Origin of the sequence: Glutamicibacter sp. AOP38-B1-38 (assembly GCF_052377485.1) — a bacterium.
In the GTDB taxonomy this organism is placed as follows: Bacteria; Actinomycetota; Actinomycetes; order Actinomycetales; family Micrococcaceae; genus Glutamicibacter.
In genome coordinates this window covers 57353-113877 of sequence record NZ_JBQSWU010000013.1, presented here as the reverse complement: position 1 = coordinate 113877, position 56525 = coordinate 57353, and the positions used below count along the sequence as shown (strand labels likewise).

53 protein-coding genes (2 of these 53 running past the window's edge) are annotated in these 56525 nt (G+C 63.5%); 16 read left to right on the top strand and 37 right to left on the bottom strand.

Annotation, left to right across the window (positions count from 1 at the left end):
* A protein-coding gene (argC, locus tag ACT3TP_RS09720) for an N-acetyl-gamma-glutamyl-phosphate reductase (RefSeq protein WP_444620483.1) crosses the window boundary here: on the bottom strand, positions 1-601 show its 5' portion. Its footprint begins 431 nt before the window's first position; only the first 601 of its 1032 coding nucleotides appear in the window; it begins with the start codon at positions 599-601; its stop codon lies off the left edge, out of view.
* A gap of 169 nt (positions 602-770) precedes the next feature.
* On the opposite strand from argC, the gene ACT3TP_RS09715 reads away from it, so the two are divergent.
* Entirely contained in the window at positions 771-1739 is a 969-nt protein-coding gene (locus ACT3TP_RS09715) for a quinone oxidoreductase family protein (protein ID WP_444620482.1), read from the top strand.
* Positions 1740-1830: 91 nt separating this feature from the next.
* Here the strand turns inward: ACT3TP_RS09715 and ACT3TP_RS09710 are convergent, their stop codons facing one another.
* Positions 1831-5208, bottom strand: a complete 3378-nt coding sequence (locus ACT3TP_RS09710; protein ID WP_444620481.1) for an AAA family ATPase — start codon at positions 5206-5208, stop codon at positions 1831-1833.
* A gap of 361 nt (positions 5209-5569) precedes the next feature.
* Positions 5570-7057 carry a DUF5129 domain-containing protein gene (locus tag ACT3TP_RS09705; protein WP_444620480.1) on the bottom strand — a complete coding sequence of 496 codons (1488 nt, stop codon included), beginning with the start codon at positions 7055-7057 and terminating at the stop codon, positions 5570-5572.
* Positions 7058-7375: 318 nt separating this feature from the next.
* Between ACT3TP_RS09705 and ACT3TP_RS09700 the strand changes: the two genes are divergently transcribed.
* From ACT3TP_RS09700 to ACT3TP_RS09665, 8 genes are all read left to right on the top strand, one after another.
* The gene (locus ACT3TP_RS09700; RefSeq protein ID WP_444620479.1) at positions 7376-11296 is read left to right on the top strand and encodes a Pls/PosA family non-ribosomal peptide synthetase; all 3921 of its coding nucleotides are present in this window, start codon (positions 7376-7378) and stop codon (positions 11294-11296) included.
* 11 nt (positions 11297-11307) lie between these two features.
* A complete protein-coding gene (locus ACT3TP_RS09695) occupies positions 11308-12612 on the top strand; it encodes a M1 family metallopeptidase (protein ID WP_096288018.1) in 1305 nt (434 codons plus the stop codon).
* Positions 12613-12823: 211 nt separating this feature from the next.
* Positions 12824-13177 (top strand): PadR family transcriptional regulator, encoded by a 354-nt coding sequence (locus tag ACT3TP_RS09690; RefSeq protein ID WP_096288020.1) that lies wholly within the window; start codon positions 12824-12826, stop codon positions 13175-13177.
* Positions 13174-13542: a DUF1048 domain-containing protein gene (locus tag ACT3TP_RS09685; RefSeq protein WP_096288022.1), complete on the top strand. Its 369-nt coding sequence runs from the start codon at positions 13174-13176 to the stop codon at positions 13540-13542. Before ACT3TP_RS09690 ends, ACT3TP_RS09685 begins: the two co-directional genes overlap by 4 nt.
* Positions 13539-14318, top strand: a complete 780-nt coding sequence (locus ACT3TP_RS09680) for an ABC transporter ATP-binding protein (protein ID WP_096288024.1) — start codon at positions 13539-13541, stop codon at positions 14316-14318. The genes ACT3TP_RS09685 and ACT3TP_RS09680 overlap by 4 nt, the downstream gene beginning before the upstream one ends.
* Complete coding sequence (locus ACT3TP_RS09675; RefSeq protein WP_096288026.1) at positions 14315-15079, top strand: ABC transporter permease; 765 nt, start codon at positions 14315-14317, stop codon at positions 15077-15079. Before ACT3TP_RS09680 ends, ACT3TP_RS09675 begins: the two co-directional genes overlap by 4 nt.
* A 279-nt stretch (positions 15080-15358) precedes the next feature.
* The gene (gene ppk2, locus ACT3TP_RS09670; RefSeq protein ID WP_096288028.1) at positions 15359-16255 is read left to right on the top strand and encodes a polyphosphate kinase 2; all 897 of its coding nucleotides are present in this window, start codon (positions 15359-15361) and stop codon (positions 16253-16255) included.
* 100 nt (positions 16256-16355) lie between these two features.
* Positions 16356-16787, top strand: coding sequence for a VOC family protein (locus ACT3TP_RS09665; protein ID WP_444620478.1), 432 nt, complete (start codon positions 16356-16358; stop codon positions 16785-16787).
* Between the two features lie 26 nt (positions 16788-16813).
* Here ACT3TP_RS09665 and ACT3TP_RS09660 read toward each other — a convergent pair whose 3' ends face one another.
* Complete coding sequence (locus tag ACT3TP_RS09660) at positions 16814-17089, bottom strand: hypothetical protein (RefSeq protein ID WP_444620477.1); 276 nt, start codon at positions 17087-17089, stop codon at positions 16814-16816.
* A 7-nt stretch (positions 17090-17096) separates the two neighbouring features.
* Positions 17097-17420, bottom strand: a complete 324-nt coding sequence (locus ACT3TP_RS09655; RefSeq protein ID WP_096288034.1) for an antibiotic biosynthesis monooxygenase family protein — start codon at positions 17418-17420, stop codon at positions 17097-17099.
* Positions 17421-17658: 238 nt separating this feature from the next.
* On the opposite strand from ACT3TP_RS09655, the gene ACT3TP_RS09650 reads away from it, so the two are divergent.
* Positions 17659-18072, top strand: coding sequence for a hypothetical protein (locus ACT3TP_RS09650; RefSeq protein WP_096288036.1), 414 nt, complete (start codon positions 17659-17661; stop codon positions 18070-18072).
* A gap of 12 nt (positions 18073-18084) precedes the next feature.
* Here ACT3TP_RS09650 and ACT3TP_RS09645 read toward each other — a convergent pair whose 3' ends face one another.
* The 9 genes from ACT3TP_RS09645 to infC all read right to left on the bottom strand — a co-directional run bounded on the left by ACT3TP_RS09645 (position 18085) and on the right by infC (position 26177).
* Positions 18085-18315 (bottom strand): hypothetical protein, encoded by a 231-nt coding sequence (locus ACT3TP_RS09645; protein WP_096288038.1) that lies wholly within the window; start codon positions 18313-18315, stop codon positions 18085-18087.
* Positions 18316-18493: 178 nt separating this feature from the next.
* Positions 18494-21034, bottom strand: a complete 2541-nt coding sequence (gene pheT / locus ACT3TP_RS09640; RefSeq protein WP_444620476.1) for a phenylalanine--tRNA ligase subunit beta — start codon at positions 21032-21034, stop codon at positions 18494-18496.
* A 3-nt stretch (positions 21035-21037) separates the two neighbouring features.
* Complete coding sequence (locus tag ACT3TP_RS09635; RefSeq protein WP_096288042.1) at positions 21038-22117, bottom strand: phenylalanine--tRNA ligase subunit alpha; 1080 nt, start codon at positions 22115-22117, stop codon at positions 21038-21040.
* A 116-nt stretch (positions 22118-22233) separates the two neighbouring features.
* Entirely contained in the window at positions 22234-22884 is a 651-nt protein-coding gene (locus tag ACT3TP_RS09630) for an LppM family (lipo)protein (protein ID WP_096288044.1), read from the bottom strand.
* A gap of 76 nt (positions 22885-22960) precedes the next feature.
* Complete coding sequence (locus tag ACT3TP_RS09625; protein WP_096288046.1) at positions 22961-23395, bottom strand: (deoxy)nucleoside triphosphate pyrophosphohydrolase; 435 nt, start codon at positions 23393-23395, stop codon at positions 22961-22963.
* A gap of 18 nt (positions 23396-23413) precedes the next feature.
* Positions 23414-24286, bottom strand: coding sequence for a TrmH family RNA methyltransferase (locus ACT3TP_RS09620; protein ID WP_444620475.1), 873 nt, complete (start codon positions 24284-24286; stop codon positions 23414-23416).
* 112 nt (positions 24287-24398) lie between these two features.
* Positions 24399-25061 carry a 50S ribosomal protein L20, sunset domain variant gene (gene rplT / locus ACT3TP_RS09615; RefSeq protein WP_096288050.1) on the bottom strand — a complete coding sequence of 221 codons (663 nt, stop codon included), beginning with the start codon at positions 25059-25061 and terminating at the stop codon, positions 24399-24401.
* 103 nt (positions 25062-25164) lie between these two features.
* Positions 25165-25359, bottom strand: coding sequence for a 50S ribosomal protein L35 (gene rpmI, locus ACT3TP_RS09610; protein ID WP_096288052.1), 195 nt, complete (start codon positions 25357-25359; stop codon positions 25165-25167).
* Positions 25360-25526: 167 nt separating this feature from the next.
* Positions 25527-26177: a translation initiation factor IF-3 gene (gene infC, locus ACT3TP_RS09605; protein ID WP_374954800.1), complete on the bottom strand. Its 651-nt coding sequence runs from the start codon at positions 26175-26177 to the stop codon at positions 25527-25529.
* 328 nt (positions 26178-26505) lie between these two features.
* Between infC and ACT3TP_RS09600 the strand changes: the two genes are divergently transcribed.
* The 3 genes from ACT3TP_RS09600 (at position 26506) to ACT3TP_RS09590 (ending at position 28118) form a co-directional block, all read left to right on the top strand.
* Positions 26506-26871, top strand: coding sequence for a DUF1844 domain-containing protein (locus tag ACT3TP_RS09600; RefSeq protein WP_096288056.1), 366 nt, complete (start codon positions 26506-26508; stop codon positions 26869-26871).
* Positions 26872-27025: 154 nt separating this feature from the next.
* The gene (locus tag ACT3TP_RS09595) at positions 27026-27589 is read left to right on the top strand and encodes a GNAT family N-acetyltransferase (protein WP_444620474.1); all 564 of its coding nucleotides are present in this window, start codon (positions 27026-27028) and stop codon (positions 27587-27589) included.
* 37 nt (positions 27590-27626) lie between these two features.
* The gene (locus tag ACT3TP_RS09590) at positions 27627-28118 is read left to right on the top strand and encodes a GNAT family N-acetyltransferase (RefSeq protein ID WP_444620473.1); all 492 of its coding nucleotides are present in this window, start codon (positions 27627-27629) and stop codon (positions 28116-28118) included.
* Here the strand turns inward: ACT3TP_RS09590 and ACT3TP_RS09585 are convergent.
* From ACT3TP_RS09585 to ACT3TP_RS09550, 8 genes are all read right to left on the bottom strand, one after another.
* Positions 28115-29461 carry an MFS transporter gene (locus ACT3TP_RS09585; RefSeq protein ID WP_444620472.1) on the bottom strand — a complete coding sequence of 449 codons (1347 nt, stop codon included), beginning with the start codon at positions 29459-29461 and terminating at the stop codon, positions 28115-28117. The two genes, ACT3TP_RS09590 and ACT3TP_RS09585, sit on opposite strands and share 4 nt — an antisense overlap.
* A 21-nt stretch (positions 29462-29482) precedes the next feature.
* Positions 29483-30364: an SseB family protein gene (locus ACT3TP_RS09580; RefSeq protein WP_444620471.1), complete on the bottom strand. Its 882-nt coding sequence runs from the start codon at positions 30362-30364 to the stop codon at positions 29483-29485.
* 157 nt (positions 30365-30521) lie between these two features.
* Positions 30522-31259, bottom strand: a complete 738-nt coding sequence (priA, locus tag ACT3TP_RS09575) for a bifunctional 1-(5-phosphoribosyl)-5-((5-phosphoribosylamino)methylideneamino)imidazole-4-carboxamide isomerase/phosphoribosylanthranilate isomerase PriA (protein WP_096288066.1) — start codon at positions 31257-31259, stop codon at positions 30522-30524.
* Between the two features lie 22 nt (positions 31260-31281).
* Positions 31282-31431, bottom strand: a complete 150-nt coding sequence (locus tag ACT3TP_RS09570) for a hypothetical protein (protein ID WP_176484251.1) — start codon at positions 31429-31431, stop codon at positions 31282-31284.
* 3 nt (positions 31432-31434) lie between these two features.
* Positions 31435-32070: an imidazole glycerol phosphate synthase subunit HisH gene (gene hisH, locus ACT3TP_RS09565; protein ID WP_096288068.1), complete on the bottom strand. Its 636-nt coding sequence runs from the start codon at positions 32068-32070 to the stop codon at positions 31435-31437.
* Complete coding sequence (gene hisB / locus ACT3TP_RS09560) at positions 32071-32691, bottom strand: imidazoleglycerol-phosphate dehydratase HisB (RefSeq protein ID WP_096288070.1); 621 nt, start codon at positions 32689-32691, stop codon at positions 32071-32073.
* 25 nt (positions 32692-32716) lie between these two features.
* The gene (locus ACT3TP_RS09555; protein ID WP_096288072.1) at positions 32717-33823 is read right to left on the bottom strand and encodes a histidinol-phosphate transaminase; all 1107 of its coding nucleotides are present in this window, start codon (positions 33821-33823) and stop codon (positions 32717-32719) included.
* Between the two features lie 74 nt (positions 33824-33897).
* The gene (locus ACT3TP_RS09550) at positions 33898-34251 is read right to left on the bottom strand and encodes a LysM peptidoglycan-binding domain-containing protein (RefSeq protein ID WP_444620470.1); all 354 of its coding nucleotides are present in this window, start codon (positions 34249-34251) and stop codon (positions 33898-33900) included.
* Positions 34252-34508: 257 nt separating this feature from the next.
* On the opposite strand from ACT3TP_RS09550, the gene lexA reads away from it, so the two are divergent.
* Positions 34509-35225 carry a transcriptional repressor LexA gene (gene lexA, locus ACT3TP_RS09545; RefSeq protein WP_096288076.1) on the top strand — a complete coding sequence of 239 codons (717 nt, stop codon included), beginning with the start codon at positions 34509-34511 and terminating at the stop codon, positions 35223-35225.
* A gap of 62 nt (positions 35226-35287) precedes the next feature.
* Here lexA and ACT3TP_RS09540 read toward each other — a convergent pair whose 3' ends face one another.
* The 4 genes from ACT3TP_RS09540 to hflX all read right to left on the bottom strand — a co-directional run bounded on the left by ACT3TP_RS09540 (position 35288) and on the right by hflX (position 41845).
* Positions 35288-36409 carry a glycoside hydrolase family 76 protein gene (locus ACT3TP_RS09540; RefSeq protein WP_444620469.1) on the bottom strand — a complete coding sequence of 374 codons (1122 nt, stop codon included), beginning with the start codon at positions 36407-36409 and terminating at the stop codon, positions 35288-35290.
* A 49-nt stretch (positions 36410-36458) separates the two neighbouring features.
* Complete coding sequence (locus tag ACT3TP_RS09535; RefSeq protein WP_444620468.1) at positions 36459-38105, bottom strand: DUF222 domain-containing protein; 1647 nt, start codon at positions 38103-38105, stop codon at positions 36459-36461.
* Between the two features lie 85 nt (positions 38106-38190).
* Positions 38191-40188 (bottom strand): ATP-dependent DNA helicase, encoded by a 1998-nt coding sequence (locus tag ACT3TP_RS09530; RefSeq protein ID WP_444620467.1) that lies wholly within the window; start codon positions 40186-40188, stop codon positions 38191-38193.
* Positions 40181-41845 (bottom strand): GTPase HflX, encoded by a 1665-nt coding sequence (hflX, locus tag ACT3TP_RS09525; RefSeq protein ID WP_444620466.1) that lies wholly within the window; start codon positions 41843-41845, stop codon positions 40181-40183. The genes ACT3TP_RS09530 and hflX overlap by 8 nt, the downstream gene beginning before the upstream one ends.
* Positions 41846-42165: 320 nt before the next feature.
* On the opposite strand from hflX, the gene ACT3TP_RS09520 reads away from it, so the two are divergent.
* Entirely contained in the window at positions 42166-42771 is a 606-nt protein-coding gene (locus ACT3TP_RS09520) for a class I SAM-dependent methyltransferase (RefSeq protein WP_444620465.1), read from the top strand.
* Between the two features lie 75 nt (positions 42772-42846).
* On the opposite strand, the gene dapF is transcribed toward ACT3TP_RS09520, so the two are convergent.
* The 11 genes from dapF to ACT3TP_RS09465 all read right to left on the bottom strand — a co-directional run bounded on the left by dapF (position 42847) and on the right by ACT3TP_RS09465 (position 55803).
* A complete protein-coding gene (gene dapF, locus ACT3TP_RS09515; protein WP_444620464.1) occupies positions 42847-43779 on the bottom strand; it encodes a diaminopimelate epimerase in 933 nt (310 codons plus the stop codon).
* A gap of 9 nt (positions 43780-43788) precedes the next feature.
* Positions 43789-44709, bottom strand: a complete 921-nt coding sequence (miaA, locus tag ACT3TP_RS09510) for a tRNA (adenosine(37)-N6)-dimethylallyltransferase MiaA (RefSeq protein WP_096288091.1) — start codon at positions 44707-44709, stop codon at positions 43789-43791.
* A 4-nt stretch (positions 44710-44713) separates the two neighbouring features.
* On the bottom strand, positions 44714-46225 hold the full coding sequence (miaB, locus tag ACT3TP_RS09505) for a tRNA (N6-isopentenyl adenosine(37)-C2)-methylthiotransferase MiaB (RefSeq protein WP_444620492.1): 1512 nt from the start codon (positions 46223-46225) through the stop codon (positions 44714-44716).
* 274 nt (positions 46226-46499) lie between these two features.
* Positions 46500-48575: a hypothetical protein gene (locus ACT3TP_RS09500; RefSeq protein WP_444620463.1), complete on the bottom strand. Its 2076-nt coding sequence runs from the start codon at positions 48573-48575 to the stop codon at positions 46500-46502.
* A gap of 135 nt (positions 48576-48710) precedes the next feature.
* Positions 48711-49475 (bottom strand): regulatory protein RecX, encoded by a 765-nt coding sequence (locus tag ACT3TP_RS09495; RefSeq protein ID WP_096288095.1) that lies wholly within the window; start codon positions 49473-49475, stop codon positions 48711-48713.
* 98 nt (positions 49476-49573) lie between these two features.
* Positions 49574-50617, bottom strand: coding sequence for a recombinase RecA (gene recA / locus ACT3TP_RS09490; RefSeq protein ID WP_096288097.1), 1044 nt, complete (start codon positions 50615-50617; stop codon positions 49574-49576).
* Positions 50618-50851: 234 nt separating this feature from the next.
* On the bottom strand, positions 50852-51076 hold the full coding sequence (locus tag ACT3TP_RS09485) for a DUF3046 domain-containing protein (RefSeq protein WP_096288099.1): 225 nt from the start codon (positions 51074-51076) through the stop codon (positions 50852-50854).
* Between the two features lie 76 nt (positions 51077-51152).
* On the bottom strand, positions 51153-51575 hold the full coding sequence (locus ACT3TP_RS09480) for a helix-turn-helix domain-containing protein (RefSeq protein WP_096288101.1): 423 nt from the start codon (positions 51573-51575) through the stop codon (positions 51153-51155).
* A gap of 198 nt (positions 51576-51773) precedes the next feature.
* Positions 51774-52256, bottom strand: a complete 483-nt coding sequence (locus ACT3TP_RS09475; RefSeq protein ID WP_096288103.1) for a CinA family protein — start codon at positions 52254-52256, stop codon at positions 51774-51776.
* Between the two features lie 15 nt (positions 52257-52271).
* The gene (gene pgsA, locus ACT3TP_RS09470; RefSeq protein WP_096288105.1) at positions 52272-52883 is read right to left on the bottom strand and encodes a CDP-diacylglycerol--glycerol-3-phosphate 3-phosphatidyltransferase; all 612 of its coding nucleotides are present in this window, start codon (positions 52881-52883) and stop codon (positions 52272-52274) included.
* Positions 52884-52887: 4 nt separating this feature from the next.
* Positions 52888-55803 carry a DNA translocase FtsK 4TM domain-containing protein gene (locus ACT3TP_RS09465; protein WP_444620462.1) on the bottom strand — a complete coding sequence of 972 codons (2916 nt, stop codon included), beginning with the start codon at positions 55801-55803 and terminating at the stop codon, positions 52888-52890.
* Between the two features lie 139 nt (positions 55804-55942).
* Between ACT3TP_RS09465 and ACT3TP_RS09460 the strand changes: the two genes are divergently transcribed.
* Positions 55943-56525, top strand: partial view of a ribonuclease HI gene (locus ACT3TP_RS09460; protein WP_444620461.1) — the 5' portion only. The gene runs 488 nt beyond the window's last position; 583 of the gene's 1071 nt are visible here — the first part of the coding sequence; it begins with the start codon at positions 55943-55945; the stop codon falls past the right edge of the window.

Genomic DNA, 56525 nt, shown 5'->3' with positions numbered 1-56525 from the left:
CATAGGTGCTCATCGAGCCCATGGTTTCGCTGCCCAGCAAATGGGTTTTGGCGCTCTTGCCGGCCCCGGAGGTGCCCGAGGCGGAGACGATGACCACGTCTTTGGCCTCCAGCAGGCCCGCGCCGTAGCCCGGGGCGAGGGCCAATTGGCCGCCGGTCGGGTAGCAGCCGGGGACGGCCACGCGCTTGGTGCCGATCAGTTGTTCGCGCTGGCCGGGCAGTTCGGGCAGCCCGTAGGGCCAGGATCCGGCGTGCGGCGAACCGTAGAATTTCTCCCAGGCGGCGGCGGATTCCAGCCGGTGATCCGCCCCGGCATCGATCACCAAGGTGGATTCGGGCAGGGCCGCGGCGACCGCTGCGCTCGCGCCATGCGGAAGGGCGAGGAAGACCACGTCGTGCCCGGCCAGGTTTTCCACGGTGGTCTCCACGAGCACGCGGTCGGCCAGGGAATGCAGATGCGGGGCGACGCCGCCCAAACGCAGCCCGGCCTGGGAATGCGCGGTGATCGCACCGATCTCTACCTGTGGGTGGTTGGCCAAAATTCGAAGGACCTCGCCGCCGGCGTATCCGCTGGCGCCGGAGACAGCAACTGAAATCGTCATGACCTCACTCTACAACTGGTTATGCATCAAACCTAATAAATATGCATAAATAGTTCGTCATTTACGCAACCCGGGGTTGCCGCACACCCGGCTCACACCCTTCAGACCTAAACTAGTTACCAGGAGCCGTCAGCCATATGGCAAGGGACAAAGATTGGAAGCGCATCGCATGAATCAGAAGAGCATACTCGTCCCCCACGCAGGTGGGCCCGAAGTTTTGGAGCTCGGCGAAACCCAAATCCCTGCCCCGGGCGCCGGACAGGTGCTCGTCAAGGTCGAGGCCGCCGGGGTGAACTTCATTGAAACCTATCAGCGCTCGGGAGTCTACGCCGTGGACTATCCGTTCACCCCGGGCAGCGAGTTCTCCGGCACCGTCACCCAGGTCGGTGAGGACGTGCGCCATTTGAAGGTCGGCGACCGGGTCGCCACCGCCAGCGGCGCAAAGGGCTATGCCCAATACACCGTGGTCAACGCGGCCGAGCTGGGCAAGGTGCCCGACAAGGTCGACCTGCGATTGGCCGCGGCGCTCCCCCTGCAGGGCATGACCTCGCACTACCTGACGCATTCGAGTTACCTGGTGCGTTCGGGCGATGTCATCCTCAGCTACGCCGGCGCCGGCGGAGTGGGGCTGCTGCTCACCCAGATCCTGAAGATGAAGGGCGCCACCGTCATCACTACCGCCTCCACCCAGGAGAAGAAGGATCTGGCCCGCGCCGCCGGAGCAGACTACGTGGTGGATTATGACCAGGTCGAAGCCACCGTGGACAAGGTCACCGGCGGGGTGGGCGCGCACGCGGTCTACGACGGCATCGGCAAGGACACCTTCGAAACCTCGCTGAAGGTGCTCAAGCGCCGCGGCACGCTGGTGCTCTTCGGCGGGGCCAGCGGGCAGGTGCCGCCCTTTGATCTGCAGCGGCTGAATGCGGCCGGGTCGCTGAGCGTGACCCGGCCGAAGCTCGCGGACTTCCTGGCCACCGACGAGGAACGTGCTTGGCGCTTCGGCGACGTCTTCGGCTGGGCCGCCAGCGGGGACTTGGATGTCCGCGTCGGACAGAAATTCGCGCTGGCCGACGCGCGTGAGGCGCATGCCGCGTTGGAATCACGCAAAACCACCGGCAAGGTGCTGCTCGTTCCCTAAACAGGGCCGGCAGGCATTCCAATGCCCGATGGACCAGCGAATCCATCGGGCATTGTTGCTCGTCTTCAGATTTTGGCCAACAACCGGGCGCTCATTGACCCATCTTGCGGATTAGTTCCGTGGAAATATATTTCATCTGCTGAGCTGAAATATGGTTAGTCGCCACGTAATCTATGTGCTCGGATTCAACTCGTTCCACGAAGTTACGAGCCCACCTGCCATTTGCCCGCGCTCCCGGATCCAACGAGGCGTAGGCCGACATCACTGTGTCGGCAAGGGCGTCGGGGTCAAAACTCCAATTCCGCGCCAACAGGTCTTGGACTATCTGAGCGATCTCCGCTGGGGAGTAATCGAGGAATTCAATCCGCAGAGGAATACGCGAGGGCAACCCCGGATTCGCCTTAAGGAACCGCTCCATACTCTCGGTGTAGCCAGCGAAGATTGCCACAAATTTGTCGCGGTCTTCCTCCAATCGGGTCACGAAGGTTTCCACTGCTTGGCGGCCGAAGTCACTATGTGAACCATCGGTTAGCTGGTAGGCCTCATCGACGAACAGCACTCCACCCATGGCCTCCTCAATGACTCGGCTCGTTTGTTCTTCTGTATGTCCGACCCATTTACCGACCAGTTGCGCACGGTCCACTGTCTTGACTGTGGGAGATTCGAGTAGCCCGAGGTTAAAGAAAATTTGACCGATGAGCTTGGCGACAGTGGTCTTTCCAGTTCCAGGGTTTCCTGCGAAGACCATGTGGTACGACGGGCGGGCGATCACTTCGCCTAGCTGCTGGCGCTGTTGGTCGATCTTTACCCGGTTCACCAGCTTTCTCACCCATTGCTTGACGTTGCCCAGCCCCACCAGTCGGTCGAGTTCGGCCAATAATTCATCGACTTTCTGCTGCTTCGCTTGTGCATCTCCGCCTAGTAGAGCCTCGAAATCCGCCGCGGTAATATGCGTGAGGGCTGCTTCGTCGTGACTCGGCTGGCCAAAGACCCGCCCTGCCATCTGCTTTACGAGCTCTTCGTTAAAGTTACGCACCCATCGACCGTTGCTCCGATCGGCGGCTTGGCCGTACTTTTGTGTGACCGTGCGACGATACAGCTGCTCGTCGACGGTGTAGTCGGCTTCCAGAAGGCTCCGGTAGCCGATCTCGGCAATTTCCAGCGCACTGTAGTCTTCAAAATCGAATCGGTTTGGAATGCGGGATTTCAGTCCCGGATTCATGTTCAAGAAGTCTTGCATCTGGTTCGCATAGCCGGCAAAGATCACTACGATGCTTTCCCTATGGTTCTCCATGTAGGCAAGGATTGTGTCGACGGCTTCCTGTCCAAAGGAATTTCCTTCCTTCTGATGCAATGAATATGCTTCGTCAACGAACAATATTCCGCCGCGGGCCTTGTCTAAGGCCTTCTGCGTCATGATCGCGGATGCGCCGAGATGCTGACCGACCAGATCCGGGCGCCCGACTTCAATGAAGTTGTTTTTCTCGATTGCACCTGCGGCGTATAGCGCATCACCGAGCATTCGAGCGACGGTGGTTTTGCCAGTTCCGGGGTTCCCGAGGAATAAGCTGTGCATGCTAATTCCAGTTGTTTTGAGTCCTTGTTCTTGGCGCATTTTATTGAACTGAACCATCTGGGTGAAAGTGGCAATTTGTTGCTTGACGGTCCGCAAACCCGTGAGATTATCGAGTTCCGTTAGCGGATTCGCCTCAGTGCTTTGGGCTACTTCACTTTTGGCCGACGTATCTGAATTGGTCCTGTCGTTCTGAGCCAGCTGCTGGCTGGACGCGTCACTGCTCGGCTCGACTGAAACGACTGGGCCGGTTTCCTGCAACATTTCGGTGTCTAGGTTTCGAATTTCGACGGCATTACCCGTGACATCCAGAATCGCATCGTCTTCACCCAACACACCAACCGTTGCGGTGTCCGGTGATTTCAAGTCCTTAATGGCTAAAGTACTCTCGGAAACATAGATTTCGGCATAGGTCGCCTCAGGTTTCACCTCGGCGCCACGCACCGTGGAATTCGATTTGACTACCATCGCCCGCATATTGCATTCGTTAACTTGAATTGTCAGCACACCGTGCGATTTCACGGTCGATCCTGTTTCGGCCCAGAGGCGATAGGCGCTACAGTCCACGAGCTGACCCTGACCGGCATTCCAGAAGTTCACCCATCCAAGGAACGAGTTCTCGGCCTCCAGCCTGGCGCCATCGCCGATATCCACCGATCCAGCCACCGCGCTGCTGTCGGCTGCGATTCGGCAATCGCTCATCTGCACGAGACCCTCTATGGCGACGACCGCAGGTTTTTCCGCGCCCGGAGCTGGCTGAATAATGACGTTCACGAGATTGACCGACTCGTCGCCCGCGACGAAGACCGCATTGCTGGCAGCCTTGGGCCGGATGGTCAGGTTCGAAACCCTGATGTTTGCCTTGTCCATGATTCTGATTCCGCCATGGAGAATCGTGCGTTCGGCCCTACCTCGACCAGCGATGTCCGCGCCCATCAGAATAAAGTGTTCATATTGCTCGAGGAAGTATTCGCCCTCTTCGAGCATGATGGTGTCCCCTTTATTCAGCTTCGGGGCCACCGCATTGGCGAAGTCACGCGCGTCTTTGAGATCCCATAGAATCACCTTAGGCTTCTGGACGGTTGGCATCGGTGGTTCCACCGGTTGAGGCTCCGCAGTCGACGTGTCCAAATTCTTTGTGGCCGTTCCCACCGCGGGAATGTCAATCCTGGCAGCGTTCTTGGTGACTAAGAGATATTTTTGCCCCTCGCGCACAAGAACGTTCCCGATCTTCAGGTAACCATCTTGGCAATAGCCCTCTAAGGGTTCGCTCTGGGCACGCAATAACTCGATACTGCAGGCGGATTCGCCTTCGATTCGCAAGGAGCGACGCCCCTCGGCCGGGTGTAATTCTAAAAACCCTGCGCAATCAACTCGGCTGCGTTCGAGTGCGACTATCGCAAAGCTGAACACATTCGAGGTAGTTGCCTTGCTCGCTGTCAAGGTCAGCAGCCCAATCCCTGAATCCTTGGCGAACAACACGCTATTCGACGATGCTTCGATGCTGGAGGCTGCTCGATCAGTGAATACATTGCTGTCAACCATGGAAACCGTGCTGGAACTGGCATATATCGCTGGGTACTTCCCTGCAGGTTCGCCATGAATTTGGCTGGATTGAAGTTCCAGCTGGGAATCCCTTACTGTCAACGCGTTGTCATAAGGCGGAGCTTGAATCGTGACGTTAGCAATTTGGCAGGTTCCCTGAATGCTCAGTTGACCGAAAATGACTACCTTGCTCGAATCGCCAAGACCGGTGATTTTTAGGTTGGATAAGGATACGGAGTCAACTACGTACTCCCCTTCCTTGAGCTGAAGCTCGTCGCCCTGTTTAGCCCGCCGAAGTGCATCCGTCAGGCTCAGCCCAAACCGGCCATTGCTTACGCGTATCTTTGCCACGAATTTTGCTCCTACCACGTGTTCATTTCGTTCATGGACTGGTCTATTCAATTTATCTCAGGTGGTTTAGAACACATCTTGGATGACCAGAAACTACTTAAGCGGCGCCGACTTCTGGCATCGATCGCTTCATACATCGCAGCCAGGCCTCGCATCGGGCCTACTGAATCCTCCTTGGCCAGTGGCAAGGTACTGCTCGTTGCGTAACCACTCGGTTCAATCTGCGAAAGGCTTCCGTTCAGCGCCAGCTGCCGGCCGTCGTCGTCTACTCAGGAACCAGCCTGTGAGACCGACTTTCCCCTCGATACAGCTGATTGCTTGGTTTTGAAGCTCTCGCAGTCCAACATGGCCGGAATAACATCTAGAATCGCGAGGATCCCCCGGCGCCGGAGAAGCTGCCGCCGCCGGAATAGCCGTGGGAGACGCCCGAGGAGCTGGCGGCCTCCCGGGAGGTGTCCACCGCGTTGACCCCGGTGGCGTACCCTGCGTGGTAGGAGTTCACCCGCCAGAACATCGAAGCCGGGTAGATCACATCGAGAATGGATCCCGAACGGCTCGCGCCGGTGCTGTCGTAGCGGGAGTGGCGCAGCGCTTCGTGCATCTCCTGCTTCTCTTCGGCGCTCGACGCATAGACCTCGACCTGCGCGCTGGCGTAGGCATCGAGCCGTTCGGTGAGCTGGCTGCGCAGTTCGGACAACTGATCAAGGGCGGTATCCACGTCGAGCTTTTCGGCCTTCAGCTCGTTGCCCAGATCTGCTACGGCCCGTTGTGCGCTGAAGGAGTAGGAATCCAGCGCGGCGGCTGCGGCCTGCAGCTCTTCCGGCGCCTCTTCGATCAGCGCGGGCAGCTCGGCCAGGTCTTCGAGCAGGGGTGCGGTTTGGCGGCGCCAGGCATCCTCCCACGCGGCGCCGCGGGTGTAGAGGGCCGCGGCGTCGTTGATCGCATCGTCGGTGAGGTCCAAGGCCTGGGCGCTGGCGTGGAATTCCTTGGCGCGGGCCACCCCGGGGCCGCTTGAACGCAGCTTCTTGCTCGCCTGCGCCAGCTCTTGCTGCGTGGTGAAGCAAGCGCGGTAGGTGGCGGCAAAGTCGGCGAAACGGCGTTCGAGCTCCGCGGCGTGGTGCGAGTCGCCAGGCAAGGTGCGCGCGGATAGTTCGGTGGCATCCAGGTCCATGGTCACATTGGTCAGGTGCGCGCTGCCCGATTCCAGCTGCTCGGCGAAACTCTTCCGCCGCCCCGAACGCACCGCGAGCGCTATGCCGGTACCTCCAATGGCGCCCAGGCTCCCCAGCCCTACGGTCCAGCCGAGCGCCGGATGCCGATACCAGGGGCGGTTGATGATGTTCGCGCCGCGCGTGGCGACGGCGATAATTCCGTCGGACCAGCGGGCCTGGTTAAAATCCTCGGAGCCTGCCTCGTGGATCGAGCGCATCTGAGAGTCGGATACCTTGCGGTCTTCGCCGAAGTAGGTCCCGATCTGGCCATCCCCAGGGCCCTCCACGGACAGCGTGATGATGAAGTAACCATCGGCCCAGTAGTCGCCGTAGTCCTCGGGGGCCTGCGAGATCCATTCGGGGTGCGCGCTGCGGGCGTGGCGCAGCGTCTCGGTGTTGATGTCATCCGCGTACTGGCCTTCGCGCGAATACACGGCGACCTTGGTGGGCTCGTTGAAGTCGATCTGGCCCACTGCGTCGCGCAGCTTCTGCTCGTTGAGCACGTTCGCGGTGTCATCGATGGTGATCGAATCCAGGCTGGTTCCCTCCGCCTGCGCCGCGGGCGGCACGGCGAGGAACAGCAGCGTGGCGGCGGCCGCCGCGGCGAGTGCACGGCGTGGAGACTTGAGCTGGCGCATGGAGAATTCCTCCCAGACAGATGATGCGAATTATTCCGAACGTTAGGCCAATAGCTCCATCCTAACGGCCGGCACGGGGTAGCTGCGCAGCCCGCGGAACGCCGCGGCGCGCTGCCAGGAGGAGCAGCACTGTGATTCCAGCGACCAATTGCCCCTTCAACTTCCCGGTAAGCGGTCCGAGGGTATTTAATGAGTTATGGACGTCGCAACGTCCGATCCCCCTCCAGGATCCGTACCCCCTTTTCCGAGAGTTCACTCCCCCTGAGCGCTCGAACCACTTGTGCATGACACTTTAGTGAAGGGACGGATCCGCCAAGTATGGACTCCGTAAATAGTTCAAAGACCGAGGAGCCTGGGCTCCACTCGCCCCAGTTCCCTTCGGGTGCGCTAGCTCCTGCCGAGCGCACCCTCATCGACATTCTGCAGGTCACCGCCACGGCGCATCCCGACGCGCCGGCCATTGACGACGGCGAACGCAGCGAAAGCTACGCGGAGCTGATCGAAGAGGTCAAGGCGAAGGCCCGCGCCCTGCATGAACACGGGCTGGGTGCCGGGGACCGGATCGGCGTGCGCGTCCCCTCGGGCACCCGCCAGCTCTACGAATGGATCCTCGCGATTCTCTGGGTCGGTGCCGCCTATGTACCGGTCGACGCGGACGATCCGGATGAGCGGGCGAAGGTGGTTTTCACCGAGGCCGAGGTCGCCGGCATCGTGAAGGGCCTGGAGGAGATCGTGGTTTCCGCCGATCGCCCCGCCCCCTTCCCGAACCCGCGCGCGCCGCAGCTGGATGACGACGCGTGGATCATCTTCACCTCCGGCTCCACCGGCAAGCCCAAGGGAGTGGCGGTCTCCCACCGATCGGCCGCCGCCTTTGTGGATGCCGAAGCTCAAATGTTCCTGCCCGAAGACCCGCTGAACACCTCGGACCGTGTGCTGGCAGGACTGTCGGTGGCCTTCGATGCGTCCTGCGAGGAGATGTGGATCGCCTGGCGCAATGGCTCCTGCCTGGTTCCCGCCCCGCGGGCGCTGGTGCGCAGCGGCATGGATCTGGGCCCGTGGCTGATCTCCCGCTCCATTACCGCGGTCTCCACGGTGCCCACGCTCGCCGCCCTGTGGCCGTCGCAGGCGCTGGAGTCCGTGCGCCTGCTGATCTTCGGCGGCGAAGCCTGCCCGCCGGAGCTTGCCGGACGTCTGGCCACCGCGGGCCGCGAGGTGTGGAACACCTATGGCCCGACCGAGGCCACCGTGGTGGCCTGCGGCGCCACCATGGACGGCAGCCTGCCGGTGCGCATCGGCCTGCCGCTGGCCGGCTGGGACCTGGCGGTAGTGGACGCCGAGGGGATCCCCGTCGCCGAAGGCGAAACCGGGGAGCTGATCATCGGCGGGGTGGGCCTGGCCCGCTATCTGGACCCGGAAAAAGACGCCGAGAAGTACGCGCCCATGCCCACCCTGGGCTGGGACCGCGCCTACCGCTCGGGCGACGTGGTGGTCAATGACCGGCTGGGACTGGTCTTCATCGGACGCGTGGACGACCAGGTGAAGATCGGTGGCCGGCGCATCGAACTGGGCGAAATCGACGCGGCGCTGAACTCGCTCGACGGTGTGTCCAGCGCCGCGGTGGCGGTGCGCGAAACCAGTACCGGAAACAAGCTGCTTGTCGGCTATCTGGCCGCCGACGCGGACTATGACCTGGATGCCGCACGCACCGAACTGCTCAAGGATCTGCCCGCGGCGATGGTGCCGCTGCTCACCGTGGTGGACAGCATGCCGATGAAAACCAGTGGCAAGGTGGACCGCAACGCGCTGCCGTGGCCGCTGGCGGGGACCGAATCCGAGCAGCCCGGCGAGGAGCTGACCGGGTTGGATGAGACCGGCGACTTCGTGGCCCGGGCCTGGAAGGGCGCGCTCGGCATGGCGGCCTCCAGCGCCGATGCCGACTTCTTCGGCTCCGGCGGCGGCTCGCTCTCGGCAGCCCAGCTGGTCTCCGCTTTGCGCGCCCGCTACCCGGACCTGACGGTCGCCGAGCTCTACGACTACCCGCGCTTCGGCGCGCTGGTGGAATACCTCGGCGGACAGCAGGTCAACGACGAGGTCATCGAGCCTCGCATCGTCAAGCGCACCAAGCGCATCACCCAAATCACCCAGACGCTGCTCGCGGTGCCGCTGTTCATCCTCTCCGGCCTGCGTTGGTTCACCTACCTGATGCTCGGTCACTGGTTCCTGCTCAGCGTGGGAATCCTCGAAGCGCAGCTGCCGATTCCGTGGTATTCGATTCTCGCCTCCTGGCTGATCTTCGTGACCCCGGCCGGGCGCATGGGGCTCTCGATCCTGGCCAGCAAGCTCTTGCTGCGCGGGCTGCAACCGGGAACCTATCAGCGTTCGGGCTCGATGCACCTGCGCTTGTGGCTGGCGCAGCACATTTCCGACGTGGTGGATCCGATTTCCCTGGCCAGCGCTCCGCTGCTGCCTTGGTATGCGCGCATGCTGGGCGCAAATATCGACAAATCCGCCACCATGCACACGCTTCCTCCGGTGACCGGAATGCTCACCGTCGGACCGGGGGCCACCTTGGAGCCCGAGGTCGATGTCTCCGGCTACTGGATCGACGGCGACCAGGTGCACGTGGGCCACGTGAGCGTCGGCGACTTCGCCTCCGTCGGCGCCCGCTCCACGCTGCTCCCCGGCGCGGTTGTGGCCGCGCAGACCATCGTGGAAGCCGGATCCGCCGTCTACGGCGAAACCCGCGAGAACTCGCGCTATGCCGGGTCCCCGGCCGTCCGCGAGGGGCGCGCCAAACCTCGCTGGCCCGAAGCAGTACCCGCGTACCGCCTCCTTCCGCGCGTACTGGGCGCGGCCGGTTCGATATTGCTTAACCTCTTGCAGTGGCTGCCGGTGGTATTGGCGGTGCTGGCGGTGGCCCCGATGCTGCGTGCCGAGGAATCGCTGACCTCGATCGGCTGGAAGTTCCTCCCCGCGGTGCTGCTCGCCGCGCTGGTGTGGTTCCTGTCCATGATGGCGCTGATCATCGTCGAGGTGCGATTGCTGTCCATTGGCCTGGTCGAAGGCTGGCATCCGGTCACCTCCCGGGTCGGCTGGCAGGCGTGGGCGACCGAACGCGTGCTGGATACCGCCCGCGATGCGCTCTTCCCGCTCTACGCTTCATTGTTCACCCCGGTGTGGCTGCGGCTGCTCGGCGCCAAGGTGGGCCGTGACGTGGAAATCTCCACGGTGCTGCTGATCCCGAAGATGACCACCATCGCCTCGGGCGCGTTCTTGGCCGATGACACCATGGTCGCCTCCTACGAATTGGGCGGCGGCTGGATGCACATCGCCCCGGTGCGCGTAGGCAAAAAGGCGTTCCTCGGCAACTCCGGCATCTTGCATGCCGGCCGCCGGGTGCCCAAGCGTTCGCTGATTGCGGTGCTTTCGGCGACCCCACGGAAGATGAAGGCCGGAACTTCCTGGATCGGATCTCCCCCGCATAAGCTGCGCCGCACCACGGTGGATGCCGAATCCGAGCGCACCTACCAGCCGCCGATGAAGCTCAAGGTCATGCGTGCGGCCTGGGAGCTCTCCCGTTGCCTGGCGGTATTCACCACGGTCGGCATCGCCGCCGGAGTGCTCTGGGCGCTGTCCGCGCTGGTGACCCACGTGAACCCGCTGTCCGCCGCACTGCTCTCCGGCGCGGTACTGGTCTTGGCCGGAGCTCTCGCCGCATTCACCGCGTTGGCCGCCAAATGGCTGGTGGTCGGGGTGATCCGCCCGGGCGAACACACGCTGTGGAGCTCGTTCATCTGGCGTACCGAAATGGTCGCCTCTTTTGTGGAGCTGGTCTGCGCCCAGTGGTTTGCGCGTCTGGCCTCCGGCACCCCGGCGCTGGTCTGGTTCCTGCGCGCGCAGGGCGCAAAGATCGGGCACGGGGTGTGGTGTGAAAGCTACTGGTTCCCGGAGGCAGATCTGGTCACCTTGGAAGATCACGCGACGGTGAACCGCGGCAGCGTATTGCAGACCCACCTGTTCCACGACCGCATCATGTCCATTGACACGGTCACCCTCGGGGCCGGTGCCACGCTCGGCCCGCACAGCGTCATCCTGCCGGCTGCGAAGATCTCCGATGGCACCACCACCGGACCGGCTTCGCTGGTGCTGCGCGGCGAGGTGCTGCCAGCAAATACCTACTGGCGCGGCAATCCGGCGGTACGCTGGAACATCACGCCCGACGAATCACAGACAGTATAGGACCGCGCCGGATGCCCCAGAAGATCTTGGATGAATACACCAAGCACCACGGTTCGGCCGCGTACACCGTGGACCACTACGACCTGGAACTGACCTGCAAGCTCGCCAGCAACCTGCTCGAAGGCAAGGCGGTGCTGCACCTGCGCGCGCTCCAGGACTTGGACACCGTGCAATTGAACCTGCACGGGCTGCGCGTGCTGAAGGCCACCTGCCAAGGCAAAAAGGCCCAGGTCTCCAAGCGCAACCACCGCATCGAGGTGCAGCTGCCGAGCCGCTTGGCCGCCGGCGAGCGCACCGAGTTGACCCTGCGCTATGCAGGCAACCCCGGGGTGCAGAACGGTATCTGGGGCGAGGTCGGCTGGGAAGAGCTGACCGATGGGGTGCTCGTTTCCGGTCAGCCGACCGGCGCGGCGACCTGGTTCCCCTGCAACGACCACCCGAGCCACAAATCCACCTACCGCTTCTCCATCGCCACCGACGCCGGCTACCGGGCAGTGGCCAACGGCGAACTGATCAACCATTCACGCGCCGCCAGCCGTGACACCTGGGTCTACGAGCAGCGCGAACCGATGACCAGCTACCTGGCTACCTTGCAGATCGGCCGCTATTCGGAGATCCCCTTCGACGAGGAGCGGCATCTGGTGGCCTATGCGGTGCCCGGCATGGATCTGAAGGTCCGCGGGGCCTTCGGCAAACAGACCGAGATGGCAGAGGTCTTCGAACGGCACTTCGGCCCGTACCCCTTCGAGAGCTACAAGATCGTGGTGGTCAACGACGAGCTGGAGATCCCGCTCGAGGCCCAGGGGCTGAGCATCTTCGGGCTGAACCACCTGTCCATGGATTGGGAGGCGCAGCGCCTGATCGCCCACGAATTCTCCCACCAGTGGTGGGGCAACTCGCTGACCCTGAAGCATTGGAAGGACATCTGGCTGCACGAGGGCTTCGCCTGCTTCAGCGAGTGGCTGTATTCCGAAGCCGCCGGGGTTATGCCCATGGCCGAACGTGCCCGGCTGGCCTGGGAGCTGCTCGACGGGCAGGACCAGGATTTGGCCATCGGGGATCCGGGGGCCAAGGACATGTTCGATGACCGCGTGTACAAGCGTGGCGCGATGGCGCTGTTCGCGCTGCTCGGAGAGCTAGGCACCGAAACCTTCTACGCGATGCTCAAGGAGTGGGTGGCTGCCCGAAGCCACGGGCACGTGGACACCGAGGCGTTCATCGCGCACGCCCAGGGTTTCGCCCCCGACGCACTGGATGTCCCCGCCCTGCTGCGGCCGTGGCTGTACGACCTGCAGCTGCCGGTTTTCCCACGCTAGCGCGTCGCATAGAGCACCACCTGCGAACCGTCGAGTCTTCTCGGCGGTTCGTTTCTTTAAGCGCAGTTGCGCAATGCTCCATGAGTCTACCCGGTTGCATCTTCGGATTCTGCGTGCCAAAAACTTCGCTATTCGGTATTGCCATCTACCAGTAGTCGGCGATACTATCTACTGGTAGTCATTATCACTAGATAGCGTTTGGAAGGCCTCTATGGCAAAGCAGATGACCGAGTTGCTCAAGGGCACCCTGGAGGGGATCGTCTTGGCGATCTTGGATGAGTCCCCGGCCTACGGATACGAAATCACCGCACGGCTGCGCGGCAAAGGGCTCAGCGACATCGTCGAAGGAACCGTCTACGCCCTGCTGATCCGCTTGGAGAAACGCGGCCAGGTAGACGTGGAAAAGGTGCCCTCGGAAAAGGGGCCACCGCGCAAGGTCTACACCTTGAACGCGATGGGCCGCGATTACCTCGAAGAGTTCTGGAAGAGCTGGTTCTTCCTCTCCGAACGCATCGAAGCATTGCACACAAATTACACCAACCACGCAGAAGGAAAATCCTCATGAGTACCAAATGGTACGAAGTTCTCACCGGCCAGCTGCAGCAGAAAAAGCAGTACAAGGATGCCAAGGCCCGCTTGGACGCCCTGCCCGAGCCCTACCGCACAACAGCTACGGCGTTGAATCGCTACTTCATGTATTTCGGCGGTATCACCGACGGGGACACCATCGTGCAGATGTTCATCGACCACGCTGACCTGTGGGAGCGAGCCTCCATCGACCGGCTTCCGCTCAGTGAAGTTGTTGGCGAGGACCCAGTGGAATTCGCTGAAAACTTCACTCAGTCCTACGGAGGAAAACAATGGATCGACAAAGAACGCGCCCGGCTGATCAAGGCAGTTCAGGACGCGAAACGAAGCGAAGAGTCATGAACACCGAAGGTGCGCGCACCGCAATCAGCGTCCGCGGGCTGAAAAAATCATATAAGGATCTCCAAGTGCTCCGCGGAATTGACCTGGAGGTAAATCCCGGAGAGATCCTCGCATTACTCGGCTCGAACGGCGCCGGGAAAACCACACTCGTGCGGATACTTTCCACGTTGCTGACCGCAGATGCGGGCAGCGCGAGCGTCGCCGGTTTTGATATTGCCGCCCAGCCGCACCAGGTCCGCGAAACGATCAGCCTGACCGGTCAATTCGCCGCCATCGATCCGGTGCTCAGCGGCCGCGAAAATCTAGTATTGATGGCGCAGCTGCGTCATCTGGAACACCCTCGCCAGCATGCCAAGGAGCTGTTGGAACGGTTTGCGCTCAGCGAAGCTGGCGACCGGAAGGCCGCGACCTATTCCGGTGGAATGAGTCGCCGGCTAGACATTGCGATGAGCCTGATTGGGAATCCACACATCATTTTCTTGGACGAGCCAACCACCGGCTTGGATCCGCAGGCACGCTTGGAGGTCTGGGACACCGTACGCCGGCTCGCCGCGGACGGAACTACCGTGCTGCTGACCACGCAGTACCTCGATGAGGCCGAACAGCTGGCGGATCGTATCGCGATCTTGCACCGGGGAATCATCATTCAAAACGGGACCCTTGGCCAGCTCAAGGACTTGCTGCCGCCGGCCCACGTTGAATATGTGGAGAAGCAGCCTTCCTTGGAGGACGTGTTCCTCGCTCTGGTCGGCGCCCCGGATCAGGAGCCGTCATGACCGCCCACGCCCTGCACGACACCGGCGTACTCACCGGACGCTCGCTGCGTCATATCCTGCGCAGTCCCGACACGATCATCACCACAGCGATCACCCCGATCGCCATGATGCTGTTGTTCGTTTATGTGCTCGGAGGTGCAATTAATACCGGCACCGATGGCTCCTACATCAACTACCTGTTACCCGGGATCCTGCTGATCACCATTGCCTCGGGTATTGCGTATACCGCCTACCGGCTGTTCCTGGACTTGCAAGGCGGCATCTTTGAACGCTTCCAATCCATGCCGATCTCCCGATCCAGCGTGTTGTGGGCGCATGTATTCACCTCGCTGCTCGCAAACCTGGTATCGATCGCCATCGTCATCGGGGTGGGGCTGCTGATGGGCTTCCGCTCCCAAGCCTCGATCGGGGGCTGGTTGGCGATAGTGGGGATTCTGGTGCTCTTCGTCTTGGCGTTGACTTGGCTCGCGGTCATCGCAGGGCTGAGCGCGAAGACCGTAGATGGGGCCAGCGCGTTCAGCTACCCGTTGATCTTCGCCCCATTCATCAGTTCCGCTTTTGTGCCTACCGCCTCGATGCCCTCTCCGGTGGCCTGGTTCGCCGAACACCAGCCGGTGACCTCCATCGTTGACACACTTCGGGACTTATTTTCCGGGCAGCCAGTTGGACAAGAAATCTGGGTGGCGCTGGCCTGGCTGCTGGGAATCCTAGTGATCGCGTACTCGCTGGCGAACCTGATCTATCGCCGTAAAATCAGGTAGCTGCGAGGGTAAGAAATAAGAGCATCGCGAGCAGACCGGAGCGTGCTCCCCGCGGGCCCTGGACACCGGGGCATACAAGAACATTCGATCGGCTCATCGAGCGTCCGACGGCGAGCACTACCGGGATTCGCCTTGGAGCCCCGCCTCGAAGTTCGCGCCCTGCAGCACGATTAGTTCTTTCTCCTACCCGCCAAAGAGTTTTAATCACATCTTCCCTTTTCAAGCTCTGGTTTCCCAATTGTTCATATTGTGTTAACCGGCAAAAATTAGGCTGGGGCCATGACGGTTGAACTCCCCCTCCTCGAAGAGGCTTTCCACGGATATTCGGTTTTGGACAATGACGACGACGACCCGGTCTTAGTTCGCGCCGACGGGAGCATCGTGGACACTTGGCGGGAAGACTACCCGTACGAGGCCAAGATGGACCGTGTCACCTACGACGCGGAGAAGCGAGCGTTGCAGATCGAACTGCTGAAGCTGCAAAAGTGGCTCAAGGTGCATGGTCGACGGCTGATGATCGTTTTTGAGGGCCGCGATGCCGCCGGCAAAGGCGGCACGATCAAGCGGTTCGCCGAGCATCTGAACCCCCGCGGCGCTCGTGTTGTCGCGCTCGAAAAGCCGACGGAGCGCGAATCCAGCCAGTGGTACTACCAGCGCTACATCGAGCATTTCCCGACCGCCGGGGAGATCGTGCTCTTTGACAGGTCCTGGTACAACCGCGCCGGGGTGGAACGCGTGATGGGGTTCTCCACGCAAAACCAGGTGGAGCATTTCCTGGAGCAGACCCCGCATTTCGAGCGGCTGCTCGTCGAGGAGGGCATCGACCTGGTGAAATTCTGGTTCTCCGTCTCCGCCGGCGAACAGCTGACCCGCTTCACGATTCGCCGGATCGACCCGGTGCGCCAGTGGAAGCTCTCCCCCATGGACCTGGCCTCGCTGGACAAGTGGGATGATTACACGGCCGCGAAGAAGCAGATGTTCTTGAAGACCGATACCGAGCACGCCCCGTGGACGGTGGTGAAGTCCAACGACAAGAAGCGCGCCCGGTTGCAGGCGATGCGCCACGTGCTGAACCTCTTCGAATACAAGGGCAAGGACCACGAGCTGGTCGGCACCCCGGACCCGAAGATCGTCGGCCGCGCGGCGCGGGTTATCAACCACGGCGAGGAGTTCTAGCGCCGGCCCTTGTGCCTCGGCCGCAGCCGGCACTACGCTGGGGCAACCGAGAAACACCACCGCCGGATGCCGGCGGAATTCCCAGCGCGAAGGAACGATCATGGCCGATCCCGCCGAAACCGTACGGCGGGCTGCGGCGCCCGCGCCCTATGTGCTCTTCCCCGGCACCGCCCGGGAAGCCTTGGGCCGCTACGCGCAGATCTTCGGCGGGAAGCTCTCGCTATTCAGCTACGCGGAATTCTCCCGCGCAGATGGCGCCGGCGAGGCGATCGCCCACGGCATGCTCGACGGCGTGGTCACCCTCTTCGGGGCGGACGCCGCCGAAGGGGAAAAGTCCGTGGCCATGCAGGGGCTGATGCTTTCGCTGCTGGGAACCGCGGCCCCGGAGGTTTTGCACGGCTGGTTCGACCAGCTCGCGCAGGATGGCGAGGTGATCGATCCGCTCGCGGCTAAGCCGTGGGGCGCGACCGACGGGCAGGTTGTGGACCGCTTCGGACTGCACTGGCTGATCGGCTACGAACCCGAAGGCTAGGCCCCTCCGGAGCGCGACGGCATGCTTTATGAGGGCAGCGGATTCCCGTACGGATAATCCACCCAGACCCCATCGCCGCTCTCGGGGCAGTGCCGCTCGGCCCCGTTGCGCACGCAATGCGTGTCCGCCGGGTAGCGGTGCCCCTGCGTCAGCTTGCCGAATTCGATCGATCCCAGATCGGATACCTCGCGCCCGTCTCGGTAGCGCAGCGCGTAGTTGAAATAGCGGAAGCGGCGCTTGGTGAACCGGCGGATCCCGGACACTGCCGAGGCGCGCACCGCAACGGGCAGCTCAAGACTCATGTTGCCATCATTCCGCGTGGCCGGACGCGTCGAATCCGCTGGCGACGACCGTGGTGAAATGCTCAACGACGGGGAACGGCTCGTAGAAGTGATGCAGCGCCTGCTTCCACCGCTGGTATTCCGGCGAACGGCGAAAGCCCTCGGTGTGGGCCGCAACCGACACCCAGCGCACCAGCAGCAGATAGTCTCCCGGGGATTCGATCGAACGCGATAGCTCCAAGTTCGCGAACCCCGGTTGGCACTCGATCAGCTTTCGCGCCTCGGCGAAGGCGGCCTCGAATTCTGCTTCCCGACCTTGTCGGACAGGAAGTATTGCGTGTTCCAGGATCATTCTCTGAGCCTAGCAATTCGCGGTTTAGCGGATCCTATGTGACGCTCCGCGGCCCGCCGTCGCGAGGGCTAAGCTGCCCACCGCTCGCTTCGTGGGCCCCGTTTCACGAGCTCACGCGCAGAAGCTGCGATGCGGGATCTTGGCTGGCTCCGCTGCCCTATCCAGATGCGGCGGCTCTGCCTATGCTGGGAGGCGTAGGTCCCATGCCGCGTCCAACAATACGAAGGAAGGCATCCTGTTGGAAGCAGAGACCCTCATGCTCGCCGGAATTCTTTTGCTGTCGCTGATCGTGGTGACCACCGGCGGGCAGTTGCTGCTCAGGATCACCACCGGTGCGCTGTACGCCAATGAGCTGCAGAAGTCCTGGTTTCGTGCCGGGCACGCGCATGCCGGCGTGCTGCTCGTGCTCGCCCTGGCGCTGCTTCCCTACACCGATCATTTCGCCACGGAGAACTTCTTCGGCTCTGTGGCTCGGCTCGGCGTACCAGTTGCCGCAATCTTGATGCCGGCGGGATTTTTCCTCAGCGTCATCGGCAAGGACCCGCAAAAGCCCAGCAAGCTAGCTTGGCTGATCGCGGTCGGGGCCACTTCGCTCATTGCGGGCCTGCTCGCCGCGGGAATCCTGGCCATTCAAGCCGGGGCCGGCGGCTAATCCATCGGGGGTCTAGGATCCGAGCTCGTCTCCGGGAAGCGTGGCGCGTGGCCCCAAGGGCCGGTGGGATTCTTCTTCCCACTCCATCGTAGGTGTGGGTGGATCATCCAGATGCACGCCGGCGCCTCGTTGGATCATGGTGACCGCTCCCATCGCCAGGAATACCGCTACGGCCACCGCCGCGATGCCGAGCACCAGGATCAGCAAGACGGCGCCGAGGCGCGAAGCTACGCGTGAGCCCATGGGATACCGCCTTCCGAGTCTGCCATAAACGCTAATTCTATCGGTACGCGCCGGCTTCGGCCGGGACAACGGCAGAAACTTTCGGCCTGTTCACCCATTTTTCATCCGGAAACGGCAAACGCCCCGAGATTTCCGCGGGCTGCGGATCTCTCGGGGCGTTGGGCGTGCTATGCCTGGCTTAACGCTGGGTGGCGCCGAACTTCTCGGTAGCCAGGGCCACCGCGGCGGCGCGCGCCTCGGAGGCTTCATCGGCGGTCAGCGTGCGATCCTCGGAGCGGAAGCGCAGCCCGAAAGCCAGCGACTTCTTGCCGTCCTCGATGCCCTTGCCCTGGTAGACATCGAATAGGGCGATGTCTTCGAGCAGGGCACCGGCGCCTTCGCGCAGGGTGCGCAGCACGTCTCCGGCGACAACGTGCTCGTCCACGATCAGCGCGACATCCTGAGTGGCCAGCGGCTGGGTGGACAGGTGCTGTGCGACGACCACGGCGGGAGCGGCGGCCATCAGTGCGGTGGCGTTCAGCTCCATGGCGACCGTGCGGGCCGGCAGATCGGCGTCCTTGAGCAGCTGCGGGTGCAGTTCACCGGCGTAGCCGATGACTTCTCCGTTGAGCTTCAGTGCCGCGACGCGGCCCGGGTGGAAGGCCTGGTGGCTGCCCTGGGCAACCTCCAGCGGGGATCCGAGCAGGTCCGCGATCGTGCGTGCGGTATCCAGCGCGTCGGCCCAGTCCCAGGCGCGCGGGGTGAACCCGACGCCTGCGGCGGCCTCGTGGCCGGTGAAGACCGCGGCCACATGCCACGGCTGCTCCGGCACCCCGCCGAACAGCTCGGCAAGTACCTCATCGCTTGGCTTCACGCCCAGCGGAGGCAGCACCGAAGAGCCCAGCCGTTCGCCCGGCAGGAACACCAAGCCGCCCTCGTAGAGGGCCAGATCGCGGAATCCGCGGCCCAGGTTGCGCCGTGCGGTGTCCAGCAGGCCCGGCAGCATCGAGGTGCGCAGGAAACGGAATTCCTTGGAGATCGGGTTGGCCAGGGTCACCGCGTCGACCGTGGTTCCGGCCACCGGTGCGCCGAAGGCGTTGTTCTGCGCTGCGGAGACGAACGGGTAGGACAGGATTTCGGTCAGTCCGAAGTCGGCCAGGCCCTGCAGGAGGCGGCGGCGCTGGGACTGGGCGCGAGTCAGGCCGCGGCCCGGAGGGGCCACCGGCAGGGTCGCGGGGATCTGGTCGTAGCCGACCACGCGGGCGACCTCTTCGACCAGGTCTTCCTTGATCGCCAGGTCAGGGCGCCAGCTCGGTGCGGTGACCGCAAAACCGGCGGCGTTCTGCACGACGGACGCACCAATGCCTTCCAGCGCCTCGATGGTCTGCGCGTCGGTGTACGGCACCCCGATCAGGCGTTCGGCGTATCCGGCCGGCAATTCGATCACCGTGGCCGCCGGGATTTCGCCGGCGTCGGTGACCCGCGCGGTCTCGGTGCCGCCGGCGAGCTCGACCAGCAGGTCCACGGCACGCTGTGCGGCGATCTGCATCACCTGCGGGTCAACTCCGCGCTCGAAACGCTTGGAAGCTTCCGAGGGCAGCTTGTGGCGGCGGCGCGAGCGGGCGATGGAGACCGCGTCGAAGTGCGCGGCCTCGATCAGCACGCGGCCGGTCTCAGAGCTGACCTCGGTGGTGGCCCCGCCCATGACGCCGGCGATGCCGATGGCCCCTGATTGATCGGTGATCAGCAGGTCCTCCACGTGCAGTTCGCGCTCCTTGGCATCCAGGGTGGTGAGCTTCTCCCCGGGGTTCGCCCGGCGCACGGTGATGGCTCCGGTGAGCTTGTCCGCATCGTAGAAGTGCAGCGGCGCGCCGAGTTCGAGCATCACGTAGTTCGAAATGTCCACGATCAGCGAGATCGAGCGCATGCCGGCCAGCTGCAGGCGCGAAGCCATCCAGCGCGGGGTCGGACGGCTCGGGTCGACGCCGGTGACTTCGCGGGTTACGAAGCGGGTGCAGCCTGGCACGCCGTAGATCGGGGCGCTGTCTTCCAGCACGACCCGGTGCCCGGCCTCGGCGGCCGGGGTGACCTTCACGGTGGTGGCCGGGTCGGTGAACGAGGTGCCGGTGGCCAGCGCGTATTCGCGGGCGGCGCCGCGGATCGAGAAGCAGTAGCCGCGGTCCGGGGTCACATTGATCTCGGCGGCTTGGTCGGTCAGCCCGAACAGCTCCATGACGTCGGTGCCCAGCTCCGGGTCCAAGCCCAGGGTGGAGAGCACCATGATGCCGTCGTGGTCCTCGCCGATGCCCAGCTCGCGGGAAGAGGCGATCATGCCGGCCGAGACGTGGCCGTAGGTCTTGCGCGGGGTGATCTTGAAGTCCCCGGGCAGCACCGCGCCGGGCAGGGTGACAACAACTTTGTCGCCCTCCACGAAGTTGTGCGCGCCGCAGATGATGCCCTGCACCCCGGATGGCTCGATGCCCTTGCCGGTCAGCGGCTGCTCCTGGCCTTCTGGAACCACGCGGACCTGGCACCAGTTGATGGTCTTGCCGTTGGTCTGCTCCTCCTTAACCAGGGAGAGCACCTGGCCGACGACAATCGGGCCGGACAGGGTGTCGGAGGGACGGTGCACGTCCTCTTCCTCGAGGCCGACCTTGACCAGGTCTGCCATGATGTCTTCGGCCGAGGCATCGGCCGGTACCTGCGCATACTCGCGCAGCCATGAAAGCGGAATACGCATAACCTAGATCTCCATCCCGAAGTGCTGGCTGAAACGGACGTCGCCCTCGATCATGTCGTGCATGTCGGGAACGTCGTTGCGGAACATGAGCGTGCGCTCGATGCCCATGCCGAAGGCGAAGCCGGAGTACTCTTCCGGATCGATGCCGGCGGCGCGCAGCACATTCGGGTTGATCATGCCGCAGCCTCCCCACTCGATCCAGCGCGGTCCGCCCTTGGCGCCCGGGTGCCAGATATCGAGCTCGGCGCTCGGCTCGGTGAACGGGAAGTAAGCCGGGCGCAGGCGGATCTGTGCCTCGGCGCCGAACATCTGGCGGGCGAAGTGCTCCAGTGTGCCGCGCAGATCGGCCATGGTCAGGCCCTTGTCCACGGCCAGTCCTTCGAACTGGTGGAAGACCGGGGTGTGCGTGGCGTCCAGCTCATCGGTGCGGAAGGTGCGTCCCGGGCAGAGCACGTAGACCGGCACCTCGCGCTCCAGCATCGAGCGGACCTGCACCGGGGAGGTGTGGGTGCGCAATACCAGGTGCGCGTCGGCGGGCTCGATGAAGAAGGTGTCCTGCATCTCGCGGGCAGGATGGTCCGGCTTGAAGTTCAGCGCGTCGAAGTTGAACCATTCGGATTCCACCTCGGGGCCTTCGGCGATTTCCCAGCCCATGCCGACGAAGATGTCCGAGACGCGGTCCTGCAGGACCGAGAGCGGGTGGCGGGCGCCGGCACGGCGGCGCCGCGGCGCGGCGGTGACATCGACCGTTTCCTCGATCAGGATGCGGGCGGCTTCGGCTTCCTCGAGCACCTCGGTGCGCGCGGCCAGGGCCTTGTTGACGCGGCCGCGGGCGCCACCGACGAGCTTGCCAGCTACGGCCTTCTCGGTTTTGTCCAGCTTGCCGATCTGGCGGTTGGCCAGCGACAGGGCGGACTTCTCCCCGGTGTGCGCCAGCCGTGCGTCTTTAAGTTCGGTCAGGTCGCCGGCGGTTTCGATGGCTGCTAGTGCCGCCTGGACCGCGGCGTTGATGCCTGCTTCATCGGTCGGATGCGGGACGCTTTGGTCCGTCTCCGTTGCCTCTTGGGTTGTCTGATCAGACATGGGATCGATCGATCCTTCTCTTCGCTCGTGGAACTCTTGGTTCCTATTCTATTGGCTAGGGCCCGCCAACGTTTCAACGATGACGGGCCCGGGCCGTGAAGATGCTTACGATTCGCTTAGTGGCCGCTCGGGTCCTTGGCACCCTTCGGCGCAAAGGCCAGGACAATGATCAGCACGAGCACCAGCAGGGCGCCGCCGAAGATCACCGAGTAGAACAACGCGTAGTTGGCGCTGCCGGTGGCCTTGTATTCCTCGGCGCCGGCCATCATATCGAAGGCTACCGAGTGGTGCTCGATCTCGCCCGCAGAGTGCGAAACAACCTTGCCCGGGAAGCTGACTACCAGGTTTGCCTCGGTGAACTGTTCGTTGACCACGACTTCTCCGGCACCGGGCATCGAGAACTCAAATTCGCCGCCCTTGTCGGTCAGCGAGATTGGGAAGCCGAAGGTATTGAAGGCATCCTGCAGCTGAACGAAGTTCATCTTGCCGACGGTTTCGAAACGCAGTCCGACGTTCTCCCCGTCGTCGACGGTGGTGTAGCTCCACTGCTCGCCGAGGATCTGATCCAGTTCATCGGTATTCAGCTGGCTGGCCAGCACGTCTTCGAAGGGCTGGCCCTGCAGGTTTTCCTGATGAGTGGTGACCTGCAGCGCACCGGTGGCCTGATCGGCACCGGTCACATTGACTTCAGCGTTCATGTTGACGCATCCGGACAAGGCCAGGATTGCGGTAAATACCAGCGCGAGAACGCCAAGAAGTCTTTTCACTCGGATTGCTCCTCAAGTTTATTGATTGATTATCTACATTTTGCCGACACTGGGCACTTGTTCCAGCTTACGCGGTTTAGAGCGCGCGCCCTGCATGGGCTTGAGCCAGGCAGGCGGCGACGATCGGAGCGTCCGCTTCGATCCACGGCACCGCGGTGCCCAGCGATTCGTCCAGTGCCAGCCAGGCCAATTGGTCGTGCCCGTCGAGCGTGTCAGGGGTGCCGGAGCTGATGGTGGCGAACCAGACCCGCATGGCGGCCTGTTCGTTCAGCGCCCAGCCCTGCGTGAGCGGGCCGGTTATTTCGGCGCCGAGCGTCAGCTGCACGCCGAGCTCCTCGCGCAGCTCTCGATGCACCGCCTCGATATCCGACTCCCCCGGTTCGACCTTGCCACCGGGAAACTCCCAAAGGCCGGCCAAGACTGCCGGGCGGTTGCGCCGGGCGGCCAGCATTTTTGTCGGCGAGGCGAAGCTATCGACGATGGCTACGGCGACGATCTGTTTCAGATTCATGGAGGTGTTCCTTGGGCTTTAGCGTTGGGCGCGGGCCGAGGCATACAGGCAAACCGTCGCGGCGGTGCTCACGTTCAGCGATTCGGCCACCCCATAGAGCGGCACCGCGACCTTGTACCCGGCCAGGTCCTTTTCCTGCTCGTCGAGCCCCTGCCCCTCATTGCCGAAGAGCCAGATGGTGGGCCGCTCGAGCACCGGTTCATGCTCAGGCAGATCGGCTCCACTCCCCGCGCGCAGTACCGCCGCATCCTGCAGAGTGTCCAGGTTGTGGGCAGCGTAGCCATCGGCCGCGAGCACTTGCAGGCGTTCCCCGGCGGCAACGATGAATTCGTCGAGGTCGACGTCGCTGAGCACCGGCAAGTGGAAGAGCGAGCCGACGGTGGAGCGAACGGCCTTCGGATTGTAGATGTCGACGCTGTCCTTGGTCAGGATCACCGCGTCGGCACCCGCCGCATCGGCGGCACGCAGAATGGTTCCGGCATTGCCCGGATCCTGAATTCGGCAGAGCACCGCGATCAGCTTGGGGTTGCTGGCCAGCACCTCGGGAAGCTGCGGCTGGGACATTGCGACGACCGCGAGGATGCCTTGCGGGTTCTTCGTATCCGCCATCGCCGAGATGACATCGCCGGTGACAAAATAGGTGCGCACCTTGGCCGCGTCGAGCAAAGCCGTAAATTCTTCGTGGCGCTCCAGGAAACCCGGGACCACGTAAACCTCTTGGACCAGCTGGTCGTTGGAACGGTGCGCCACCAGCGCCTCGCGGACCGCTTGCGGGCCTTCGGCAAGGAATTCGCCGGTTGCCTCACGGCCCTTGCGGTGGGCCAGGCGGGCGACCGCCTTGACTCGGTCGGCGCGCGGATTGGACATCACGTCTGGGGGAAAGCTCGTCATTATTCGAGAATACCGGTAGAAGCACCGAAGGGTGGGTTCCGCACTATGTGCGGCACCCACCCTACGGTGTGATCTGTCCTACCTGAGGCTTAGCTCAAAGGGAGAAACGGATTTACTTCATCTGCTGGCGGGATTCTCCACCAGCTGGCTCGAAGCCTGCGCCCTTGGCAGCTTCGGTCGAGTTGAACCAGAACTCGGCCTCGGTCTGCTCGTACCAGGTCGAGCCTGGGACGTGGTACTTGTTCGATCCGGCGTTGCCCTTGATGACGAAGCCTTCTGGTGCGTCCTGACCTTCAACGGCCTTGATCACGCCTTCGCCTTCGACGCTCTTGGCTGCTGGTGCAGCTGCGGCCTTTGGAGCCTTGGCAGCCTTTGGTGCGGAAGCTGGTGCTTCTGCGCCGCGAGGAGCGTTGACATCTGCCGGAAGAGCGTCCTTTGCAACCTTGACCAAGGTAGCGAAAGCGTTCGAGTCCGAAACAGCCAGCTCGGAGAGCATGCGACGGTCAACCTCGACCTCAGCGGCCTTCAGGCCCTGGATCAGACGGTTGTAGGTCAGGCCGTTGGCGCGGGATGCAGCGTTGATACGCTGGATCCACAGGCGACGGAAGTCGCCCTTGCGCTTACGGCGGTCGTTGAAGCTGTAAACGAACGAGTGGAGCAGCTGCTCCTTGGCCTTACGGTACAGGCGCGAACGCTGACCGCGGTAACCCTTTGCGCGTTCCAGAACGACGCGACGCTTCTTATGGGCGTTTACTGCCCGCTTCACACGTGCCACGTGTGTACTCCTTCAAGTCAGTTCCTCCCACCCGGGATAACCAGGTGAAAGCGAAATCTATGGTTGTTGGGGTTGTGCTTCCCCGAATTGCGAAAGGGAGAGCTTAGAGGCCCAGCATCCGCTTGATGGTCTTCACATCGGCCTTAGCTACCAGCTGGTCAGAAGCCAGGCGGCGCGTGACGCGCGAGGACTTGTGCTCCAGGTAGTGACGACGGTTGGCCTGCTGGCGCTTGAGCTTGCCGCTACCAGTCAGCTTGAAGCGCTTCTTGGCGCCACTGTGAGTCTTGAACTTCGGCATAGCTGCCGTTCTCCTAACGTGCTCCACATAAATCGTGAGATCTGTGGGGATCATCCGAAGCGGGCCTCTTGGCAAGGTGACCGCTGCTGTTCTCTTGTAGTTGGACCTTCGCAAGGAAGATCCTTCACCGTTTCCGATGACGGGCCCGGAGGCCCAACATGCTTGGGCTAGGCTTCGCCTTCAGCCGCGTTGCGAGCCTGCTCCAGCTTCGCGAGAGCTTCATCATCCATCGCTGCTGCGACGTTCTGACCCTCGGTCTCTTCTGGAGCGTCGGTGCGGATCTTGCGCTTCGCGCTTTCCCGGCCACCCGACTTCTGCTGCTGTTCGCGGCGAGCCTCTGCCTTGTTCTTCAGCGGACCGACAACCATGACCATGTTTCGGCCATCGATGCGAGGTGTGGACTCTACGAGCCCGACCTCTGCTACGTCTGCTGCAAACTTTTCTAGCAAGCGAATGCCCATCTCTGGGCGCTGCTGCTCACGTCCACGGAACTGGATCATGGCCTTGACCTTGTCGCCTGCACCTAAGAAGCGCAGTGCGTGGCCGACCTTGGTCTCGTAGTCGTGGGTGTCGATCTTCAGGCGGAAGCGAACTTCCTTCAGGATCGTGTTGGTCTGGTTCTTACGAGCTTCACGAGCCTTGACAGCGGCTTCGTACTTAAACTTGCCGAAGTCCATCAGTTTGCATACAGGAGGCTTGGCGGTCGGTGCCACCTCGACCAAGTCCAGATCGGACTCGACAGCGAGTCGGAGTGCGTCCTCGATGCGGACGATTCCTACCTGCTCACCATTGGGGCCGACGAGACGTACCTCTGGCACGCGAATGCGCTCATTAATGCGTGGATCGCTGATGTGTCACTCCTGATTTTCGTAAGTCACTTACTCGCAAATGAAGAAGGCCCCCGTCTGCGAAGTGCAGGCGAAGGCCAAAAGATAGACGACACAATAGTTTTACGATATTTCCCCGTAAAACTATTTCCGGATACTCATAAATATCCTGCCGAATTACCCGGAAGCCTAAGCGGCTACTGCGGGTGGGAGTTGGCCTCCACTTGCATGGCTCAACACTGATCTCTTGGTGACATCATCCGGATACCGGACGCTCTCAAGTACCTGTATTGAGTCGGTCTGTGACAAGCTTAGCAGTATGAGTACCGAAGACACCAACTCGCAGCAGCACGCCGTCGAGCAGCAGATGCGAGACATCGCAGAAGTTCCAGCAGTAGAGATCATCACCACCGCCGCAGTTCACCTGATGAGCGCGGCCGCGGTCAAATGCGGACTGGCAGAAGGTGATGACGCCGATGAGCTGAAGGATCTTGATGAAGCTCGCAAGCTAATTACCGCTCTAGCTGGCCTAGTCACCGCGGGTGCGCCGGAGCTTGGATCACAGCACGCGGCACCACTGCGTGACGGTCTGCGAAGCCTTCAGCTCGCCTTCCGCGAAGCATCATTGATCCCGGATGCGCCAGGCAAGGGCCCGGGCGAAAAGCTCACCGGACCGGTCAACTAGCGATTATTTCGCAGAATATTAAGAGATTAACGTCATGGATCCGCTTCCTTCGGGAAGCGGATCCATGCTCGTTTAAACATGAACTTTCCGTTTCGGAACAGATATTGCCGGATCGAAACGAGCCACAACGCGTTGCACTAGATAGGCTTCAATAATGGAGACTTTCGAACAGCCGGTGCTGCACGCCGGGCGCTATGTCTTGCGGCCGTTCGACATCCGCGACGTGGCACTGATCGAGGCGGCCTCGCTGGATCCGCTCATTCCGTTGATCACCAGCGTTCCCATTAAGGGATCCAGCCAGGACTTCGCGGACTTCATTTACAGGCAGCAACAGCGCGTGGCTGAGCGCACCGGGTATTCTTTCGCGATCGCCGAGGCGCAGACGAATCGGGCGGTCGGGCAAATCGGCTTGTGGCTGCACAACGTTGCCGCCGGCCGGGCAAGTATCGGATGTATCGGATACTGGGTCGATCCTGGACACCGTGGACGCGGTGCGGTGAGCGCGGCGATGGATGCACTCACCGTTTGGGCCCTGGAGCTTGCGCCCATCCATCGGGTGGAGCTGTACGTCGAACCATGGAACGAAGGTTCCTGGCGGGCCGCCGAAAAATGCGGTTTCACCCGCGAAGGAATACTGCGAAGCTGGCAACTGATCGGCACCGAGCGCAAGGACATGTACTGCTACTCCCGGCTGAAAACCGATGGGCCGGAGCGCTAGTAGAAGCACGATTCCACTACGAGAGGCAGGATCATTGATGGACCGTCAAACGCAGAAGATTGTTCTGGAACCATTGCACGAGGGGCATCGGCCGTTCGTCATTTCCCTGGCCTCCGATGAACGAGTCACTCGCTATATCGGTGACGGCTCGGTCTGGGACGATCAGACGATCGGCGAGCGAATCCAGTTGGCACTGAGCGCGCTGCCGCTGGCCACGGTTGGGGCCACTCGCTGGTTTGTGGCTATCGCTGCGGGGCATCCGGCAGGGCTGGTCGTCGCCACCCGTAAACCCGAGGGAGTCGAACTTGGGTATTGGGTCTCCCCCGGCTATTGGGGTCAGGGAATCGCCGGTGCCATGGTCAATAACGCGATAGGGCTGATCCCCGAACTATTTCAGGTGCGCCGTTTGATCGCCCGGGTTGACCCAGCCAATGTTGCCTCAGCCAAGTTGTTGGCGCGCAGAGGCTTCACGGGGCGGTCAAGCACCGACGGGCTGGATCACTACGAGCTCAAACTCGCCTCTGCCTAAACGAAGCCGCCCATCCGCGCGCGACGGGTGCGGCGGGTGCGGCGCACTCGTCGGCGAATCTGCTGGGCGATCAATGCGATTACCACGATGAATACCGCCAGCAAGCCGATGCCGATAAATGCCTGGGCGGGGCCGAGCGTATCCACGAAGATGCCGGTCAGCGGTGAACCGAGCGCGGTGCCGGTGGTCATCGCAGAACCGTACCAGCCCATGGCCTCGCCGCGGCGATTCTCCGCGACCAGATCGGTGAGCCATTCGGAGGCCGCCGAGAGCGTGGGCGCGCAGAGCAGGCCAGGGGCGAGCGAGAGCAGCGCCAAGCTCCAGGTGTCGGTGGCGAAGTACATGGGCACCGTCAGCACCGCCATCGCCAAGAGCAGCAGGAGCGGGGAGATGGCCCGGTTCATCGAGCCGTAGACCAGCCCGCCGATCAGCGACGAACCGCACCAGAAGAGGAATACGATCCCCAGGTCACCGGAGCGTGACTGCGCTTCGAGTTCGGCAACGATGCCCACCTCGGTGCCGGTGAGCAGCGCACCGGCACCACCGGCGGCGATGAACACCGCAAGCACCGAGGCGCTGATCCAGTTGAAGCGGCTCTTGAACGCACGTCCGCGGCTCTTGATCCGGGCGCGCGCGGACTTCCAACCCGCGGTGATCAATTCGCCTTCGACCTCGGCCACGCCGAAGGGGGCCGCGGCGATGAAACTGGCCTCCGCGCCGAGGCGCTCCTCGTGCACGTTGGCGCGCAGGGCCACCGCCTTGGGGTCATCGCTGCGCGTAGGCGGGTTCAAAATCATCAGCGCCAGACCGGCGACCGATGCGGTCACCCCGATGACGCTCAGCCCGATGGTGCTGCTGATCTGCGTGGCGACGATCCCTGCCGAGGCCGGTCCGACGATGAACACCAGTTCGGTGGCCGTCGCATCGAGCGCAAAGGCGGTGCGCCGGTTATCTCCGGTGGTCATGATGCCCAGGGCGGTACGGACTACGGAGAACACCGGCAGTGAGAAGAGCCCGCCGATGAAGGCCAGCGGGTACACCCACTCCAGCGACACGTGCGGGACGGTGCACCAGACGATGGTTTCGACGAAGATCGAAGGGATCAGCGCCCGGCGCAGCCCCCACGCATCGACCCGGGCACCGCGCCACGGGGCGCCGATGGCAATGCCGAGTGTCATCAGCGCGGTAACCAGTCCGGCGGACACCCAGCTCTGATCTAGGTTCGTGACCAGATGCAGAAGCAGCAGCATGCTCAGCGCCGAGTGCGGCAATCGGGCAATCATTCCGATGACTAGCAGCGTTGAAATCTGCGGCTGCCGCAGAATCTGCCAATACCGTTTCATACCCGGTGGTGTCCTTGTCTCTTAGTCTGGTGCGCTGAGCAAACTCACTTCGAGCGAATCGACCGCTTCTGCGAATTCTGGGTTTTGGGCCAGGCGCCCATGGATGTCTTTGGTGCTCTGGCGGGCTTCGGGCTCGGGGGTCCCGGCGGCGAAGACGAACTGCAGGTTCAGCTCCGGTCCGGGGCCGCCGCCTAGGACTGCCGCTCCAGAGACGTCTCGCGAGCCGACTCCCCGGCCCGGCGCCACCTTCACCGCGCGGAGCGCCCGACAGCCGGCGGTCGCCTCTTCAACGAGCTTGGCGATGTGCTCGCTGAGATAGCTCGGGGTCCAATCGGTTTGCTTGGCCAGGCTCCACATTCCGGGACGGCGCAGCACGAAGGTGAAGTCGCTGCCCGGGTCTAGCACCAGCAGTTGGGCTTCTTCGCTCACCGCAGACAGGGCCGCGCGGGGTGCGTAGACCGCAACCGGGCGGGCCTCGCCATGCCAGGCCTGCAAGCGCTCGACCGTGGTGAATACCGGCAAGGCCATCCGCCCGTCGGGTGCCTTGATCTTGACCAGCGCCATGTCGGCTTCCTTATCGGCGGCGAAACCGTGTTCGGTCAGCGCTTCCTCGCCCAGCTGGGCGACAACCGCCACGAAGACGCGAGCCTGGGACAGGGCCCGATGCACGCCGGCCTCGTCTCCGGTTCCCGCGCGGAGTTCGGCCAGGGCGCGCACCACGGCCGGGTCGGCGGCTCCATCGTCCTTGTCAAACTTGTGCAACGGATTTTCCTCGCCGCTCAAGTCCCGGCCATCCCAGCCTTGGCCGGCAGAATCTGCGCGGTTGCCAGCTTGCGCCAACGCCGCGGCGATATGCCCGGGCAGGTGGCGTTCGGGTTCGGATTCGTGGTGCGAAGTGCTCATGAAACTATGCTATCTGCCGGGTCCAAATGCGAAAGTCCTGCGAGGAGAATCTGTTCATGACCTTGGCCACCCATCCCGGTTCCGGCGCGGAAAGCAAAGAACCCGAACCTGCGCGGTGTGTGCGCTGGTTCGGGTCCGCTATTGAGACAGGTGGAGGCTAGCGGCGGCCTGCCACGTCCAGCGCTTGGGCAAGAGTGAACTGGCCGGCGTAGAGCGCCTTGCCCATGATCGCGCCTTCGATACCCTCCGAGACCAATTCGCGTAGCACGCGCAGATCTTCCAGCGAGGAGATGCCGCCGGAGGCGATCACCGGTTTGGTGGTCTTTGCGCAGATTTCGCGCAGCAGTTCAACGTTCGGACCGCGCAAGGTGCCGTCCTTGGTCACGTCGGTGACCACGTAGCGGGCGCAGCCGGCATCTTCCAAGCGTGCCAGCACGTCCCAGAGGTCGCCGCCGTCCTTGGTCCAGCCGTGGCCGGACAGCGTGGTACCGCGCACGTCCATGCCCACCGCGATCTGCTCGCCGAAGCGTTCGATGACGCGCGCGGTCCATTCGGGATTCTCCAAGGCCGCGGTCCCCAGGTTCACCCGGGTGGCCCCGAATTCCAGGGCGCGCTCCAGCGAGGCATCGTCGCGGATGCCGCCGGAGAGTTCCACCTTGATGTTCAGTTCATCGGCGATGCGGCGGACCACCTCGGTGTTGTTGCCGCGGTCAAAGGCCGCGTCGAGATCCACCAGGTGGAGCCATTCGGCCCCTTCGCGCTGCCAGGACAGGGCCGCCTCCAGCGGATCGCCGTATCCGGTTTCCGACCCGGCTTCGCCCTGCACCAGGCGAACGGCTTGGCCTCCGGCGATATCTACCGCCGGGAGCAGTTCAAGAATTGGTTGCTCGCTCATAATTTCCTTCTGTCGCTAATGTCTAGAGAGTCTGGACCCAGCCGGCGACGATTGCCGCGGCGGCCAAGGCCCATAACGCGATGATCCACGAGATGTGCGCTTTCTGGCTTTTGAGCGAGATCGCGCCACCGGCGAGGAAAGCACCGAGGGTTAGCAGGATGATGGCCCACATGTCCTAAAGTGTCTCCAACCAGTTGCGCAGCAACCGCGCCCCGGCGTCGCCGGACTTTTCCGGGTGGAATTGCACGGCGGACAGCGGACCGTTTTCCACGGCCGCGACGAAATCGGTGCCATGGGTGGACCAAGTGACCTGGGGCGGGGTCATCGCCGGTTGGGTAACATCGAACTCCCACTTCTGCACGCCATAGGAATGCACGAAGTAGAACCGCTCGTCCTCGATCCCGGCGAAGAGCCGGGAGTTCTCCGGTGGGCGCACGGTATTCCATCCCATATGCGGGATGACCTCTGCTTGCAGGCGCTCGACCACACCGGGCCACTCGCCGATGCCTTCGGTTTTCACCCCGTGCTCAACACCTTGCTCGAAGAACACCTGATGTCCTACGCAGATGCCCAGCACCGGCTGGCCACCGGCGATGCGGCGGCCAATCCACCGCAGCGCGCCGACCTTGGTCAGCTGCTCCATCACCGAGGCGTAGGCTCCCACGCCGGGAACGACGAGGCCATCGGCGGCCAAGATCGCTTTCGGATCCGCGGTCAGCTCCACCTCGGCGCCGGCGGCTTCCAGCGCCCGCACGGCCGAGCGGACGTTGCCGGATCCGTAATCGAGGACGACGACAGTTTTTTTCGCCACTTAGAGGGCACCCTTCGTGGATGGGATCTTGTCGCCCATGCGGGCGTCCGGCTCGACCGCTTCACGCAGCGCGCGAGCGAATGATTTGAACTGGGCCTCGACGATGTGGTGCGGATCGCGTCCGGAGAGCACCTCGATATGCGCGCAGATCTGCGCATGGAAGGTGATGGCCTCGAATACGTGCCGCGTCATCGAACCGGTGAAGTGCCCGCCGATCAGGTGGTATTCCTGGCCTGCCGGTTCCCCGCCGTGCACCAGGTACGGGCGGCCGGAGACGTCGACAACCGAACGCGACAGCGCCTCGTCCAGCGGTGCGTAGGAGGTGCCAAAGCGGCGAATTCCCGCCTTGGTGCCCAGGGCCACGCGCAGCACCTCGCCGATGGTGATGGCCACGTCTTCCACCGTGTGGTGCACGTCGATATGGGTATCTCCGGTGGCACGCACGGTCAGGTCGATGAGCGAATGCTTGGACAGGGCGGTGAGCATGTGGTCATAGAACGGCACGCTCGTGCTGATTTCCGAGACCCCGGTCCCGTCCAGGTCCAACTCGACGAAAACTGATGATTCGCTGGTCTCGCGTTCCATCCGGGCGCGACGAGCGCCAATCAATTCGGCAGACATGTCTTCCTTCGCTTGTGGGTGAATTCTACTTCTGGGCACCCAGCAACAAGGCCAGGTGCTCCAGGAAGGCGGTGGTTTCGGCTTCGGTGCCGGCGGTGACGCGCAGCGTTCCCTTGATTCCATTGTCGCGGACAATGATGCCGGCATCCAACAGGCCCTGCCAGATGGCGTGCGGATCCTCCAGTCCGCCGAAGAAGACGAAGTTCGAATCCGAGACAGATGGCTTCAAGCCGAGATCGATCAGCGTGGACACGATGCGGTCGCGCTGGGTCTTGATGTCTTCGACCTGCGCGAGCAGCAGCTCGATATTCTTCAACGCAGCGATGGCGGTTGCTTGGGTAACCGCCGAGAGGTGATAGGGCAAGCGCACCAGGCGAATCGCGTCGGTCACCTCGGGGGCCGCCGCTAGATAGCCCACGCGGGCGCCGGCCAGGCCGAAAGCCTTGGACATCGTGCGCGAGACGATCAAGCGCTGGCGCCCTTCGAGCAGGGTGAGCGCCGATCGGGTACCTGCCAGCGAGAATTCTGCGTAGGCTTCATCCACGATCACCATGGCGTCGGTTTCGCTGGCGGCCTCATAGACCGCTTCGATAACGTCCAAGCCCAGTGCGGTTCCGGTCGGGTTATTCGGGGAGCACAGGAATACCACGTTTGGGCGGTGTTCGCGCACCTGCGCGGCGGCGGATTCGGCCGAGAGGGTGAAGTCTTCGGCACGGTTTCCGGCAATGAATTCGGTATCGGTGCCACTTGCGAGCAACGGGTACATCGAGTACGTGGGGACGAAACTCAGCAGGCTGCGCCCCGGGCCGCCGAAGGCCTGCAGGATCTGCTGGAGAATTTCGTTCGAGCCGTTTGCGGCCCAAATGTTGTCGCGGGTCAGTTCGTGACCGAGGTAGTCGGCGAGCAGCTCGCGCAATTCGGTAAATTCACGATCCGGGTAACGGTTCAGGCCGGCAGCCGCTTTGGCTACTTCCTGAGCGATGGCATCGATAACTGTCGCTGGCAATGGATGGGTGTTCTCGTTGACGTTCAGCTGAATGGGAACGTCAATTTGTGGCGCTCCATATGGGGATAGCCCGCGGAGATTCTCACGCAGGGGCAGCTGACTCAGAAGTTCACTACGGTCATTCACGCATTAATTCTAATGGTGAGGCGCTCTCGCCGGTGAATCCACGACAAGAACAGGTAACAATGGTGAGCTGGCACCTAGTTTGAAAGTACGGGGATATCCAAAGTGTCCCCGACGTACAGCACACCAGCATCGATGGAGTTCAATTCCTCAATGTGGTTCATCGCCGCGTTGACTTCGTAGCCTGCAGCGTACTCGCTGGCCAGCCCCCATAGAGTGTCACCGGGAATCACGGTGACCTCCACAGTCGCCGGGCCGCTGGGCAGGTCCGTGGATGCTTGGGCGCTGCTGGTGAACATGGTGAACATGAACGCCGCGGCGATCGTGAGCAGGAAGACCGGTATGCCTACCAGTACTGCCCAACCCCGACGGTTGATGCGGATCCTCATTGGTCTTTTGCTCTGCTGTGGGTGAAGTGCCAGAGTTGCCACGACTTTTTCTCCTCAACGGTTACGTGTGATGCGAACCAATATTCGAATGCAATCTTCGAACACCTGTTCGATACTAGTACATCTTTTCTAACAGAGCCAGATCGAACTTGTCCAGATGTTTTCGAACAAATCTTTGAAAGAAGCCCTGTGATCAACTAAGATTTCGAAGTAGTCGATCAATGAATACATCACAACATTGGGCACCGACAGTTTGTAGCTTCGAACTGAGGACCGAATGCAAGGGAAGGCAAAAATACATGTCAGCATCACAGCGCACTCCCCGGTCGAACGCCCGTTCGCTGACGATACGTCAGAAAAAGATCCTCGAAACCATCCAGCGTGCGATCGGCAAGAATGGCTATCCGCCGTCGATGCGTGAGATTGGCGACTCGGTCGGGCTCAAAAGCCTTTCGAGCGTGACTCACCAGCTCGGTCAGCTCGAAAAGCTTGGGTACATTCGTCGCGACCCGAGGCGTCCTCGAGCCATGGAGATTTTGCTTCCGTTGCAGCTTGCGGAGGACGGCGAGGGAAGCAGCGAGCCGCAGAGCGCGCCGGAACCCGTTGAGGACACGAAGGTCATCGAGCTGAGCTCCTCGGCGGATACCACGATGGTTCCCTTGGTCGGACGCATCGCCGCCGGTGGACCAATTTTGGCGGAGCAAACCGTCGAAGACGTCTTTTCCCTACCACGCCAGCTGGTTGGCCACGGCGAGCTGTTCATGCTCAAGGTGTCGGGCGATTCGATGGTGGATGCGGCAATTTGCGATGGCGACTGGGTGGTCGTCCGTCGCCAGCAGACCGCGGAGAACGGCGATATTGTGGCCGCATTGCTTGACGAGGAAGCCACGGTGAAGACCTTCCGTCAGCGCGATGGCCACACCTGGTTGCTGCCACAGAATTCACGTTACGAGCCGATTCTCGGCGACGCTGCCACGGTGATGGGACGCGTCGTGTCGGTGATGCGCTCGCTGTAGCGGGCAAGTCTGTTCCAACGAGCCATTCGGCCTCACCCATTCTCGGTGAGACCGGATGGCTTTTATTTTGCGTCGAGCTGGCTCGGCGGCAGGCTCACGCGCCCGGCCGCCTGGAGGATCGTCCAGCGTTGGGTGGCCGCAGAAAGCTCCGTCTCGACCCGGTCCGCGAGCTGGCTCGCCGTGTCGCAGACCAATCGCGCGGCGGTGCGCCGGGTCGCGGCGGGCAGGCGTTCATCGTTCGCGGCGAGCGCCAGGTAGCGGCAGAGGATTCCAGTGAACAGATTGCCGTCTCCACCGGATTCCAGGCGCAGGCCCTGTGTCGCAGTGGCGAGCCGATCGTTGATCGCCTGGATCAGCGAGACAGCTTGCGCCAGATGCTCCGCGGACCCGGTGGCCAGCAATGCACCGAGCACGGTGCCCTGGTTGTAGGTGTAGATCGCTTCCTCGGTGCGCGGGCCGCCGGCGGTCAGGCGGATGCCGTCGAGGTAGAGCCCGGAAGGTGTGCTGTAAAGCTCGCGGCGCAGCCAGTCCAGCAGCCCCGTGGCGGTGCCTAAATCCGCGATGCGTGCGAAATACAGGGCCGCCGGGGCGTTGGTGGGCGTGTTCTTGAAGTCGCGTTTGCGCGACCAGTAAAGCCCGCCGCCGAGCTTCTCGTCTTGGCCGCGCACCAGCTGTCGACCCAGTGCACGCATGGCTAGGGTGGCGAGCAGCGCCGGGCGGGCGGTGAGCTGCTGGCTCAGCCCATTGAGCCGTTGGCTGGCAAGCAGCAACCAGGCCATGTCGTCGTAGAAGTAATTCGGGAAGCGGCCGAAATTGCGCAGCAGGATGCCGCGCAGCAGCTGTTTGGCCCGCCGCCAGTGCCTCTGGGCCGCGCACCGGTGACCGGAGTGCAGCTCATGGAAGGCCGCGTCGAGGATCGCGTCGAGATAGTGTGCCTGCCACCAGTAGTGCCATTCGGACCAAGGGCGCGGGCGTTTTCTAGGCGCTGGCGCGGCAGGCATCGCATGCAGCGAGCCGATCCAGGTGCCGGGCAGGCCCATGAGCCGATGGCCGAATCGGGCGTGCAGGTCCTCGCCTGCCACCGCGGCCAGGGCCTCCCAGTGTGCGGGATCGTGGATGCCTGGCTGATGCTGCGCTTCATTCACGAGTCGGCTCCCACTACTCAGTTCTCCGGTTGTGTGCACCAGCGTAGCCGCTTCGCCCGCCGGCATCGAGCACATCGAGCGGGCGGGATCAGGCGGCGAGCACTTCGGCGGCCGAGAACCAGTAGGTGTTGCGCCGCGGTTGTTGATCGGGGTCCAAGAATTTGGGCAGCAGCACCGCCGGAGGTTTGCCCTCGGCCACCACGAGGCTGAAAAGCCCGGCATGGCGTGCGTGGTGATGCATGGGACAGAGCAGTACGCCACGATCCACGCGGGTCTGTCCGCCCTCCTCCCACGGGTCGACGTGGTCCGCCTCGCAACGGCTGGCCGGCATCCGGCAGCCCGGGTAGATGCAACCGCGGTCGCGGGCCGCCAGAGCGCGTTTCATATGCGGTGGAAAAAGGCGTTTGGATCGGCCGATGTCCAGCGCTTGGCTTTTGCCGTCCAGCACCACCGGGTAGATTCCGGCGTTGCACATCAGCGTTCGGGCCGACGCCGCGGTCAGCGGCAGACCGTTTTCGGTGCTGGCGAAGCTGGCGGCGCCATCGAGCATTTTCTCGTAGTTCAGGTGCACGATCACCTGCGGGGTGATCAGCCCGGCGCCCGGATTCTTGCCGCCGACGCGATTGGCGCGCAGCACCGCGAGCAATCCGGTCAGGTGGCGCAGGGCCGGGCTCAGGTCTTCGAAGGGCCGTTCGGGCGGCGCGGCGAGGTTGCTGGGTGGTTTCGGTGGTTCGGCTTCCGTCGCTTCGGCATCCGGGGTGCGGGCCCAACCAGGCATGCTCGGTGCATCATCCCATTCCCTGGGGGTGGGTGGCATTGGCGCAACCGGGGTTTCGGGCTCGACCGATGGGGTGGGCTCGGCAGATGGCGTGGGCTCGGCGTGCTTAGGATAGCTGGCGTGGACGAGCTCGTTGAGCTGCTCGCGGTTGCCGGCGATGGTGTTGGGGTTGTCGATTTTAGCGCGGAGCGACTCGATGAGTTCGGCATCGTGCGGGAAGACCTTGAGCTGGTAGATGACCAGCCCGCCTTTTGTGCCGCGGGGGAAGAGCCCGGCCTCGTCGAACAGCGCCTCGGGCGGGCGCTGGGACTGGAGCTGTTCGGCGATGAGGCCGGACAGGTGTTTCGCGGCGCTGGCCGGCTCCTGGGCGATGAGCCTGACTGCCTGCGCTTCGAGCTGGGCACGGGCCTGCGGGCCGGGCAGGTCCGCTTCGGCGTTGCGGATGGCCCGGGCGGCACCGATCGCTGGGCGCGGATCCACGTTGCGGTTCGCGAAGTGGGTGGCAAGCTGCGGGCAATCGGGGGTGGTGCGCTCCCCCGCCTCGGTGACCTTGGCGATCAGCGAGCCGGCGGCCGCGAGCCGGGAGAGGGCCGCGCCGTGGGCGATGCCCAGCCAGCCGGAGTGCAGGTCTGCGGCGTCCTTGAAGCTGCTGCGGCCCAGCGTGCAGGTGCCGTGCAGTGCGGCGAGCTGCTCGTCCGTGGGTGCGGCGCCAGCGTCGGCGATGGCATCTAGGGATTCGGTATCCAGCTGATGGCTGCCGCTGCGCTGAACCGCGTCCGCCGCATGGATCTGCAGGCGGGACAGGGTCTGCGCGGTGCGTTCGGCCAGCCAGGCGAAGTAGGCGGCCTGGCCGGCGGGCAGTTCCTCGGAAGAGAGCTGCGCGCAGGCGGCATCGAGGGTGGTGATGGCCTGGGCCATCGCCCCGAGGGCCGCCTGGTTGCTGGTGAGTTCTTCCATGCCCCCACCTTGCCCGGTCCGCGGGCGGGGGCCGGCGGATCGGGCGCAGGGTGTGGATAAGCGGGAGTGGAAGCTCCGGCGCCGGCTACTTTTCCGGTTTCAGGCGCTGCAGCACGCCGGTGATGACCTTCTTGTCGGTGGTCGGCCACATCGGCGGCAGCGAACTTTTCAGGAATGAGCCGTAGCGGGCGGTGGCCATGCGCGAGTCGAGGACCGCGACCACCCCCTTGTCCTGCACCGAACGGATCAAACGGCCGGCGCCCTGGGCGAGGCGGATGGCCGCGTGGGTCGCGGAGACCTGCATGAAGCCGTTGCCGCCGTGCTTGGCCACGTCCTCGGTGCGGGCCTTGGAGATCGGGTCATCGGGGCGCGGGAAGGGGATCTTGTCGATGATCACCAGGCGGCAGGAATCCCCGGGAACATCCACGCCCTGCCAGAGGGTCATGGTGCCGAACAGGCAGGTGTCGCGCTCCGCGGAGAAGTCCGCGACCAGCGACTTCATGCTCGCGTCGCCCTGGCAGAGGATTTTCACGTCGAGCTTCTCGCGCAGGATCGCCGCGGCCTCCTCGGCCGAACGCTTGGAGGTGAACAGCGCCAGCGCGCCGCCGCCGGAGGCGGTGATCAGGTCCTCGATCTCGTCCAGCGTCTCGGCGGCCAGCTGGCGCCCGGGCTTGGGCAGATGCTTGGCGACGTAGAGGATGCCCTGGTTCGGGTAGTCAAACGGGCTGCCGACGTCCACCCCGGTCCAGGTCGGGGCGCCCTGGCCCATGAGCCCGAGCGATCCGGCCACCGAATCGAACTGCGAGCCGATGGCCAGGGTGGCGCTGGTGAGTACGACGGTGCGCCCGTCGAACAGGCCCTCGCGCAGCTTGCCGGCCACCGAGAGCGGGGCGATGTTCAGCGTCGCCGGTTGGCTGTCATCGGTTTCCACGTAGCCGCGGCCCTCGATGAATTCGCGCGGGCGGGAGGTGAAGAGCACCTCGCGGCGTTCCTCGGCTTCGAGCATGCGGATCGCGTCGTCCATCACCGCCTGCATCTGCGAGCGGGCGGTCTGCCGGCCCCCGTCCGCCGGGGCGTTCGCCTCCGGCTTGGACAGCGCCAGCACCAGGCGGGCCTGTTCGACGATGTCGTTCAGTGCGATGCCCATATCTTCGCGCAGCCCGCGCTCCAGCAGCCCGGTGGGCACCCCGGTGAGCGACTTCTCCAGTCGGCCGGCGGCCTTGGTCAGCTCGTCGACGTTCACGCCGCAGTGCCTTTTGGCGCCGCCGGCGGCGGTGAGCACCCCGCGTGCCGAAAGCGCTCCGGAGACCGAGCTGGTCACCCGGTCCTGCAGCTCGTGGGCCTCGTCGATGATCGCGACCTCGAAGTCCGGCAGCACCGAGAGGCCTTCGAAAGCGGAGACCGCGAGCAGCGCATGGTTGGTGATGACCACGTCGGATTCGGCGGCCCGCGCCCGGGCCATTTCGGAGAAGCACTCATCGGCCATCGGGCACTTTTGGGCGCCCAGGCATTCCATGGCCGAGACCGAAACCTGTTTCCAGGCCTTGTCGCTGACCCCGGGGACCAGCTCGTCGCGGTCCCCGGTATCGGTCTTCTCCGCCCAGTCGCGCAGCTTCAGCACCTCGGCGGCCAGCGGGGAGAACATCTGTCCGGCCGGCGCGGCCGGCGCGTCCATTTCGAACAGCGTCCCCTCGCTGTCATCCGGGTACCCGCCGCCGAGCTTGTACTGGCAGAGGTAGTTGGCCCGGCCCTTGAGCAGAGCCACGTCCATCGGGCGGGAGAGCTTGCCCTTGAGCGCTTCGAGCAGCCGCGGCACATCGCGCCCCACGATCTGGGACTGCAAGGCGAGGGTTGCGGTGGACACGATCACCGGCTTCGCGCTGGTTTGCGCATGGGCGAGCGCCGGGATCAGGTAGCCCATCGACTTCCCGGTGCCGGTGCCGGCCTGCACCAGCAGGTGTTTTTCGTCCTCCAGGGCCTCGACCATATGCTTGACCATCTGCTGCTGGCCGACGCGCATCTGGCCGCCCATGGAGGTCACCGCGGTTTCCAGAAGGTCCAGGACCTGCTCTTGCTTATCCATGTAGGTTGAAAGTCTCCAACTGAACCGCGAGGGATTCTCGCACCTTGACGATCATCCGGGTTCCGTGATCCGTGTGTTCGCTTTCCAATATTTCCGATTCGCTCTGGTGCAGCTTGGCGATCAGGTCTCCGCGGTCGTACGGGATGAGGATTTCCAACTGCACCTCGGGCCGCGGGATCGAGCTGCTGATCTGCTCGAGCAGCGCCTCGATGCCTTCCCCTGTGCGCGCCGAAACGATCGTGGTGTTCGACTCCCGATTGCGCACCCGTTCGATGACGATCGGGTCGGCCACATCGGCCTTGTTCAGCACGATGATCTCGGGAATGTTCAGCGCGTCGACCTCGGCCAGCACCGTGCGCACCGCCTTAATCTGCCCCTCGGGGTCCGGATGCGAGGCATCGACCACGTGCAGGATCAAATCCGAGTCGGCGATTTCTTCCAGCGTCGAGCGGAAGGCCTCCACCAGCTGGGTGGGCAGGTTGGAGACGAACCCGACGGTATCGGCCAGCGTGTAGGTCAGCCCGTCGGCGGTTTCCGATTGGCGCACGGTGGGATCCAGGGTGGCGAACAGCGCGTTCTCCACCAGCACCCCGGCGTTGGTCAGCCGGTTGAGCAGCGAGGACTTGCCGGCGTTGGTGTAGCCAGCGATGGCCACGGCCGGGACCTGGTTGCGTTTGCGGTTGGCGCGCTTGGCCTCGCGGGCAGGCTTCATCGCCTTGATCTCGCGGCGCAGCTTGGCCATCCGGTCGCGAATGCGGCGGCGGTCCATTTCGATCTTGGTTTCGCCCGGACCGCGCGAACCGATGCCGCCACCGGCGGCGCCCACCCGGCCACCGGCCTGGCGGGACATGGATTCGCCCCAGCCGCGCAGGCGCGGCAGCAGGTATTCGAGCTGCGCCAGTTCGACCTGGGCCTTGCCTTCGCGGGACTTGGCGTGCTGCGCGAAGATGTCCAAAATCAGCGCGGTGCGGTCGATGACCTTCACCTTGACGATGTCCTCCAACGCGCGGCGCTGCGAGGGGGCGAGTTCGGCATCCACCACGACGGTATCGGCGCCGGTGGACGCGACGATGTCGCGTAGCTCGATGGCCTTGCCGGAGCCGAGGAAGGTGGAGGAATCGGGCTTGCTGCGGCGCTGGACGACCCCGTCGAGCACCTCGGAGCCGGCGGTTTCGGCCAGCGCGGCGAGTTCGCGCAAGGAGTTCTCCGCGTCGGTGACGCTGCCTGAGGTCCAGATGCCGGCGAGCACCACGCGCTCCAGGCGCAGCTGGCGGTATTCGACCTCGGTGACATCTTCCAGCTCGGTGGAGAGCCCGGCCACGCGGCGCAGCGCGCGGCGGTCGGCTAAATCGTCTTGGTCCCCGTCGAAGGATGAATGCTCGGCGGAGAAGCGGTTCAGCGCGGTCGCCTGTCCGGAGAAGATGTGCTCCTCGACCGGTTCGTCGGCGTGGAATACGGCAGGGGCTTGTGCGTCGTCGGCCGCCAGAATGCGGTCGATGGCTGCCTTGATCTGGGCATCATCCATTGATGCCGCGTCTTGCTCGTGTGACTCGGAGTTAGTCATGGTCTCCTTAGAAGAACTTCTCTGTACAGAATAGTGCGGGGTACCCCCACTTCGCGAGGTGGCGCGATCAGATGTCGGTGGGTGTTCGGTCATACCGGTCCTTGTGCTCAAGACAAATTGCTGTCGGTGATCAGGTGAAGGGGCGGTTACCAAGAGACTGCGGCGGGGCACGAAGTGGTGCGGAGAATCCAGAAAGAAAAAGAAAAGGACCTTGCCGTCTGCAGGTTCATGTATCCGGTGGGCGCGCGAAATCAGCGCCGGTTCTCCGGGGAACCCTGGTAACCGAGTGGGTTACGTATTAGACGAAAATCAAAGTCATAGGTAAAACTCTATCAGTGGAATGCGCCGCGCGCCTATATCGTGTAGCTCACGTTGTTTGCCCGGCTTTGCGCGCAGGCGATAATCTTTGGTGCATGACCTCGGATCATTACTTCAGCGCCAGCCCCGCCTCGGCCGACGAACGCCGCAGCATCGCGGTGGAATTGAACGGCCAGCGCCATCAGGTGCAGACGGCGCCGGGCATCTTCTCCCCCGCCGGGCTGGACAAGGGCACCGCCGTGCTGCTGGAGCATGTCCCGACCCCGCGCGGGCGGATCCTGGACATCGGCTGCGGTTGGGGCCCGATCGCGCTGACCGCCGCATTGCAGAGCCCGGAGTCCGAAGTTTTCGGTGTGGACGTCAACGAGCGTTCGATCGATCTTGCCAAGCTGAATGCGCAAAGCATGGGGCTGTCCAAAATCACCGTAGGCACCCCGGACTCGGTGGATCCGGACCTTGAATTCGACACCATCTGGTCCAACCCGCCGATCCGCATCGGCAAGGAAGCCCTGCACGAACTGCTGCTGCTTTGGCTTCCGCGCTTGGCACCGGGCGGCGACGCCTGGCTGGTGGTGCAGAAGAACCTGGGCAGCGACTCGTTGCAGAAGTGGCTGGGAACCCAGTTGCCGGAGGACTGGAAGATCACCCGCGAAGCGACAGCCAAGGCCTTCCGCGTGCTGAAAGTGGCCCGCCCGGCCTAACCGGGATTGAAGACTTAAGCGAAGCAGCCTGCCACCGAATCCAGTGATTCGGTAGCAGGCTGTTTTCGTCTTGGGTTAGTTGGCGCCGATCACGCCGCGGGCCACCAATGCGGCGGGCCCGGAGAGAATCGTGTCTTCCTTGCCGTCGTCGGTAGGTGCGAATTCCACGCCAACCAGCCCGCCGGGCACTTCGACGGCCCACTGGTTGATCAGTGCCGTGCCGCGCGCCCAGTAGCGCATGGCGGCCGCCGCGGCACAGGCCCCGGTGCCGCAGGAGAGGGTCTCCCCCACACCGCGCTCGTGCACGCGCATCTTCAGCTGCGCGACGCCATCGGTGATCAGCGGTTCGGAGGGAACCACGAATTCCACGTTGCTGCCGTTCGGCGGAGCCGGGGATACTTCGGGTGCGGAAAACAGGTCGAGGTTCTCCAGCATCTGCGCATCGGGCAGGGCCGCCACGGTATGCGGGTTGCCCATGGTGATGCTCAAAGCGGGAAGTGCCTGCTCCCAGCCGCGCGGCTTGACCATCGAGTCGACCGAGTCCGCCGCGGCCTGTTCCTCGAAGATCAGCCCCCAGGGGCCGAGGTTAGCGGCGTAGCCGTCGGCCAGGCGGGTGACTTCCTTGACGCCGGCGCGGCTGCCGATGAGCAGGCTGGCACCGATCGGGATGTTGACCAGCCCCTCGGCGAGCAGAAAGTGCACGAAGGCGCGTACGCCGTTGCCGCACATTTCGGCGATGGAACCGTCGTTATTGCGGTAGTCCATGAACCAGTAGGCTTTGGGCTGCTCCAGGGCCTGCTGCTCGAAGCCGGGGACCTGGGAGGTGGGCACGGCGCGGATCAGCCCGTCGCCGCCGATGCCAAACCTGCGGTGGCACAGGGCCGCGACCTGCTCTGGCGTCACCTCGTGCTTGGCCTCGGGGTCCGCGAGCAGCACGAAGTCGTTTCCGGTGGCGTGTCCCTTGGCGAAGGGCAGTCCGGCAAGCTGGGCTAGTTCGGTGCGGTACATCGCGCTCCTTTAGATGGTGGGGTCGCTCGGGCGGAGCAGCTGCTGTGCTTTGCCCAGCAGCCCGGGTTCTTTCGGGTTCAGCCAGTGCACCCGCGGGTCGGCGTTGAACCAGGTCAGCTGGCGGCGGGCGAACTTCCGGGTGGCCACGATGGTGTCCTCGATGGCTTGGCCCCGGTCGATCTTGCCGTCCAGGTAGTCGGTGTACTGCTGGTAGCCGATGGCGCGCGCGGCGGTTTTGCCTTCGCGTAGCCCCTGGCCCAAGAGTTCGGCAACCTCCTCGGCCAGCCCCATGCGGTCCATTTTACGGACGCGTTCGGCCAGTGTCTCGTGTAACGCGGGACGCTCGTAATTTAGTCCGATCTGCAGCGCCGGCTGGAAGTACTCGCGGTTGGGCATGTAGGAGCTGAAGGGGCGCCCGGAGATTTCGAAGACCTCCAACGCGCGGACGGCACGCCGGGTATCGAGGTTGCGGTCCGCGGAAACCGGGTCGACCTTTGCCAGCCGGCGGCGCAGCTCGCCGTCCCCGTGCTCCTGCACCTCGGCTTCGAGCCGGTCCCGGACCGCGCGATCGGTGGGCGGGAAGTCGATCACGTCCAGCGCGGCGCGTACGTAAAGCCCGGAGCCGCCGACCATGATCGGCACCTTGCCGTGGGAGCGGATTTGGTCGAAGTGGTCGCGGGCTTGGGCCTGGAACTGGGCGACGGAGGCCTCTTCGCGGATATTCATGATGTCCAGCAGGTGGTGCGGGATGCCGCCGCGCTCGGCTTCGGCGAGCTTTGCGGTGCCGATGTTCATGCCGCGGTAGAACTGCAGTGCGTCGGAGTTGACGATTTCGCCGCCCAATTCTTGGGCCAGCGCGATGGCCAGATCCGATTTGCCGGTTCCGGTGGGTCCAACAATGGAGATCACCGGCAGCTGAGTGGAGTTCATGCGGTTAGCTGCGCGCCTTCAAGGTCGGCATGCCCAGGTTGGTTCGGCTTGCCGCGCCGCCGCTGCCGGCGGCAGGCACCGCGCAGCTCTCGGCTTGGGCGCGGTCCCATGCGTCGCCGGCTCGTGAACGACGCAGCGAATACTCTTCGAGCGTCGGATCGGAGACGAGGTGGAAGGCCGCGGCCTCGGTGATCGGCACGGTGACCAGATCGCCCGGGCGAGGCTGCTCGGCGCCTTGCGGCACGGAGAAGTGCACCAGCCGCTGGTCTTGGGCGCGGCCGGCCAGGCGGTGGGTTTCCTCGGACTTGCGTCCGGACTGTTCGGTGACCATGACTTCCACGGTGCGCCCGAGCTGCTTGGCGTTTTCTTCCTTGGCGATGCAGTCCTGCAGTGCGGTGAGCCGCTCGAAGCGTTCCTGCACCACTGCCTTGGGAAGCTGCTCGGGCAGCTCGGCTGCCGGGGTGCCCGGGCGCTTGGAGTACTGGAAGGTGAAGGCGGTGGAGAAACGTGATGCCTCGACCACGTCGAGAGTCGCCTGGAAATCTTCCTCGGTTTCACCTGGGAATCCGACGATGATGTCGGTGGTGATCGCCGCCTGCGGGATGCGCGTGCGCACCTTGTCCAGGATGCCGAGGAATTTCTTCGAGCGGTAGGAGCGGCGCATGTCCTTAAGGACCTTGTCGGAGCCGGACTGCAGCGGCATGTGCAGCTGCGGCATCACATTCGCGGTTTCGGCCATCGCCTCGATCACGTCGTCGGTGAAGGCGGCCGGGTGCGGGCTGGTGAAGCGCACCCGTTCCAGTCCCTCGATTTCACCGCAAGCACGCAAGAGCTTGCCGAAGGCCAGCTTGTCGCCGAATTCGACGCCATAGGAGTTCACGTTCTGCCCCAGCAAGGTCACCTCGATCGCGCCGTCGGCTACCAGCGCCTCGATTTCGGCGAGGATCTCTCCTGGGCGGCGGTCGCGTTCCTTGCCGCGCAGCGCGGGCACGATGCAGAAGGTGCAGGTGTTATTGCAGCCAACCGAGATTGACACCCAACCGGCATAAACCAATTCGCGGCGGGTCGGGAGCGTGGAAGGAAAGACATCCAGAGATTCGAGGATCTCCAATTCAGCCTTTTGATTGTGTTCGGCGCGGTCCAGCAAGGCCGGCAGCGAACCGATATTGTGCGTGCCGAAGACGACGTCCACCCAAGGGGCCTTCTTCAGGATCGTTTCGCGGTCTTTCTGCGCGAGGCAGCCACCGACAGCGATCTGCATTCCCGGTCGGCGGTCCTTGACGCTTTTGAGCATTCCGAGGTTTCCGTAGAGCTTGTTGTCAGCATTTTCACGGACCGCGCAGGTATTAAACACCACGACGTCCGCCACTTCGTCGTCGTCGGCTTCGGCTTTGCGGGCAAGCCCCGCGCCTTCGAGCAGCCCGGAGAGCCGTTCGGAATCGTGCACGTTCATCTGGCAACCGTAGGTGCGTACCTCGTAGGTGCGCGAAGGATTCTCGGTATCTGCTGGGGTCATCTCGTCGAACTCACTCACCCCTCAAGGTTACCGAATCTTCAGGGGCGCGGAAACGTAGGCATGCCTAGGAAGAAATGTGCCCACTTGTGCTGAGCGCACGGTGCGGGAGCCCTGCATCAATGACATAATCCCGGCAGCAAGAATCCACTAGTTTCCTGGTTTTCCTGAACAGCCGGGTCATTGGCTGGCAACGGAAAATTTTCGGCGATCACTGCCGGCCTAGGCGCTCGGATCAGAACCTGCTGATCTAGTTTGAGGTCTAGCTCGGGTAAACCTACTGGAACTGTTCGGGCATGGTGCCGTAGCTGTACCAGACGATGTCGTCGTCCATCGCGTTTGAGTAGGCCAAGCGCGGGAAGTCGAGCTTGCGCCCTTCAAAGGTCAGCGATCCGGCGGCGCATTCGCCCGGAGCCAGCACGCGCTCTTCGAGCTGATTGGGGGTCGGGATCCGTTCCGCGTAGATGTAGCCGCTGTCTAGCATCCTGAAGTCATCGGGTGAAATCCGGCGTTGAGTGTCCGGGGCGACGCCGGTGGCCTTGGTGTCCTCGCCCGCGCAGATATTCACGTCCACACCCACCACGTACTCTTGGCGTTCGAGGGTGGGATGCTTGATCTCAAATCCCGAGGTTGTCAGTGCCGTGCCGTTTGCCAGTTCGGCCGGTTCGGTGATGTTCAGTCGTTCGAAGACCGGACCCGCCGCGCGTTGGGTTACTCCCTGGATCACGGCGGCGCCGATGAGCACGCCGCCGACTGCCGCTACACTGCCCCACATCAGTGCCAGCCCGGTTCTGCGGCGGGTGCGCCAATGTGCCGCATCGGATTGGGTGAGCCGTGACTCGACGCGCAACCGAGGTGTCGAGTCGGCGATGCGTTGCTCGACGCGTTTACGCAGGGATTTTGCGGCGAGGTAAAGCTGCGGGTAGATGGTGAGCATGCGCAGCTTTTCATCGAGGATGAACATATTGCCCTGCGAATCTTCCAGCACTGCGAGCAAGGCCGCGGTTTCTACGGCGTTGCCTGCCGTGATTCCCGGTCGTTTCAGCCGCTGCCAGCGCTCCATGAAAATGGAGTCGCGTCCCACCACCAGCGGCGTGATCGGAGCGAACGGCCCACCCTTAAAGCCACGTGGCGCCCAAGACTTGTAGCGGCGGGGTCGCACCGGCGTCGGCAGAGACAGGTCCTTGAATACCTCAGCGGAAATAGCGGTCTTCGAGTCCGCACGCTGGGCGCCATACTCGACCAACCCGCCGTCGGGATCGACGGCCGCATGCAGAGTCCCCGAGGCGCGGATAATGATCTCGCGGATGTCGCTTTCCAACGGGCTGCCATCCGGTTCCATCCCGAGTACGGCTCGCGTACGCTGCATCGAATCGTGGACCACATCGCCGGCGTAGGCCATGATATCGGCCAGCCAGGCATCCGGGATCAACGTCATCGAGGTGGCGAAGTCGCGGATCAGCGTCCGACGCTGCTGTTCGCCGAGCATGTGGCTCAGGTGGAAGATCGCGCAGAAGTCTTCGCCCATGCCGACATGCTCAACCCCGGCATTCAATTGTTCATTGACGATGCCTTGGGCGCGCTGGGCCAACTGGCGCTTGAGTATCTGGGAGGCCAGCAAACCGGCTGCGGAGCGTGGGACCAACACCGAGAGAATGACCGGAGTATTGTTTCCGTACACAGCGCCGGTGCCGTTTCCTGCGGCGGGTTGGCTGAACGGATCGAGCGTCGCGAACCGCGCGGAGGGATTCTGGGTACCATGACGTTTGGGTGTGCCATCGGCCCAGGTTGCGGTCATACGTCCCAGCGGATCGGTGCGCACCGGATAGACGTGGCCGATGAGCGAAGCATCATTGGTGTAGAAGACCGCCGGAGTGCGCCCGGAGTACGGGTTGAGTCGGGCGAAGGTCTCCCGGGCCGGTGTTTCAAGCTGTTCCGGGAAGGCCAGCAACGCGGTTAGTGCCGCAGCGTTCTTTCCGGTGCGCTGCAGAACATCGGCAGGCCAGAAGGTGTTCTCGTGTTGGATGGGCAGGGTGCCGGCCGGGATGGCCGCGGATGCGAAGAGCGCGGGCAGTCGCTTCCACGCGGCGGCTACGGTGAGGCTGTCACCGCGCACGGTGAGGTCGGTGGTGTCGCTGCCCACGCGCACAAACACTTCGGGCAGCGAGCTGCGGCCCGGCCCCAGTTCTACCGGGCGGGCCAGCTCGGCGCGAATGGCTGCGACGATGGTGGCGAGGGTGCCCGAATTTTCCAGCGCCTCATCGAGCAGACCAGTTCCGAAGGTGACGCCGAGCACGGTTTGGGCGTCGATGGGCTCTTCAAGCTGCCAGTTGCTGCCATGCCACACGGCCATATTTCTTCCCCTATTTCTTCGGAACGCGGCAACCTGGGCTTGCTCCGCTATCCGTGCTGAGGGTCTTAATCTACCAAGCCAAGTACCGGTGCGCGCTGCATTGCACGGCGGGTGAGGCGGTGTTGCAGAACACAGTTAGCGGGTGCCGTAGCGCTCTTCCCATTCTTCGCGCGCCACCTTGAAGGCCATCGAGCCGTGATAGCCCTTGCGCCCGAGCATTCCTACCAGCCGGCGCAGCGCCTTGTCGCGGTCCAGGCCCATGGAGGCCGGGCGGAGCTTGGCGCGCACCAGTTCGCGGGCGCGCGCTTCCTCGGTCTCGTCGTCGATCTGCTCCAGCGCTTCGGCGGCGACTTCGTCTTCGATGCCTTTGCTGCGCAGCTCGTGGCGGATCGCGCCCCGGGCGAGGCCGCGGGAGCGGGCCCGGGCGACGACCCAGGATTTCGCGAAGCGCTCGTCATCGACCAGGTTCAGTTCGGCGTAGCGTTCGAGGACCTCGTCGGCGATGTCTTCGGGGCATTCCTTTTCCAGCAGCTTGTCTTTGAGCTGTTTGCTGGTTTTGTCGCTGGCGGTGAGCTGGCGCAGGATGATGCCTCGGGCTTTTTCTTGCCACTGGTCATCGCTGAGCTCTTCCGGCTCGCCCGATTCGCGTGCTGCACGGCGTTCGGCTCTGGCCTGCCGGCGTTCTTTTTTGGTAGGGCTTTCGGCTTCCGGGGAGTTACTGGCCACGATATTGTCCATCGCGGCGCGAAGCTCATCGACGGTTTGCGGTTTTTCCGGCTCGGCGGTGCCCTGCAGTATTTGCGTTCGCTGGCTGGACTTGGCGGGGCGTGCGGCGCGCTTGGGCGCAGGTTCTTTCAGCTGCTCCAGCTCTTGCCCGGTGGGTTTGGCCCAATCCGGCATTTGATCGAAGTCGCCCTGAAACTGCGCGGAGACGGACGTAGCGTCCGACCCGGATCTCGATCCGGGTCGGACGCTACGTTTCTGAAAGCCTGAGGCCACTACTTATCGCCCTCGACGATTCGCAGGTCGGCCTCTCCTTCTTCTCCGCTGTCAAGGATGCCGAGCTTGGTCAGGATCTGGCGCTCCAGTTCGTTGGCCAGATCTGGGTTGTCGCGCAGGAAGCGGCGAGCGTTTTCCTTGCCCTGGCCCAGCTGGTCACCGTCGTAGGTGAACCAGGCACCGGACTTCTTGACCATGCCGTGCTCGACGCCCATATCGATCAGGCTGCCCTCGCGGGAAATGCCGTGGCCATAGAGGATGTCGAATTCAGCCTGCTTGAAGGGCGGGGCCATCTTGTTCTTGACGATCTTGCAACGGGTACGGTTGCCGACGGCGTTGGTGCCCTCCTTGAGGGTTTCAATGCGGCGGATGTCGATGCGCACGGAGGCGTAGAATTTCAGCGCCTTGCCGCCGGTGGTGGTTTCCGGGCTGCCGAAGAAGACGCCGATCTTTTCACGCAGCTGGTTGATGAAGATCGCGGTGGTCTTCGAGGTCGAGAGGCGACCGGTGATCTTTCGCAGCGCCTGCGACATCAAACGTGCCTGCAGGCCCACGTGGCTATCGCCCATTTCGCCTTCGATTTCGGCGCGTGGAACCAGGGCTGCCACGGAGTCGATCACGATGATATCCAGTGCGCCGGAGCCCACCAGCATATCCATGATTTCCAGGGCCTGCTCACCGGTGTCCGGCTGGGAAACCAGCAGTGCGTCGGTGTCCACGCCAAGCTTCTTGGCATATTCAGGGTCCAGCGCGTGCTCGGCGTCGATGAAGGCCGCCACGCCGCCGCCGCGCTGTGCGCTGGCTACCGCGTGCAGCGCGAGGGTGGTCTTACCCGAGGATTCCGGGCCGTAGATCTCTACGACACGGCCACGAGGCAGTCCGCCAACGCCGAGCGCGACGTCCAATGCCACCGAACCGGTGGGGATGACCTCAACGGCGGCGCGGGTGGTGTCACCCAGACGCATGAGCGAGCCCTTGCCGAAGGCCTTGTCGATTTGGCCCAGAACGGACTCGAGAGCCTTTTCCCGATCATTACTTGCCATGGTTCACCTTTGGTCATGCAGGCCATCGCGCGACCTGCCAATCAATCTTTGTACTGTATCTAGACAGTATGAGCGCCAACCGACACTTTAGACCGCTTGGGCCCGAGGTGTGGACAAACTCTTCGTGCTGCTGTTACTAGAATAGCCTAATCCGAACAGATGTTCGAAATTGCCGTGCGGTGTTTCGAATGTTTCGATTCTTCGAAGACGCCGGGGCGCCTGCGTCGCGCGCGGCTAGGCTTCCTTGGGCTCGATGTCCATGCCGAGCCAGCGCTCGGGCGGGACATCTTGCGCGCGGCAGATCGCTTCCCACACCTGCTTGGGCTTGATTCCCTTGCGTAGCGCCTGGGTGGCGTTGAGGCTGCCCAGCTCCGTCAGCGCGAGCGAGTCGGCCAGCATGTGCGAGTAGCCCGAACCAAATTCATGATCCATATTCCGCCAGAATTCACTGTTTTTCACGAGTTATATTCTTCCATGCATAACGCGAGGGCCCTCGCATTTGCGAAGGCCCTCGGGTCGAAAACTTAGGTCGGGATTAAACCGATGCCAGAGGTTTGCCGTTGCGTCCGTCGACGTCCATGGCGAACTCATTGGTCAGATCCAGCGGAACGGTGTCCGGGATGACCACGCCTTCGGCCAAGGCGATGCGATCGGAGACTTCACGGAGCATCAACGACAGCGGCACCTCCAACGCGGTGCAGATCGAGGAGAGCAGCTCGGAGGATGCCTCCTTCTGTCCACGCTCAACCTCGGATAGGTATCCAAGCGAAACGCGGGCGCTGTGGGAAACCTCGCGCAGGGTTCGGCCCTGGCGCTGGCGAACATCGCGAAGGACGTCACCGATTTCATGTCGGAGTACTACCATTTTGTGTTCCTCCTTCTCGGGCTGGACCGAATGGGCTTCTCCCATATCGCGCCAACGGACGACACCATTGACAGTTACGGGTTGCTTCACCATGTGTATAGCCTCTACTCCTAGGTCCTTCTCGAAAGATGCTTCTTATCCGAAGAGCCAGACCTTGCGGCCCTTCAATTCGTACAACATCAAGTTATACGCTTTTGTTCCCGACACCTTACCCTAATCACAAATATGCGACATACGCCACATTTAGACGGATTATTGTGAAGATCAAGGGGATTAATAGTATCTCGTCTCTTACTGTGAAGAAGCTTTACCCAAAATGGCAGCTAGCTGATTGATTGCAGCTTGCGTGCTTCGTTCCCGAATCTGCACCCGGTCCCCGACGAAGTGGTGAGCCACGAATCCGGAGTCCTTCCCGTGCGCCCAGCCGATGAACACCGTGCCTACGGGTTTGCCGTCATGGGCCTGCGGCCCGGCGACGCCGGTGGCCGAAACCGCCAGGTCCGCCGCGCAGGCCCGCTGGGCACCGACCGCCATCTGCCGGGCAACTTCACCATCCACCGAACCGACCTCGCTCAGCAGCTGGGTATCCACGCCGAGCAGCTCGGCCTTCACCTGCGCGGAGTAGCTGATCACTCCCCCGCGCAGCACGGCCGACGCCCCGGAGATCTCGGCCAGGGTGGCGGCGATCAGTCCTGCGGTCAGTGATTCGGCCGTGGCCAGTTGCTTGCCTTGGGCGATCGCCTGGGCGATCACCGCGGCGCCGTGGTGTTCCATGAAGTTGAACCTTTGCTAGTTGGCCTTGGCGGCGGCGCGCAGCTTGGCGGCCTTCCACAGGTATTCCAGCCCGGTGAGCACGGTGACCGCGACGGTGGCCAGCATCAAGATGAACGCGAGCGTGCCCAGCCAATCGATCGTCTGGGTGAACGGCAGCAGGTAGAGGCCGATAACCACCGCCTGCATCACGGTTTTGACCTTGCCGCCCATATTCGCGGCGATCACCCCGTAGCGGATGACCACCAGGCGCAAGAGCGTGATGCCCCATTCGCGGACCAGGATCACGATGGTGATCCACCAGTCCAGTTCACCCAGCATGGAGAGCACCACCAGCGCGGAGCCGGTGAGCAGCTTGTCCGCGATGGGGTCGGCGATCTTGCCGAAGTTGGTGACCAGCCCGCGGCTGCGGGCCAGGTCCCCGTCAAGCTTGTCGGTGTACATGGCCACCACGAACAGCCCCAGCGCCACCCAGCGCCAGAGCCCCTGCTCCCGGTCGTCGGCCAGCAGGGCCCAGACGAAGAAGGGCACCATCAGGATGCGGATGCTGGTCAGCACGTTGGCGATGTTCAGGTTCGGGACCGGGGCGTGAGCCGCGGAGTCATCGGGCTGCGGGGCGTGCGCGCTCATGGCTTTAGTTTCTTCCTGTCAGGTCCCAGGCGTCCTCGCCCGGTTCGTCGGCTTCGTCGTAGTACTCGGTGGCCGTCTCGCGCTTGGCGAGGTCTTCGGCGACCAGGTCCACCGGCTCGGCGTGGTTCACATTGGCCTCGTCGACCAGGGCCTGCTCGGCGGCGCTGGCCTGGTGGACGGCGCCGTCGTCCCCGCGCATGGCGGCGAGCACCATCGGCAGGTCATCGGGCTGGATCAGCACATCGCGGGCCTTGGACCCCTCCGAGGGGCCGACCACTCCGCGCGATTCCATCAGGTCCATCAGCCGTCCGGCCTTGGCGAAGCCGACGCGCAGCTTGCGCTGCAGCATCGAGGTGGAGCCGAACTGGCTGGTGACCACAAGCTCGGTGGCCGCCAGCAAGAGCTCCAGATCGTCGCCGATGTCCTCGTCGATCTGCTTCTTCTTCTCGGCCACCGGGGTGACGTCGTCGCGGTATTCGGGCGTCAGCTGCCCCTTCACGTGGGTGACCACGCGCTGGATTTCGGATTCGGTGACCCAGGCGCCCTGCACGCGCATCGGCTTGGAGGTGCCCATGGGCAGGAAGAGCGCGTCGCCCTGGCCCAGCAGCTTCTCCGCGCCCGGCTGGTCGAGCACCACGCGGGAGTCGGTGACCGAGGAGGTGGCGAAGGCCATGCGCGAGGGCACATTGGCCTTGATCAACCCGGTGACCACGTCCACGGAGGGGCGCTGGGTGGCCAGGACCAGGTGGATGCCGGCGGCGCGGGCCAGCTGGGTGATGCGCACGATCGAGTCTTCGACATCGCGCGGGGCAACCATCATCAAATCGGCGAGCTCGTCGACGATCACCAGGAGGTACGGGTAGGGCTTCATCACGCGTTTGGAGCCCTCGGGCGGGATCACCTTGCCGGCACGCACGCCCTTGTTGAAGTCGTCGATGTGCTTGTAGCCGAAGTTCGCCAGGTCGTCGTAGCGGGTGTCCATCTCGCGGACCACCCACTGCAGCGCCTCGGCGGCCTTCTTCGGGTTGGTGATGATCGGGGTAATCAGGTGCGGCACGCCCTCATAGGCGGTGAGCTCCACGCGCTTGGGGTCGACCATCACCATGCGCACCTCATCCGGGGTGGCGCGCATCAGGATGGAGGTGATCATCGAGTTCACGAAGGAGGACTTGCCGGCGCCGGTGGCACCGGCGACCAAGAGGTGCGGCATCTTGGCCAGGTTGGCCACGACGAAGCCGCCCTCGACGTCCTTGCCCACGCCCATCACCATCGGGTGCTCGGTCTTGCGTGCGTTGTTCGAGCGCAGCACGTCGCCCAGGGCGACGATTTCCTTATCGGTGTTCGGGATCTCGATGCCGATGGCGGACTTGCCGGGGATCGGCGAGAGGATGCGCACATCCGAGGAGGCCACCGCGTAGGAGATGTTCTTGGACAGCGCGGTGACCTTCTCCACCTTGGTGCCCGGGGACAGCTCGATCTCGTAGCGGGTCACCGTGGGGCCGCGGGAGAAGCCGGTGACGTGGGCCTCCACCTTGAACTGCTGCAGCGTATTGGTCAGCGCCGCGACGATGGCCTCATTGGCTTCGGAGGCTTCCTTGGCCGGCGGGCCGGCGGGCAGGAAGTCGTCCTGCGGCAGCGTGTAGGTGACGTCTCCGGAAAGCTGGAGCTGTTCGGTGCGTTGCGGGATGGGGGCCAGCGCCGGGGCCGGGCGGGTGTGGTTGACCGCGACGGTCGGGAACGCGTCGGTCTCCGGTTCCGGCTCGGCGTTGCCCAGGCCCACCTGATCCATGATCGCGGCCATCTCGGTCTCGGCCTTGGTGGGGCGCTTGACGCCGGGCGGCGGTCCGGCGGGAGCCGCCGGCTTGGCCTCGGCGACGGGCCGGGAGATCGCCTCGGTGGCGGTGGAATCCGCGTCGTAGACGTCGGTGACCGGCAGCGCATTCGTGGCCGGTTCGTTCGGCTCGATCACCGCCTTGTCGTAGGCGACATCTCCGGTGAGTTCATCGCCGGACTCGCCGTCCACGTTGTAGACCTCGGAGACGCGCTTGGCCTCGGCCCGGCGTTCGAAGAAGTTCTTCTTCTTGGGCTTCGGAGCCGGCGCTTCCTGCTGAGCATCCGCGTAGAGGTAGGACTGGTCATGCGACTCGGAGTGCGGATCGAGCACCGGGGCCTGCGCCACGGTCGGCGCGCTGCGTTCGCGGTGCGGATCCTGGCCAAGCAGCCGGTTATAGCCGATGCGCAGCCGTGAGGCGATCTGCAGCGGCGGGGTGGCGGTGACGACCAGCAGCGAGAGCACGAGGAAGAAGATGTGCACGGCCATCGCGCCGGGAACCGAGATCAGCAGGCCCAGCGGGGTGCCCAGGATCGAGCCGACCATGCCGCCGGCGGCCCAGAGCGCCGCGAAGTCGTCGGTGACCGCAGGCGAACCGTTGGCCAAGGCGGCCAGGGAGGATCCGGCCATGGTCATCATGAACAGCCCGATGCCGATCCGGTTATTGGCCGAATCGGCTTCCGGGTAGCGGAAGAGGCGGAAGGCGCCGATAAACAAAACCACCGGCAGCAGCACCGCCATGAAACCCAGCGAGCCTCCGGCCACCGAGTGCACGCCGCGGCCGAACCAGCCCACGTCGCGCAGCCCCCACCATTCGACGATGGCGACGGTGATCGCGATCAGCGTCAGGAACAGTCCGGTTCCGTCGCGGCGCAGCTCGAAGTCGGGCCGGACGGTGGCCCCGATCCGGCGGAAGGCGCCGCCGAAGATCCGGGCGATGCCCATCCACACGCTGCGAATTGCGCGCAGCGGAAGAGCGAGATCCTGTTCCGGGTTCTCGGGAGTTTTTTTGGCAGGCGAAGAGCCCGACGTCCGCGGTTTGCGCGTCGTCGGCTTCTTCGCCCCCTGCGACTGGGTGCGTGAGGCCATAGTTCTAGGGTATCTCCACCTACCGGATACCGGCTGAATTTACACGTCTCGACAGGGTTTGGCGCCAGCTAGATACTCATCACGTGGACTTGCTCCGGGGTCGAGCCTAAATGTCGGTGGGCACCGAGATGCTTTCTTCATGGCCGAATTTGTCCAGTCCCAGCTATCCACTGCGCGTCTTGAACCACGCCCGCGTTCCAGCTCAATTCCCTGCGTCCCAACATCGGCGCATGCCGCGTCCGCATTCCATGCTGCGTTCATTGCCTGGACGACGCCGCAGATCGCAGGCAGCGCGGAGTTCATCTACTGGATCATCGCCATTCGCAATGAGCGCCAGGAACCGACCATGCATCGGGGGCAGTCGAGTTCGCCGCGGCCGATGGCTGAAATCATCGAACACTTCGAACGGCTGCTCGGGCAGCGCAAATCAGAGACCTGGGTGGCGCTGGGGAAAAGGCATTGGTATCTGCCCAAATATCTCCAAGCCGCCGGATTCACGGTGACCCGCGGGCTCAACGACTTGAATCAAGCCTCGGGTGTGGTGCATCGGGAAGCGGAGATCGCGAAGAAAATCCAAACCAGAGCAGCAATCCAGGCAGGAAGCGCGTTGGCGGCGCCGATGGCCATTCCGGCTCGGGGCCACAAGCCCCAACATGATCTTTCGCCGCAGCAATGGCAACCGGAGTATTGGGATCTCGCTGATCACGCGCCCTCTAGCATCA

What these genes read in the sequence shown, in the direction of transcription:
- ACT3TP_RS09715 (WP_444620482.1), top strand. Translation starts at nt 771, where the DNA reads ATGAATCAGAAGAGCATACTCGTCCCCCACGCAGGTGGGCCCGAAGTT.
- ppk2 (WP_096288028.1), top strand. Translation starts at nt 15,359, where the DNA reads ATGACGGTTGAACTCCCCCTCCTCGAAGAGGCTTTCCACGGATATTCG.
- recA (WP_096288097.1), bottom strand. Translation starts at nt 50,617, where the DNA reads ATGGCAAGTAATGATCGGGAAAAGGCTCTCGAGTCCGTTCTGGGCCAA.
- ACT3TP_RS09695 (WP_096288018.1), top strand. Translation starts at nt 11,308, where the DNA reads ATGCCCCAGAAGATCTTGGATGAATACACCAAGCACCACGGTTCGGCC.
- hisB (WP_096288070.1), bottom strand. Translation starts at nt 32,691, where the DNA reads ATGTCTGCCGAATTGATTGGCGCTCGTCGCGCCCGGATGGAACGCGAG.
- ACT3TP_RS09465 (WP_444620462.1), bottom strand. Translation starts at nt 55,803, where the DNA reads ATGGCCTCACGCACCCAGTCGCAGGGGGCGAAGAAGCCGACGACGCGC.
- ACT3TP_RS09700 (WP_444620479.1), top strand. Translation starts at nt 7,376, where the DNA reads ATGGACTCCGTAAATAGTTCAAAGACCGAGGAGCCTGGGCTCCACTCG.
- miaA (WP_096288091.1), bottom strand. Translation starts at nt 44,709, where the DNA reads ATGAACTCCACTCAGCTGCCGGTGATCTCCATTGTTGGACCCACCGGA.
- ACT3TP_RS09595 (WP_444620474.1), top strand. Translation starts at nt 27,026, where the DNA reads ATGGAGACTTTCGAACAGCCGGTGCTGCACGCCGGGCGCTATGTCTTG.
- ACT3TP_RS09625 (WP_096288046.1), bottom strand. Translation starts at nt 23,395, where the DNA reads ATGAATCTGAAACAGATCGTCGCCGTAGCCATCGTCGATAGCTTCGCC.
- ACT3TP_RS09645 (WP_096288038.1), bottom strand. Translation starts at nt 18,315, where the DNA reads ATGGGCTCACGCGTAGCTTCGCGCCTCGGCGCCGTCTTGCTGATCCTG.
- pheT (WP_444620476.1), bottom strand. Translation starts at nt 21,034, where the DNA reads ATGCGTATTCCGCTTTCATGGCTGCGCGAGTATGCGCAGGTACCGGCC.
- ACT3TP_RS09585 (WP_444620472.1), bottom strand. Translation starts at nt 29,461, where the DNA reads ATGAAACGGTATTGGCAGATTCTGCGGCAGCCGCAGATTTCAACGCTG.
- ACT3TP_RS09530 (WP_444620467.1), bottom strand. Translation starts at nt 40,188, where the DNA reads ATGGATAAGCAAGAGCAGGTCCTGGACCTTCTGGAAACCGCGGTGACC.
- dapF (WP_444620464.1), bottom strand. Translation starts at nt 43,779, where the DNA reads ATGTACCGCACCGAACTAGCCCAGCTTGCCGGACTGCCCTTCGCCAAG.
- ACT3TP_RS09590 (WP_444620473.1), top strand. Translation starts at nt 27,627, where the DNA reads ATGGACCGTCAAACGCAGAAGATTGTTCTGGAACCATTGCACGAGGGG.
- ACT3TP_RS09620 (WP_444620475.1), bottom strand. Translation starts at nt 24,286, where the DNA reads ATGACGAGCTTTCCCCCAGACGTGATGTCCAATCCGCGCGCCGACCGA.
- priA (WP_096288066.1), bottom strand. Translation starts at nt 31,259, where the DNA reads ATGAGCGAGCAACCAATTCTTGAACTGCTCCCGGCGGTAGATATCGCC.
- rpmI (WP_096288052.1), bottom strand. Translation starts at nt 25,359, where the DNA reads ATGCCGAAGTTCAAGACTCACAGTGGCGCCAAGAAGCGCTTCAAGCTG.
- pgsA (WP_096288105.1), bottom strand. Translation starts at nt 52,883, where the DNA reads ATGAGCGCGCACGCCCCGCAGCCCGATGACTCCGCGGCTCACGCCCCG.
- ACT3TP_RS09495 (WP_096288095.1), bottom strand. Translation starts at nt 49,475, where the DNA reads ATGCCGGATTGGGCCAAACCCACCGGGCAAGAGCTGGAGCAGCTGAAA.
- lexA (WP_096288076.1), top strand. Translation starts at nt 34,509, where the DNA reads ATGTCAGCATCACAGCGCACTCCCCGGTCGAACGCCCGTTCGCTGACG.
- ACT3TP_RS09675 (WP_096288026.1), top strand. Translation starts at nt 14,315, where the DNA reads ATGACCGCCCACGCCCTGCACGACACCGGCGTACTCACCGGACGCTCG.
- ACT3TP_RS09685 (WP_096288022.1), top strand. Translation starts at nt 13,174, where the DNA reads ATGAGTACCAAATGGTACGAAGTTCTCACCGGCCAGCTGCAGCAGAAA.
- ACT3TP_RS09680 (WP_096288024.1), top strand. Translation starts at nt 13,539, where the DNA reads ATGAACACCGAAGGTGCGCGCACCGCAATCAGCGTCCGCGGGCTGAAA.
- ACT3TP_RS09655 (WP_096288034.1), bottom strand. Translation starts at nt 17,420, where the DNA reads ATGATCCTGGAACACGCAATACTTCCTGTCCGACAAGGTCGGGAAGCA.
- ACT3TP_RS09570 (WP_176484251.1), bottom strand. Translation starts at nt 31,431, where the DNA reads ATGTGGGCCATCATCCTGCTAACCCTCGGTGCTTTCCTCGCCGGTGGC.
- miaB (WP_444620492.1), bottom strand. Translation starts at nt 46,225, where the DNA reads ATGACCCCAGCAGATACCGAGAATCCTTCGCGCACCTACGAGGTACGC.
- ACT3TP_RS09500 (WP_444620463.1), bottom strand. Translation starts at nt 48,575, where the DNA reads ATGGCCGTGTGGCATGGCAGCAACTGGCAGCTTGAAGAGCCCATCGAC.
- ACT3TP_RS09665 (WP_444620478.1), top strand. Translation starts at nt 16,356, where the DNA reads ATGGCCGATCCCGCCGAAACCGTACGGCGGGCTGCGGCGCCCGCGCCC.
- ACT3TP_RS09690 (WP_096288020.1), top strand. Translation starts at nt 12,824, where the DNA reads ATGGCAAAGCAGATGACCGAGTTGCTCAAGGGCACCCTGGAGGGGATC.
- ACT3TP_RS09635 (WP_096288042.1), bottom strand. Translation starts at nt 22,117, where the DNA reads ATGTCTGATCAGACAACCCAAGAGGCAACGGAGACGGACCAAAGCGTC.
- ACT3TP_RS09520 (WP_444620465.1), top strand. Translation starts at nt 42,166, where the DNA reads ATGACCTCGGATCATTACTTCAGCGCCAGCCCCGCCTCGGCCGACGAA.
- ACT3TP_RS09600 (WP_096288056.1), top strand. Translation starts at nt 26,506, where the DNA reads ATGAGTACCGAAGACACCAACTCGCAGCAGCACGCCGTCGAGCAGCAG.
- ACT3TP_RS09535 (WP_444620468.1), bottom strand. Translation starts at nt 38,105, where the DNA reads ATGGAAGAACTCACCAGCAACCAGGCGGCCCTCGGGGCGATGGCCCAG.
- ACT3TP_RS09480 (WP_096288101.1), bottom strand. Translation starts at nt 51,575, where the DNA reads ATGGTGAAGCAACCCGTAACTGTCAATGGTGTCGTCCGTTGGCGCGAT.
- hflX (WP_444620466.1), bottom strand. Translation starts at nt 41,845, where the DNA reads ATGACCGAACACCCACCGACATCTGATCGCGCCACCTCGCGAAGTGGG.
- ACT3TP_RS09580 (WP_444620471.1), bottom strand. Translation starts at nt 30,364, where the DNA reads ATGAGCACTTCGCACCACGAATCCGAACCCGAACGCCACCTGCCCGGG.
- ACT3TP_RS09705 (WP_444620480.1), bottom strand. Translation starts at nt 7,057, where the DNA reads ATGCGCCAGCTCAAGTCTCCACGCCGTGCACTCGCCGCGGCGGCCGCC.
- ACT3TP_RS09475 (WP_096288103.1), bottom strand. Translation starts at nt 52,256, where the DNA reads ATGGAACACCACGGCGCCGCGGTGATCGCCCAGGCGATCGCCCAAGGC.
- ACT3TP_RS09660 (WP_444620477.1), bottom strand. Translation starts at nt 17,089, where the DNA reads ATGAGTCTTGAGCTGCCCGTTGCGGTGCGCGCCTCGGCAGTGTCCGGG.